At 70.9% G+C, this 56,858-nt stretch carries 47 protein-coding genes, 2 tRNA genes and 1 pseudogene (1 of these 50 running past the window's edge); 14 read left to right on the forward strand and 36 right to left on the reverse strand.

From position 1 onward, the window contains the following. The 14 genes and pseudogenes from ABZX75_RS01995 to ABZX75_RS02060 form a co-directional block, all read right to left on the reverse strand. Positions 1–446 (reverse strand): annotated as a pseudogene (locus ABZX75_RS01995) (ribonuclease E/G); the annotation flags it as partial. A 235-nt stretch (positions 447–681) separates the two neighbouring features. Continuing rightward, complete coding sequence (locus ABZX75_RS02000) at positions 682–1,461, reverse strand: TIGR03936 family radical SAM-associated protein (RefSeq protein WP_355406761.1); 780 nt, start codon at positions 1,459–1,461, stop codon at positions 682–684. Between the two features lie 110 nt (positions 1,462–1,571). Next, entirely contained in the window at positions 1,572–2,555 is a 984-nt protein-coding gene (locus ABZX75_RS02005; RefSeq protein ID WP_355406763.1) for a hypothetical protein, read from the reverse strand. Between the two features lie 171 nt (positions 2,556–2,726). Further along, positions 2,727–4,652 carry a TIGR03960 family B12-binding radical SAM protein gene (locus ABZX75_RS02010; protein WP_355406765.1) on the reverse strand — a complete coding sequence of 642 codons (1,926 nt, stop codon included), beginning with the start codon at positions 4,650–4,652 and terminating at the stop codon, positions 2,727–2,729. A gap of 73 nt (positions 4,653–4,725) precedes the next feature. Beyond that, positions 4,726–6,336 (reverse strand): CYTH and CHAD domain-containing protein, encoded by a 1,611-nt coding sequence (locus ABZX75_RS02015; protein WP_355406767.1) that lies wholly within the window; start codon positions 6,334–6,336, stop codon positions 4,726–4,728. Positions 6,337–6,385: 49 nt separating this feature from the next. Beyond that, positions 6,386–7,585, reverse strand: coding sequence for a rod shape-determining protein RodA (gene rodA / locus ABZX75_RS02020; protein WP_355406769.1), 1,200 nt, complete (start codon positions 7,583–7,585; stop codon positions 6,386–6,388). A gap of 15 nt (positions 7,586–7,600) precedes the next feature. Continuing rightward, entirely contained in the window at positions 7,601–9,772 is a 2,172-nt protein-coding gene (gene mrdA, locus ABZX75_RS02025; protein WP_355406771.1) for a penicillin-binding protein 2, read from the reverse strand. A 13-nt stretch (positions 9,773–9,785) separates the two neighbouring features. Then, entirely contained in the window at positions 9,786–10,481 is a 696-nt protein-coding gene (mreD, locus tag ABZX75_RS02030) for a rod shape-determining protein MreD (protein ID WP_355406773.1), read from the reverse strand. 13 nt (positions 10,482–10,494) lie between these two features. Continuing rightward, positions 10,495–11,436 (reverse strand): rod shape-determining protein MreC, encoded by a 942-nt coding sequence (mreC, locus tag ABZX75_RS02035; protein WP_355406775.1) that lies wholly within the window; start codon positions 11,434–11,436, stop codon positions 10,495–10,497. A gap of 184 nt (positions 11,437–11,620) precedes the next feature. Then, entirely contained in the window at positions 11,621–12,640 is a 1,020-nt protein-coding gene (locus ABZX75_RS02040) for a rod shape-determining protein (RefSeq protein WP_069923827.1), read from the reverse strand. A 297-nt stretch (positions 12,641–12,937) separates the two neighbouring features. Continuing rightward, positions 12,938–13,348 (reverse strand): nucleoside-diphosphate kinase, encoded by a 411-nt coding sequence (gene ndk, locus ABZX75_RS02045; RefSeq protein ID WP_355406777.1) that lies wholly within the window; start codon positions 13,346–13,348, stop codon positions 12,938–12,940. A gap of 225 nt (positions 13,349–13,573) precedes the next feature. Then, on the reverse strand, positions 13,574–13,921 hold the full coding sequence (locus ABZX75_RS02050) for a DUF4233 domain-containing protein (protein WP_355406779.1): 348 nt from the start codon (positions 13,919–13,921) through the stop codon (positions 13,574–13,576). 3 nt (positions 13,922–13,924) lie between these two features. After that, on the reverse strand, positions 13,925–15,436 hold the full coding sequence (locus tag ABZX75_RS02055) for a folylpolyglutamate synthase/dihydrofolate synthase family protein (protein WP_355406781.1): 1,512 nt from the start codon (positions 15,434–15,436) through the stop codon (positions 13,925–13,927). A 556-nt stretch (positions 15,437–15,992) separates the two neighbouring features. Continuing rightward, positions 15,993–18,614 carry a valine--tRNA ligase gene (locus ABZX75_RS02060; protein ID WP_355406783.1) on the reverse strand — a complete coding sequence of 874 codons (2,622 nt, stop codon included), beginning with the start codon at positions 18,612–18,614 and terminating at the stop codon, positions 15,993–15,995. 127 nt (positions 18,615–18,741) lie between these two features. On the opposite strand from ABZX75_RS02060, the gene ABZX75_RS02065 reads away from it, so the two are divergent. Then, positions 18,742–19,671, forward strand: coding sequence for a hypothetical protein (locus ABZX75_RS02065; protein ID WP_355406785.1), 930 nt, complete (start codon positions 18,742–18,744; stop codon positions 19,669–19,671). A 90-nt stretch (positions 19,672–19,761) separates the two neighbouring features. On the opposite strand, the gene clpX is transcribed toward ABZX75_RS02065, so the two are convergent. The 5 genes from clpX to ABZX75_RS02090 all read right to left on the reverse strand — a co-directional run bounded on the left by clpX (position 19,762) and on the right by ABZX75_RS02090 (position 24,516). Further along, positions 19,762–21,048, reverse strand: coding sequence for an ATP-dependent Clp protease ATP-binding subunit ClpX (gene clpX / locus ABZX75_RS02070; protein ID WP_355406787.1), 1,287 nt, complete (start codon positions 21,046–21,048; stop codon positions 19,762–19,764). 153 nt (positions 21,049–21,201) lie between these two features. Next, complete coding sequence (locus ABZX75_RS02075; RefSeq protein ID WP_328925722.1) at positions 21,202–21,873, reverse strand: ATP-dependent Clp protease proteolytic subunit; 672 nt, start codon at positions 21,871–21,873, stop codon at positions 21,202–21,204. 68 nt (positions 21,874–21,941) lie between these two features. Then, on the reverse strand, positions 21,942–22,559 hold the full coding sequence (locus tag ABZX75_RS02080; RefSeq protein ID WP_355406789.1) for an ATP-dependent Clp protease proteolytic subunit: 618 nt from the start codon (positions 22,557–22,559) through the stop codon (positions 21,942–21,944). 287 nt (positions 22,560–22,846) lie between these two features. Beyond that, positions 22,847–24,241, reverse strand: a complete 1,395-nt coding sequence (gene tig / locus ABZX75_RS02085; RefSeq protein WP_355406791.1) for a trigger factor — start codon at positions 24,239–24,241, stop codon at positions 22,847–22,849. A gap of 198 nt (positions 24,242–24,439) precedes the next feature. Then, positions 24,440–24,516 (reverse strand) — tRNA-Pro (locus ABZX75_RS02090). Positions 24,517–24,681: 165 nt separating this feature from the next. Between ABZX75_RS02090 and ABZX75_RS02095 the strand changes: the two genes are divergently transcribed. Beyond that, positions 24,682–24,752 (forward strand) — tRNA-Gly (locus ABZX75_RS02095). Between the two features lie 115 nt (positions 24,753–24,867). Here ABZX75_RS02095 and ABZX75_RS02100 read toward each other — a convergent pair. The 3 genes from ABZX75_RS02100 to ABZX75_RS02110 form a co-directional block, all read right to left on the reverse strand. Further along, the gene (locus tag ABZX75_RS02100) at positions 24,868–25,062 is read right to left on the reverse strand and encodes a hypothetical protein (RefSeq protein WP_355406793.1); all 195 of its coding nucleotides are present in this window, start codon (positions 25,060–25,062) and stop codon (positions 24,868–24,870) included. A 177-nt stretch (positions 25,063–25,239) separates the two neighbouring features. Continuing rightward, entirely contained in the window at positions 25,240–25,695 is a 456-nt protein-coding gene (locus tag ABZX75_RS02105; RefSeq protein WP_355406795.1) for an HD domain-containing protein, read from the reverse strand. Then, positions 25,692–27,080 (reverse strand): pyridoxal-dependent decarboxylase, encoded by a 1,389-nt coding sequence (locus ABZX75_RS02110; protein ID WP_355406797.1) that lies wholly within the window; start codon positions 27,078–27,080, stop codon positions 25,692–25,694. Before ABZX75_RS02110 ends, ABZX75_RS02105 begins: the two co-directional genes overlap by 4 nt. A gap of 96 nt (positions 27,081–27,176) precedes the next feature. On the opposite strand from ABZX75_RS02110, the gene ABZX75_RS02115 reads away from it, so the two are divergent. Further along, the gene (locus ABZX75_RS02115; RefSeq protein WP_355406799.1) at positions 27,177–27,839 is read left to right on the forward strand and encodes a DUF4232 domain-containing protein; all 663 of its coding nucleotides are present in this window, start codon (positions 27,177–27,179) and stop codon (positions 27,837–27,839) included. A 380-nt stretch (positions 27,840–28,219) separates the two neighbouring features. On the opposite strand, the gene ABZX75_RS02120 is transcribed toward ABZX75_RS02115, so the two are convergent. After that, positions 28,220–29,218, reverse strand: coding sequence for an NAD-dependent epimerase/dehydratase family protein (locus ABZX75_RS02120; RefSeq protein ID WP_355407024.1), 999 nt, complete (start codon positions 29,216–29,218; stop codon positions 28,220–28,222). Next, complete coding sequence (locus ABZX75_RS02125) at positions 29,215–30,357, reverse strand: PP2C family protein-serine/threonine phosphatase (RefSeq protein WP_355406801.1); 1,143 nt, start codon at positions 30,355–30,357, stop codon at positions 29,215–29,217. The genes ABZX75_RS02120 and ABZX75_RS02125 overlap by 4 nt, the downstream gene beginning before the upstream one ends. A 118-nt stretch (positions 30,358–30,475) precedes the next feature. Between ABZX75_RS02125 and ABZX75_RS02130 the strand changes: the two genes are divergently transcribed. Further along, positions 30,476–31,711 (forward strand): GNAT family N-acetyltransferase, encoded by a 1,236-nt coding sequence (locus ABZX75_RS02130; RefSeq protein ID WP_355406803.1) that lies wholly within the window; start codon positions 30,476–30,478, stop codon positions 31,709–31,711. Between the two features lie 207 nt (positions 31,712–31,918). On the opposite strand, the gene ABZX75_RS02135 is transcribed toward ABZX75_RS02130, so the two are convergent. Both ABZX75_RS02135 and ABZX75_RS02140 read right to left on the reverse strand, forming a co-directional pair. Beyond that, positions 31,919–32,725, reverse strand: a complete 807-nt coding sequence (locus ABZX75_RS02135) for a DNA-formamidopyrimidine glycosylase family protein (protein WP_355406805.1) — start codon at positions 32,723–32,725, stop codon at positions 31,919–31,921. Positions 32,726–32,799: 74 nt separating this feature from the next. Continuing rightward, entirely contained in the window at positions 32,800–33,285 is a 486-nt protein-coding gene (locus tag ABZX75_RS02140; RefSeq protein ID WP_355406807.1) for a ribose-5-phosphate isomerase, read from the reverse strand. 219 nt (positions 33,286–33,504) lie between these two features. Between ABZX75_RS02140 and ABZX75_RS02145 the strand changes: the two genes are divergently transcribed. Continuing rightward, positions 33,505–34,938: an amino acid permease gene (locus tag ABZX75_RS02145; RefSeq protein WP_355406809.1), complete on the forward strand. Its 1,434-nt coding sequence runs from the start codon at positions 33,505–33,507 to the stop codon at positions 34,936–34,938. Between the two features lie 70 nt (positions 34,939–35,008). Here ABZX75_RS02145 and ABZX75_RS02150 read toward each other — a convergent pair whose 3' ends face one another. Next, positions 35,009–35,593 (reverse strand): biotin transporter BioY, encoded by a 585-nt coding sequence (locus ABZX75_RS02150; RefSeq protein ID WP_355406811.1) that lies wholly within the window; start codon positions 35,591–35,593, stop codon positions 35,009–35,011. Between the two features lie 340 nt (positions 35,594–35,933). Between ABZX75_RS02150 and ABZX75_RS02155 the strand changes: the two genes are divergently transcribed. Together ABZX75_RS02155 and ABZX75_RS02160 are read left to right on the forward strand one after the other, a co-directional pair. Continuing rightward, positions 35,934–37,301: an amino acid permease gene (locus tag ABZX75_RS02155; RefSeq protein WP_355406813.1), complete on the forward strand. Its 1,368-nt coding sequence runs from the start codon at positions 35,934–35,936 to the stop codon at positions 37,299–37,301. 173 nt (positions 37,302–37,474) lie between these two features. Next, entirely contained in the window at positions 37,475–38,134 is a 660-nt protein-coding gene (locus tag ABZX75_RS02160) for a superoxide dismutase (RefSeq protein ID WP_355406815.1), read from the forward strand. 121 nt (positions 38,135–38,255) lie between these two features. Here the strand turns inward: ABZX75_RS02160 and ABZX75_RS02165 are convergent, their stop codons facing one another. Continuing rightward, positions 38,256–38,903: a DsbA family protein gene (locus ABZX75_RS02165; protein WP_355406817.1), complete on the reverse strand. Its 648-nt coding sequence runs from the start codon at positions 38,901–38,903 to the stop codon at positions 38,256–38,258. Between the two features lie 128 nt (positions 38,904–39,031). Here ABZX75_RS02165 and pepN (ABZX75_RS02170) point away from each other — a divergent pair, with 128 nt between their 5' ends. Both pepN (ABZX75_RS02170) and ABZX75_RS02175 read left to right on the forward strand, forming a co-directional pair. Next, positions 39,032–41,590, forward strand: a complete 2,559-nt coding sequence (gene pepN, locus ABZX75_RS02170; RefSeq protein WP_355406819.1) for an aminopeptidase N — start codon at positions 39,032–39,034, stop codon at positions 41,588–41,590. A 283-nt stretch (positions 41,591–41,873) separates the two neighbouring features. Beyond that, entirely contained in the window at positions 41,874–42,833 is a 960-nt protein-coding gene (locus tag ABZX75_RS02175) for a hypothetical protein (RefSeq protein ID WP_355406821.1), read from the forward strand. Here the strand turns inward: ABZX75_RS02175 and ABZX75_RS02180 are convergent. Both ABZX75_RS02180 and ABZX75_RS02185 read right to left on the reverse strand, forming a co-directional pair. Then, positions 42,809–43,723 carry a pyridoxamine 5'-phosphate oxidase family protein gene (locus tag ABZX75_RS02180; RefSeq protein WP_355406823.1) on the reverse strand — a complete coding sequence of 305 codons (915 nt, stop codon included), beginning with the start codon at positions 43,721–43,723 and terminating at the stop codon, positions 42,809–42,811. The genes ABZX75_RS02175 and ABZX75_RS02180 overlap by 25 nt on opposite strands. Beyond that, positions 43,723–44,181, reverse strand: coding sequence for a VOC family protein (locus ABZX75_RS02185; RefSeq protein ID WP_355406825.1), 459 nt, complete (start codon positions 44,179–44,181; stop codon positions 43,723–43,725). The genes ABZX75_RS02180 and ABZX75_RS02185 overlap by 1 nt, the downstream gene beginning before the upstream one ends. A gap of 135 nt (positions 44,182–44,316) precedes the next feature. On the opposite strand from ABZX75_RS02185, the gene ABZX75_RS02190 reads away from it, so the two are divergent. The 3 genes from ABZX75_RS02190 to ABZX75_RS02200 all read left to right on the forward strand — a co-directional run bounded on the left by ABZX75_RS02190 (position 44,317) and on the right by ABZX75_RS02200 (position 49,665). Next, the gene (locus ABZX75_RS02190; protein WP_355406827.1) at positions 44,317–44,880 is read left to right on the forward strand and encodes a CGNR zinc finger domain-containing protein; all 564 of its coding nucleotides are present in this window, start codon (positions 44,317–44,319) and stop codon (positions 44,878–44,880) included. Positions 44,881–45,153: 273 nt separating this feature from the next. Beyond that, the gene (locus ABZX75_RS02195; RefSeq protein WP_355406829.1) at positions 45,154–48,477 is read left to right on the forward strand and encodes a S8 family serine peptidase; all 3,324 of its coding nucleotides are present in this window, start codon (positions 45,154–45,156) and stop codon (positions 48,475–48,477) included. A 159-nt stretch (positions 48,478–48,636) separates the two neighbouring features. Next, on the forward strand, positions 48,637–49,665 hold the full coding sequence (locus ABZX75_RS02200; protein WP_355406831.1) for an aspartate-semialdehyde dehydrogenase: 1,029 nt from the start codon (positions 48,637–48,639) through the stop codon (positions 49,663–49,665). A 54-nt stretch (positions 49,666–49,719) separates the two neighbouring features. Here the strand turns inward: ABZX75_RS02200 and ABZX75_RS02205 are convergent, their stop codons facing one another. Beyond that, a complete protein-coding gene (locus ABZX75_RS02205; protein ID WP_355406833.1) occupies positions 49,720–50,067 on the reverse strand; it encodes a type II toxin-antitoxin system PemK/MazF family toxin in 348 nt (115 codons plus the stop codon). Further along, positions 50,054–50,284 (reverse strand): ribbon-helix-helix domain-containing protein, encoded by a 231-nt coding sequence (locus tag ABZX75_RS02210; protein ID WP_355406835.1) that lies wholly within the window; start codon positions 50,282–50,284, stop codon positions 50,054–50,056. The genes ABZX75_RS02205 and ABZX75_RS02210 overlap by 14 nt, the downstream gene beginning before the upstream one ends. Positions 50,285–50,437: 153 nt before the next feature. Here ABZX75_RS02210 and pepN (ABZX75_RS02215) point away from each other — a divergent pair, with 153 nt between their 5' ends. Next, a complete protein-coding gene (pepN, locus tag ABZX75_RS02215) occupies positions 50,438–53,038 on the forward strand; it encodes an aminopeptidase N (protein ID WP_355406837.1) in 2,601 nt (866 codons plus the stop codon). A 291-nt stretch (positions 53,039–53,329) separates the two neighbouring features. Here the strand turns inward: pepN (ABZX75_RS02215) and ABZX75_RS02220 are convergent, their stop codons facing one another. The 4 genes from ABZX75_RS02220 to ABZX75_RS02235 are packed head-to-tail and all read right to left on the reverse strand — an operon-like array spanning position 53,330 to position 56,334. Then, positions 53,330–54,229, reverse strand: coding sequence for a LysR family transcriptional regulator (locus tag ABZX75_RS02220; protein ID WP_355406839.1), 900 nt, complete (start codon positions 54,227–54,229; stop codon positions 53,330–53,332). A gap of 9 nt (positions 54,230–54,238) precedes the next feature. Further along, positions 54,239–55,159: an EamA family transporter gene (locus tag ABZX75_RS02225; protein WP_355406841.1), complete on the reverse strand. Its 921-nt coding sequence runs from the start codon at positions 55,157–55,159 to the stop codon at positions 54,239–54,241. 50 nt (positions 55,160–55,209) lie between these two features. Continuing rightward, a complete protein-coding gene (locus ABZX75_RS02230) occupies positions 55,210–56,142 on the reverse strand; it encodes an EamA family transporter (RefSeq protein WP_355406843.1) in 933 nt (310 codons plus the stop codon). 60 nt (positions 56,143–56,202) lie between these two features. Next, positions 56,203–56,334 carry a hypothetical protein gene (locus tag ABZX75_RS02235; RefSeq protein WP_355406845.1) on the reverse strand — a complete coding sequence of 44 codons (132 nt, stop codon included), beginning with the start codon at positions 56,332–56,334 and terminating at the stop codon, positions 56,203–56,205. Between the two features lie 327 nt (positions 56,335–56,661). On the opposite strand from ABZX75_RS02235, the gene ABZX75_RS02240 reads away from it, so the two are divergent. Beyond that, on the forward strand, positions 56,662–56,858 hold the start of the coding sequence (locus ABZX75_RS02240; RefSeq protein WP_355406847.1) for a MarR family transcriptional regulator. Its footprint extends 331 nt past the window's final position; 197 of the gene's 528 nt are visible here — the first part of the coding sequence; its start codon is at positions 56,662–56,664; the stop codon falls past the right edge of the window.

Genomic DNA, 56,858 nt, shown 5'->3' on the forward strand with positions numbered 1-56,858 from the left:
GCGACCGGAGCCACAGCGGCCTCGGCAGCCAGAGCCTCAGGAGCCGTCACAGCGCGGGTCGCACGACGACGGGCACGCGGAGCCGGAGCGGCGGGCGCCTCGGCGACGGCGGCCGGAGCGGCCTCCGGTGCGGGGGCGGCCGGGGTCTCGATCACCATGCCCTCGGCGGCGGTGTCGGCGACGGGAGCTGCCACGGCGCGGGTCGCACGGCGGCGGGCACGGGCGGGAGCGGCGGCCGGAGCGGCCTCCTCCGCGGGGGCGGCCGGGGCGGCCTGCGCCACCGGGGTGCTCTCGGCGCTCTCGGCGCCGGGGGCGCCGGGCGGCCCCGCGGGCCGGGAAGCGGCGCGGCGACGCCTGCGCGGGGGCAGGCTGTCGCTCGGGCTGCCGCTGTCGGCGTTACCGGCGGTGGTGTTGTTGTTGGTGTTCTCGTTTTCAGTACTGGGCATTGCGGGCGGTTCTCCCGTCACGCTCCCGGGCGCCGCGGCTGACTTCCGGTCCGGCTCGGGTCCGCGTAATGAGCGCGGAGCCGGCCTCCGGGGCGCGTTCGCCACACGGGAGCTGTAGTCCATGGCCGCCGGTTCCGTACGTGTTGTCCGTACGGCCTGGCGGAAGTCTTCAGGTAGATGCGCTGCCCGACCCAGGTGGCTCCCGAGTGCCAGGGCTGCGCGACGACGACGATCCCTACGCGGCGGGACCTTCCGGCGCCTTCGCGTCGGCGGCCACGGCGCCCGTGGGTGGGGCGGCCGTGTCAGCTTCGCGGTCGGGCGCGAGCGGGTCGGTCACCGTGCCGGACTCCTCGTCGAAGAGCCCCTGCGCCAGCCTGGTCACCGCTGTGGGGACCGGCGGCGCCAGGTCGGCCACAGCTCGGAGACCGGACAGGACGTCGTCGGGTCGCACGGCAGGTGTCAGATGCCGAACAACCAGCCGCAGTATCGCACAGGCATTGTCCAGCGGCCTATCAGCCGGGGCGGGAAGCGCCTGAAGACTGACGACGGCCCCGCGCGTGTCGAAGGTCCGCATGCCGTTCTTGGTGCGGCGCTGGACCTCCACGGCCTCGGCGGCGAGGAAGGCCGCCACGGCCCGCTCGGCCTCGGCGGGCTCCACGCCGTCGAGGCGCAGCTCCCACACGGAGGCGGTCAGGCGCTCGGCGAGGCCCGAGGTCCGGGCCTCGACGGCCTCGATGATGTCGAGTCCGGTCGGCATGGACTCGTCGAGCAGCTCACGGAGCTTCTCGGGGTCACGGGACTCGGCGAGCCCGATCTCCAGGTACTCGGCCTCGCTGCCGGTCCCGGTGGGGGCGGCGTTGGCGTACGAGACGCGGGGGTGGGGGGTGAAGCCGGCCGAGTACGCCATCGGCACCTCGGCGCGGCGCAGAGCCCGCTCGAAGGCGCGCTGGAAGTCACGGTGGCTGGTGAACCGGAGGCGGCCGCGCTTGGTGTAGCGCAGTCGGATGCGCTGCACCACCGGTGCGGGAGGCGGGCCTTCGGGCTGTCGCTTGCCCAGTGGTTCTTCTCCTTGTACGGGGCTCCGCGGCCGGCGCGTCGCCCTGAGGTCTGTCGACCCGCTCCGGCTCACCCCCGCCGTTCGGACAGGGAGATCTCGGCAGCGGGTGCCGCGTCGGCGGCTGTCGTACTACCCAGAGTACGCGCCCGTGACCTCGCCGGTTCCACGGGAGGAGTACCGAACAGCGCCCGCCGCACGTCGGCCCGGACCTCGCGCACCGTGCTGCGGACCGTCCGCCACACCTCCCGCGCGAGCCGCCCGGCGGGCGCCAGCACATGCCGGTACACCCGGGAGGCGGGCCACCCGACGAGGATCCAGCCGACCCACTTGAACCCCCGCCACAGGGCGCCGGTGATCCGCCCGGCCACCTGCCAGGCCCAGGCGATGACCTTGCCCACGGGGGTGAGCACGAACCGGTACAGGCCGCCGGCGAGCCAGGCGATGCCGAGCCCGACGGGCCGCAGCAGGTACCGGTAGACGGCCGCGGCCGCCCACGCGAAGCCCCGACCGACCGGCACGAGCACATGACGCCAGGTCACAGTGGCGAGCCAGGCGAGTCCCAGGCCGACCGGCCGCAGTACGTACCGCCACAGCCCCACCCACGGCCAGACGAAGAGGGCCATGGCCAGCGCCCACCCGAGGGGGCGCAGGACGAACATGGCGCCGCGCGCCAGCGGGTCGAGCAGGTACCGGTGCAGCGCCCGTCCGGCCGGGGCGAGGACGTGGGCGTACAGGCCCGAGGCCAGCCACCCGATGCCCCGACCGACCGGCACGAGCACATACCGCCAGAGCCCGGTCCACGGCCACACGAACACCAGCTTCAGCAGGGTGACGGCCACCCACCCGAGGCCGCGGAGCACCGGTCCGAGGACGTGTTCGTACAGCGGCCCGAGCACGTGCCGGTGCGCGGCCCGCGCGCCTGCGACGAGCAGGTCCCAGACCACCCGTACGGGCAGCACGACCAGCACCGCCACGATCTTCACGGGAATCCGTACGACCCCCACCAGACAGCCGTGTCCACCCTGCGTGGGCTGCGGCTTTTCGATATCCATGCTGCTTAGGACACCAAAAAGCGCCCCACCGTTGCGCGTGGTCCCCTCGGGCCGGCCGATACCCGGTCCTCCCCGCACGGCACCCGGGGAACGGGGTGGCCGGAGACGGATACGGACGTGCCCCCCACCGTTCCCGGTGGGGGCCACGTCCGGACGGGCGTCAGCCCGAGGTCACTTCACGACCGACAGCGGAAGCAGCTTCTTCCCCGTCGGACCGATCTGGATCTGCGTGTCCATCTGCGGGCACACGCCGCAGTCGAAGCACGGGGTCCAGCGGCAGTCCTCGACCTCGGTCTCGTCGAGGGCGTCCTGCCAGTCCTCCCAGAGCCAGTCCTTGTCGAGACCGGAGTCGAGGTGGTCCCAGGGCAGGACCTCCTCGTAGGTGCGCTCGCGGGTCGTGTACCAGGCCACGTCCACGCCGTACGCGGGCAGCGTCTTCTGCGCGGCCTCCATCCAGCGGTCGTAACTGAAGTGCTCGCGCCAGCCGTCGAACCGGCCGCCCGACTCGTACACCGCGCGGATGACGTCACCGATGCGGCGGTCACCGCGCGAGAGGAGGCCCTCGACGATGCCCGGCTTGCCGTCGTGGTAGCGGAAGCCGATGGAGCGGCCGTACTTCTTGTCGCCGCGGATCTTGTCCCGGAGCTTGCCCAAACGGGCGTCCGTCTCCTCGGCCGACAGCTGCGGCGCCCACTGGAACGGGGTGTGCGGCTTGGGCACGAATCCGCCGATCGACACCGTGCAGCGGATGTCGTTCTGGCCGGAGACCTCGCGACCCTTGGCGATGACGTTGACCGCCATGTCGCCGATCTGGAGGACGTCCTCGTCGGTCTCGGTCGGCAGGCCGCACATGAAGTACAGCTTCACCTGGCGCCAGCCGTTGCCGTAGGCGGTGGCGACGGTCCGGATCAGGTCCTCTTCCGAGACCATCTTGTTGATGACCTTGCGCATGCGCTCGGAGCCGCCCTCGGGGGCGAAGGTCAGACCGGACCGACGGCCGTTGCGCGTCAGCTCGTTGGCCAGGTCCACGTTGAAGGCGTCCACGCGGGTCGACGGCAGGGACAGGCCCACCTTGTCGTCGGTGTACCGGTCGGCGAGGCCCTTGGCGATGTCGGCGATCTCGGTGTGGTCCGCGGAGGAGAGGGACAGCAGGCCGACCTCCTCGAAGCCCGTGGCCTTGAGGCCGCGCTCCACCATCTCGCCGATGCCGGTGATGCTTCGCTCCCGCACGGGGCGCGTGATCATGCCGGCCTGGCAGAAACGGCAGCCGCGGGTGCAGCCGCGGAAGATCTCGACGGACATCCGCTCATGGACGGTCTCGGCGAGCGGGACCAGCGGCTGCTTGGGGTACGGCCACTCGTCGAGGTCCATGACGGTGTGCTTGGACACGCGCCACGGGACGCCGGAGCGGTTGGGCACGACGCGGCCGATGCGGCCGTCCGGCAGGTACTCGACGTCGTAGAAGCCCGGCACGTAGACGTTGCCGGTCTTGGCCAGACGCAGCAGGACTTCCTCGCGGCCGCCCGGACGGCCCTCGGCCTTCCACGTACGGATGATCTCGGTCATGTCGAGGACGGCCTGTTCGCCGTCGCCGATGACCGCGCAGTCGATGAACTCGGCGATCGGCTCGGGGTTGAAGGCCGCGTGGCCGCCGGCGAGGACGATGGGGTGGTCGACCGTACGGTTCCTGGACTCCAGCGGGATGCCCGCGAGGTCCAGGGCCGTGAGCATGTTGGTGTAGCCGAGCTCGGTGGAGAAGGAGAGCCCGAAGACGTCGAAGGCGCTGACGGGGCGGTGGCTGTCCACGGTGAACTGCGGGACCTTGTGCTCGCGCATCAGGGCTTCGAGGTCCGGCCACACGGAGTACGTGCGCTCCGCGAGCACGCCCTCGCGCTCGTTCAGCACCTCGTAGAGGATCATGACGCCCTGGTTGGGCAGCCCGACCTCGTACGCGTCCGGGTACATCAGCGCCCAGCGGACGTCTGCGGCATCCCAGTCCTTGACGGTGGAGTTCAGCTCCCCCCCGACGTACTGGATGGGCTTCTGCACATGCGGGAGCAGAGCTTCGAGCTGTGGGAAGACCGACTCGGACATCACGCGACTTTCGTGAAGCGGGCAGGGGGCGACTCTCAAGCGTACCCCGGGGCACGGTCGGCCCCCGTCCACGTGATCAGCCCAGGGCCGCGCGCAGCGCCGGGTCCGAGGCCTTGGCCCAGGTGTCCGGAAGCTCCCGTTCGCACCGCTCGGCCACGGCCTCCTCGCGGGCGTAGAGCACGCCCCAGGTGAAGGCGGACTCCCCCGCCTCCTCCGCCTCGGCGGCGAGGCCGCGCAGGGCCTCGCGCGCGACCACGGCGTCCTGGTGGTCGCCGAGCAGGGACTGGACCCGCTTCACGGCCTTGGTCAGGCGTTTCGCCGGCTTGCCGAGCGCTGGCACGGCCGCGTCCGCCGCGTACCGGGCGCGCTTCGCGGCCTTGCGGGCGCCGTGCAGGGCCCGGTCCCGCTCGTCGCCCTCGGGCAGGTCCAGGGCGCCGTCGATCCGGCCGGCGAGGCGCTCGTAGTCGCGGAGCACCGCCTTCGGCAGGACGCGCTCGGCGCGTCCCGAGGCGGCCTTGCGCAGCGGGGGGTCGGCCAGCAGGGCGTCGAGGGAGTCCAGGAGGGCGAGGTAGCGCCGGTTGTCGAGTACGGCCAGGGCCCGGCGCCGCGATGCTGAGCGGCGGGTGTCGTTCCAGGCGCGCAGGCGGCTGTCGACCGGTCCCACCCGCAGGTTGCCCGGCAGTTCGTCGAGCCGGGTCCGGATCCCTTCCAGCAGGACCTCCTGATCGCGGTCGACGCCGAGCTCGCCGGACAGCCAGCGCAGTTCCCGGCCGACCGGGTCGGTGGCGGTGCGGTCCAGCACCTTGCGGTACGTCTTGAAGGCGCTGCGGAGCCTGCGGCCGGCGACCCGCATCTGGTGGACGGCGTCCGGCAGGTCCCGCCGTACGGCCGGGTCGTGGGCCATCAGGGCGTCGCGCTGTTTCCAGAGGTACGCCAGGACGTACGCGCCCGCCGTGCCGTCGAGGTCGCCCGGCCCGGGCCGGGCCGGGAGGGCGGTACCGGTTTCGGCCAGGGCGCGGGCGAGCTTCGAGGGGGCGTCGGAGACACGGAGCCCGGCCTTGCGGAAGGTCTTCTCGACCGCGTCGAGCAGTGCGGGGTCCGTCCCGTCGGCGAGTTCCACCTCGACCTCGGTCCAGGCGGCGGTGGCCTCGTCGCGCTCGGCCACCACGGTGTCGGTGCTCAGTTCCGCGAGCAAGGCTCCGTCGGCGTCGAGGAGGTGGCTGACCCTGCGTGAGGAGAGGATCCTGACCTGCGGCTCCAGTGCGGTGTGCCGGACGCGGGAACGGACCAGGGCGGCGAGCGAGCCGGGGACGGTGGCGCCGTCGCGGTCACCGTCGTCGGCGCCGTCGCGGGCACCGCCGCCGTCGTCGCCGTCGCCGAGCGGCGCCGCGATCTCCTCGCGGATCCCCGGGGAGACGGGCAGTTTGAGGTGCCATCCCGCGTCCGCGCCGCCGGTTCTGCGCCTCAGGGTGAGGCCGTCGGCGGCGAGCCGCTGGTCGGGGGTGTCGTAGTAGACGGCGTCGAGGTCGACGGTGCCCTGGTCGGAGACGGCCGCGATCGCGGCCGTGCCCGTCAGGTCCGGCACCTCCTGCCGAGCCCGCTTCGACTGCTTCGACTGCTTCGAGCGCTTCCCGTCGGCCGGGGTGAACTCGAATTTCCGCTCGATCTCACGCGTCGTGTCCGCCATAGACCGAATTTAGTCCTGAACGGATCTCAGCGGCAGGGTGAACGGGGCATCAGGCCGACAGCGGCCGTTGCACCTTGATCGACTGCAACAGCCCGACGGCCACCCACACCGCGAACATCGACGAGCCTCCGTAGGACACGAACGGCAGCGGCAGCCCCGCCACCGGCATGATGCCGAGCGTCATCCCGATGTTCTCGAAGGACTGGAAGGCGAACCAGGCGATGATCCCGGCGCACACGATCGTCCCGTACAGCTCGGTGGTCTCCCGGGCGATCACGCAGGCCCGCCACAGCACGATGCCGAGCAGCACGAGGATCAGCCCGGCCCCGATGAAGCCCAGCTCCTCCCCCGCCACCGTGAAGACGAAGTCGGTCTGCTGCTCCGGCACGAACTGGCCGGTGGTCTGGGAGCCCTTGAAGAGCCCGGAGCCGGTCAGTCCGCCGGAGCCGATCGCGATGCGCGCCTGGTTGGTGTTGTAGCCGACGCCGGCCGGGTCGAGCTCCGGGTTGGCGAAGGCCGCGAAGCGGTTGAGCTGGTACTCGTCGAGTACGCCCAGCTGCCATATCAGGACGGCTCCGGCCGCGCCCGAGCCGAGCAGGCCCAGCACCCAGCGGTTGGAGGCCCCCGAGCCGAGCAGCACACCGAGCACGATCACCACCATGACCATGACGGAGCCGAGGTCGGGCATCAGCATGACGATGCCCATCGGGGCGGCCGCCAGGCAGAGCGCTTTGACGACCGTGCGGTGGTCGGGGTGGTCGAGGTCGCCCGCGTCGACCCGGGTCGCCAGCAGCATCGCCATGCCCAGGATGATCGTGATCTTCACGAACTCGGAGGGCTGGAGGGAGAAGCCGCCACCGATCACGATCCACGCGTGGGCGCCGTTGATGGTGGCGCCGAGCGGGGTGAGCACCGCGATGACGAGCACGAGCGAGAGCCCGTACAGGACCGGCACGGCGCCGCGCAGGGTGCGGTGGCCGAGCCAGATGGTGCCGATCATCAGCACCAGGCCGATGCCGGTGTTCAGGGCGTGCCGGTAGAGGAAGTAGTAGGGGTCCCCCTGGTTCAGCTGGGTCCGGTTGCGGGTCGCCGACCACACCAGCAGGGCGCCGATGAGGGACAGCGCCAGCGCGCTGAGGAGTATCGGCCAGTCGAGCCGGCGCACCACCGAGTCGCGGGCGGTGAGCCGGGCCATCACCCCGCGCTCGGGCGCGTACCGGGAGACGGAGAACTTGTTCGCGGTCTGCATGTCGGTTTTCGGTCCTCAGTCGTGCCATGCGGCGGGCGGCCCGGCGAGCACGGCCGGCGCCAGCTCCTCCGGGGACGGCGGCACGTACGGCCGGATCTCGGGGGCGTCGATGGAGCCGTCGGGGTGGATCCTGGGCAGTTTCGCCTCGGGCCTGGGCAGCAGGGCCTTCTTCGGGTCCTGCTTGCCGGCCATGTCGAGGCCGTAGATGGCATTGAAGATGTTGCGCACGGCGGGGCCGGAGGCCCCGGAGCCGGTGCCGCCCTGGGAGATCGTCATGACGATCGTGAAGTCGTCGGTGTAGGTCGCCAGCCACGAAGTGGTCTGCTTGCCGTAGACCTGGGCGGTGCCGGTCTTGGCCCGCATCGGAATCTTGTCCTGCGGCCAGCCGCCGAACCGCCAGGCGGCGGTGCCGCCGGGCTCGACGACGGAGCGCAGGCCCTTGTCGAGGTCGCTGACGGTCTGGGCGTCGACCGGCAGCCTGCCGTGGGGCCTGGGCTTGATCATCTGGATCCGCTTGCCGTCGGGGCTGATCACGGCCTTGCCGACGATGGGGTCGTGGAGGGTGCCGCCGTTGCTGATGGCGGCGTAAGCGGTGGCCATCTGGATGGGGGTGACGAGGACGTCGCCCTGACCGATGGCGAAGTTGATGCTGTCGAAGGCCTTCAGCTGGTTGCCTTCGAGGCAGCTCTCGTAGGCGATCTGCTCGACGTAGGTGCCGCCCTTCTTGCCCTGCTTGCACCAGGAGTTCTTGTTGGCCTTCCAGAAGCTCTTCTTCCACTGGCGGTCGGGGATGCGGCCGGTGACCTCGTTCGGCAGGTCGATCCCGGTCTCGGAGCCGAGTCCGAAGTCACGGGCGGTCCGGTAGAACCAGTCGTGGGCGTCCTTCTTGGGCTCGAGGCCGCCGTCGCGCTGCCACTCCTTGTGCCCGAGGGCGTAGAAGACGGTGTTGCAGGAGAACTTGAGGGCGTCGGCGAGGGAGATGGGGCCGTGCCCCTTGGACTCGAAGTTCGCGAAGCTCCGGCCGCCGAGGCTGTAGGAACTGCTGCAGTTGTAGCGGCTGTAGAAGGGGTAGCCGGCCCGCACGGCCGCGCTCGCCGACACCACCTTGAAGATGGAGCCCGCGGGGGCCTGGCCCTGGATGGCCCGGTTGAGCAGCGGGTAGTTGGACTTCTTGCTGGTGAGCTTGGCGTAGTCCTTGGCGGAAATGCCGCCGACCCAGGCGTTGGGGTCGTAGTCGGGCTGGGAGGCCATCGCGACGACGCGGCCGGTCTTGGACTCCATGACGACGACGGCGCCCGAGTCGGCCTCGTACTTGCGGCCGGTGATCTTGTCGGTCTCCTGACGGACGGTCTTCATCGCCTGCTGGAGCTCGTATTCGGCGACGGACTGGACCCGGGCGTCGATGCTGGTGACGAGGGTGGACCCGGCCACGCCCGGGTCGGACTCGGTCTGGCCCATGACCCGGCCGAGGTTGTCGACCTCGTACGAGGTGACCGCCGCCTTGCCGCGCAACTCCTTGTCGTACGTGCGCTCGAGTCCGGAGCGGCCGACCTGGTCGGAGCGCAGGTGCGGCGAGTCGGTGTCCTTGGCCTGCTGGATCTCCTCGTCGGTGACCGGCGAGAGGTAGCCGAGCACCTGCGCGGTGCGGGCCGCGCCGGGGGCCGGGTAGCGGCGGACGGCGGTGGGCTCCGCGGTGATGCCGGGGAAGTCCTCGGGGCGTTCGCGGATCTGCAGCGCCTGCTGCGTGGTGGCTTCGAGGGTGACCGGAATGGGCTGGTACGGGGAGCCGTTCCAGCAGGGCTTGGGGGTCTGGGAGTCGCAGAGCCGGACCTTGTCCATGACCTCCTTGGGGGTCATGTCCAGGACGTCGGCGAGGCGGGTCATGACGGCCTTGCCCCTGTCCTTCATCTTCATCAGCTTCGTGCGGCTGGCAGAGACGACCAGGCGGGTCTCGTTGTCGGCGAGCGGGACACCGCGGGCGTCGAGGATCGACCCGCGCACGGCGGGCTGGACCACCCGCTGGACGTGGTTGCTCTTGGCCTCGTGGTAGTACTCCTCGCCGTTGCGGATCTGGAGGTACCAGAGGCGTCCGCCGAGGGTGAAGAAGAGGGAGAGGACGAGTACCTGGATGATGACGAGCCGGATCTGCACCCGGGAGGTGCGGCCGGTCTCCGGAATGTTGGTCACGTCTGCTCCTCCCTCACAGTTTCTTGACGCTCTTCACACCCTTGACGCCCTTTATGCGGACGGCCCGGTTGGCGCGGCCCCGCGCGGTCCTCAGCCGCAGGCCGCCGCGCTGGCTGCCGATGCGCAGGCCCGTACCGCCGGCCAGCCAGCCGGAGGAGACGTCGGTGCCCCGGGGCGAGCCGCCGTTGGCCTCGACGGCCATCGGGTCGTTCTCGGCGCGCCGGGCCAGCGCCATGATGAACGGCACGGTGAAGGGCGCGAGCAGCAGGTCGTAGAGGGTCGCGGTGAACAGCAGCCCGGTCAGGCCCACGTGGCGGGCGGCGGTGTCGCCGACGAGGGCGCCCACGCCCGCGTAGAGCAGGGTGGAGCCGATCGCGGCGGCGACGACGGTGAGCATCGGGCCCCAGGCGGAGCGGAACCGTCCGGCGTCGGGGCGGACCAGGCCGGCCAGGTAGCCGATGACGCACAGGACGAGCGCGTACCGCCCGGCGGCGTGGTCGGCGGGCGGGGCGAGGTCGGCGAGGAGCCCGGCGGCGAAGCCGATGAGGGCGCCGCTGAGGTGCCCGTACACGAGGGCGAGGGCGACGACGGTGAGCAGCAGCAGGTCGGGGACGGCGCCGGGCAGTTGGAGTCGGCCCAGGACGCTGACCTGGACGACGAGGGCGACCACGACGAGCGTGGCCGAGAGCAGGATGCGGTTGAAGGGCATGGGCGGTCAGCTCCTACTCGTCGGCCGGCTTGCCGGGTGCACTGGCGGACGGGGTGACCGTGACGGTGACCGTCGGGATGGGCTTGGGCGCCTCGGGCTTGGGTGGCAGCACGGCGTCGCGCGGATCCTCGCGCGGCGGCATGACGACCACTCCGACGATGTCCAGGCGCGAGAAACCCACGTACGGACGCACCCAGACCGTGCGGGTCAGGTCGCCGCGCGAGGGGTCGACCTTGACGACCTCGCCGATCGGCACGCCGGGCACGAAGGGCTTGTTGCCGCGCGAGCCGAAGGTCACGAGCCGGTCGCCGGGATTGACCTTGGCCTTGCCGTTGAGCATCTGGACGGACAGGGCACGGTCGCCCTGGCCGGTGGCGAAGCCGAGCTCGCCGGTCTTCTCCAGACGGGTGCCGACGGTGAAGTCGGGGTCGTTGGCGAGGACGACGGTGGCGGTGTCGGGGCCGACGGTGCTGACCCTGCCGACGAGTCCGTCGCCGTTGAGGACGGTCATGTCGCGCTCGATGCCGTCCTTGCTGCCGGCGTCGATGGTGACGGTCCAGGAGAAGCCCTGAGCCGCTCCTATCGCGATGACCTCGGCACCCTTGATGCCGTACTGTCCGGCGCCGGCCCGCTTGAGCATCTCGTCGAGCTCGCGGATCCGGCTGCGGGTCTGGTCCTCGCTGCCCAGCTTGGCCTTCAGCGCCGCGTTCTCGCGCTCCAGCGTGGCGATGCGGTTGTGGCGCTCGCCGGAGTCCCGTACCGCCCCTATGGCGTGGGCGACCGGGTCCACCGCGGTTGCCACGCCCTTCTCGACCGGGCCGAAGACCGCTGCGGCGGCCTGTCGGGCACCGTCGACCGGCGACTCCTCGCCCGCTCTGATGTCCACCGTGATCAACGCGAACGCGGTGGCGATCAGAAGCACCAGGAGCAGCCGGCTTTCTCGTGTGTCCCTCACGTGCGGCGGCCGTGCCTTCCTCGTAGATACTCGTGCGGCGAAGCCGCTCCGGTGGAGCCGGGGCTCGCACCGGACTCTGCCTGTATATCAACGATCCGCCGCACGGGCCCGGTAGCACCCGTACGGCGGATCCTTGTGTTCCGCATGGCCCCTTGGGCAGCGAGGGGTGGGTCAGCGCCCCGGTTCAGCGGCGGGGCTGCGCGTCCAGCACCTGCTGGAGCGCCTCGAACTCCTCGACGCACTTGCCCGACCCGAGCGCGACGGAGTCGAGCGGGTCCTCGGCGATGTGGATCGGCATGCCCGTCTCACGGCGCAGCCGCTCGTCGAGGCCGCGCAGCAGAGCGCCGCCGCCGGTCAGGACGATGCCGCGGTCCATGATGTCGCCGGAGAGCTCCGGCGGGCACTTGTCGAGCGTGGTCTTGACCGCGTCGACGATGGCGTTGACCGGCTCCTCGATGGCCTTGCGGACCTCGGCGGCCGAGATGACCACGGTCTTGGGCAGGCCCGAGACCAGGTCGCGGCCGCGGATCTCGGTGTGCTCGTCCTTGTCGAGGTCGTACGCCGACCCGATGGTGATCTTGATCTGCTCGGCGGTGCGCTCGCCGAGGAGGAGCGAGTACTCCTTCTTGATGTGCTGGATGATCGCGTTGTCGAGCTCGTCGCCGGCCACCCGGATGGACTGTGCCGTGACGATTCCGCCGAGGGAGATGACGGCGACCTCGGTGGTGCCGCCGCCGATGTCCACGACCATGTTTCCGGTGGCCTCGTGGACGGGCAGGCCCGCGCCGATGGCGGCGGCCATGGGCTCCTCGATGATGTGCACCTGACGGGCGCCGGCCTGCGTGGACGCCTCGATGACGGCACGGCGCTCGACTCCGGTGATACCGGAGGGCACGCAGACCACGACACGCGGACGGGCCAGGTAGCGGCGCTTGTGGATCTTGAGGATGAAGTACCGGAGCATACGCTCGGTGATCTCGAAGTCGGCGATCACGCCGTCTTTGAGGGGCCGTACGGCGACGATGTTGCCGGGCGTGCGCCCGATCATCTTCTTCGCCTCCGAGCCGACCGCCAGGATGCCGCCGGTGTTCGTGTTGATGGCGACCACGGACGGCTCGTTCAGGACGATCCCCCGGCCCCTCACGTACACCAGCGTGTTGGCGGTCCCGAGGTCGATCGCCATGTCACGGCCGATGAACGACATGTTGTTCCCCTTGTTCCCCATGAGGAGCGTCTGGCCTTCCACTTGATAGCGGCTGCTGTCAGGTCGGCGAGGTGGGTGTGTGGGTGGAGGCCCCATCGTAGTGCCGCACGTACGGACATCGCGCGACGGGACTCCGGCAATCCCGCCGGATCGGATACCCGCCCCCAATAGTGGTGACGTCGTGTCCTGTCCATGCGTTCCCGGCGCGGCCCGGTAATACCTGAGGGCGACCGAAATTACTTCGGTCGCCCCAGGTGGTGAGCGCTATTTGGCTTATGCGGCGTCAGAAAGAGCTGCTCAGAGAGCCGGGAAGAACAGCTTCAGCTCACGCTCGGCGGACTCCTCGGAATCCGAGGCGTGGATCAGGTTCTCCCGGGTGATGGTGCCGAAGTCCCCCCGGATGGAGCCGGGCGCCGCGGCGATCGGGTCGGTGGGCCCGGCCAGCTGGCGGACACCCTCGATGACGCGCTCCCCTTCGACGACCAGGGCGACGACCGGACCGCTGGACATGAAGCCCATGAGGGGCTCGTAGAACGGGCGGCCGACGTGCTCGGCGTAGTGCTGCTCCAGGATGCTCCGGTCGAGCGTGCGCAGCTCCAGCGCGGGAATGCTCCAGCCGGCCTTGCGCTCGAAGCGGCCGATGATCTCGCCCACCAGGCCACGCCTGACCGCGTCCGGCTTGAGCAGGACGAGCGTGCGCTGGGTCATGTTGTAACTCCTTGCGGCATACGGGTGCGGTTACCCGAGGCTACAGGGGCAGGGAAAAGCCGGCGCGCAGACCCCGCACCCCGCGGCCGCGGGAGAGCGGGCGGCGCCGTAGGGCTGCCGCCGGGGCGGACCCGGGTGACTCCCGCCCGGGCGCGGAGGCGGCCGGCCCTCGCGGGGGCCGGCCAGGTGCGCGGTTCGGGCACCCGGCCGGCACGCCGCGCGAGTTCAGGCCTGGGCTTCGCTCTGCGCGGCTGCCCAGCGGGCCTTGATGGTGTCGACCTTGCGGCCGTAGTGCACCGAGCACCACCACAGGCCGGCGAAGACAGCGCCGAGGAAGAACATCGTCGGAACGACGAAGCCGCTCAGGACCAGCCCGATCTGCAGCGCCCAGCCCAGCTGGACCGCGCCGGGACGCGACAGCATCCCGCACAGCAGCACCGACAGCAGCATCGCGACACCGCACACCGTCCAGACCTCGCCCTGGGTCAGGTCCGGGTTCTTCATGGCCACCAGCCCGGCGAAGCCGATCACGAAGAACTCGCCGATCAGCGTCGAAGCACACAGCGTGCGCATCCCTCAGCCCCTCTTCAGCAGCAGGCGGGCCTCGCCCACCGTGATCACGGAACCGGTCACCAGGACCCCGGCCCCTCCGTATTCCGCTTCTTCCTCCGCCAGGGTGATCGCCGCCTCCAGGGCGTCGTCCAGCCGCGGCTCCACCTGCACCCGGTCCGTGCCGAAGACCTCGACCGCGATGGCCGCCAGGTCGTCCGCGCTCATGGCCCGGTGGCTGGAGTTCTCCGTCACCACCACCTCGGCGAAGATCGGCTCGAACGCCTCGAACACGCCGCGGACGTCCTTGCCCTCGCTCGCGCCCACCACCCCGATCAGCCGGCTGAAGCCGAACGACTCGGTGACCGCCTCCGCGGCGGCAGCCGCACCCGCCGGATTGTGCGCCGCGTCCAGGACCACCGTCGGACTGCGCCGCACGACCTCCATGCGGCCGGGCGAGGTCACCGCGGCGAAGGCCTTGCGTACGGTGTCCAGGTCCAGGACCCGCGCGTGCTCCTGGCCGATGCCGAAGAAGGCCTCGACCGCGGCCAGCGCCACCGCCGCGTTGTTCGCCATGTGCGCGCCGTACAGCGGCAGGAAGATGCCGTCGTACTCCCCGCCCACGCCGCGCAGCGTGAGCTGCTGCCCGCCGACCGCGACCTCGCGCGAGACGACGCCGAACTCCATGCCCTCGCGGGCGACCGTCGCGTCGACCTCGACGGCCCTCTTCAGCAGGACCTGCGCCGCGTCCACCGGCTGCTGCGCCAGGATCACGGTGGCGCCCTGCTTGATGATGCCGCCCTTCTCCTGGGCGATCTCGCCGGGCGTGGAGCCCAGCCGGTCGGTGTGGTCCAGGCTGATGGGGGTGACCACCGCGACCGAACCGTCGATGACGTTGGTCGCGTCCCAGCTGCCGCCCATGCCGACCTCGACGACGGCCGCGTCGACCGGGGCGTCCGCGAAGGCCGCGTACGCCATCCCGGTGAGGACCTCGAAGAAGGACAGCCGGTACTCCTCGGCGGTGTCGACCATCTCCACGTACGGCTTGATGTCGTGGTACGTCTCCACGAAGCGCTCGGCGGTGATCGGCGCCCCGTCGAGACTGATCCGCTCGGTGATCGACTGCACGTGCGGGCTGGTGTAGCGGCCGGTGCGCAGTTCGAAGGCGTTCAGCAGGGCCTCGATCATGCGGGCCGTGCTGGTCTTGCCGTTGGTGCCGGTGACATGGATCGAGGGGTACGCGCGCTGCGGCTCGCCCAGCACGTCCATCAGGGCCGCGATGCGCGACACGGACGGCTCCAGCTTGGTCTCGCCCCAGCGGCCGGCGAGCTCCTGCTCCACCTCCAGCAGCGCCTTCGCGACCTCCGGGTCGGTGGGCGGCGCGGGTACCGGCTCGCCCTGGGGCGGTCCGGCCTGGGCGCGCAGGGTACGGCTACCGGCCTCGATCACCGCCAGGTCGGGGTCGCGGTCGGACTCTTCCGCGACGATCTGGTCGAACTCGTCGAAGCGGTCGTGGCTCTCGGGCTGCTGCTCACTCACGCACCCAGTCTACGGACGAGGACCCACAGGACTTTCGACCCGGGCGTCCGGGACCGCCGGCGAGGAGGGCCGGCCAGACCGTTGCACACGCCTCGCGGGCAGGAGAGGGGGGAGCAAATGCCGCAGGCCAGCACCAACAAGACAGCTTTCGGCGGTGACACGGGGAGGGACCGGGGGGCCGGCGACACCCTCGTCTGTGCGCGAGGACACGGAATCGTCCTCGATGAGCCGTCCGTGGCCACTGCCAAGGCGGGCACGGACGGCTCATCGAGACCGTCGGGACCGCCCGCTCTCCTCCGCGAGCGCCGGCAGCCCGTCGACGCCCGGGTCGAGGCCCGCTCCCCCCGCTGCGCGATGATCTCGTTCAGCACCAGATGCGCCCGGCGCGCGGTGTCGGCCAGCTCCTCGAAGTCTGCCGACGGCCGAGGCGAGCACCCCGGGGTGGAGCCAGCGCCCTCCGGCCCGTCCAGTACGGGCTGGCGGCCGCGCCGACCCGAACGGGACAGGGCCCGCACCGGTGCCGGTGCGGGCCCTGTCCATGTGAGGCTTGCTCGCCTCACGCCTCGGGGAGGGCTGCCAATTGGGCCTCGATCCGGGCGATGTCGGTGTCCGACTTGGCCAGCCGCCCCCGGATCTTGTCGATCACGTTGTCCGGCGCCTTGGCCAGGAAGGCCTCGTTGCCGAGCTTCGCCTGCGCTTGCTGGCGCTCCTTTTGCGCGGCGCCCAGGTCCTTGCTCAGGCGCTTGCGCTCGGCGGCCACGTCGATGGTGCCCGACAGGTCGAGCGCGACCGTGGCGCCGCCGACCGGAAGGGTCGCGGTGGCGCTGAAGGAGTCGCCCTCCGGCTGCAGACGCAGCAGTTGCCGGATGGCCGCCTCGTGCGCGGCCAGCGTGGTGCCCGCGAGGTCGAGGCGGGCCGGGACCTTCTGGCCCGGCTGGAGCCCCTGGTCGGCGCGGAAGCGGCGGACCTCGGTGACGACGGCCTGGAGGTTCTCGATCTCGGCCTCGGCGGCCCCGTCGCGGAAGCCACTGTCCTTGGGCCACTCGGCGATGACGAGGGATTCCCCGCCGGTGAGCGTGGTCCACAGGGTCTCGGTGACGAAGGGAACCACCGGGTGGAGCAGGCGCAGCGTGGTGTCCAGCACCTCGCCGAGGACCCGGCCGGAGACCTTGGCGCCCTCGCCGCCCGCGAAGAAGGTCGTCTTCGACAGCTCGACGTACCAGTCGAAGACCTCGTCCCACGCGAAGTGGTAGAGGGCCTCGCTGAGCTTGGAGAACTGGAAGTCCTCGTAGTACGCGTCCACCTGCGCGACCGTCTTGTTCAGACGGGACAGGATCCAGCGGTCGGTCGCCGACATCTTCTCGACCGGCGGCAGCTCGCCCTCGATCGTCGCGCCGTTCATCAGCGCGAAGCGCGTGGCGTTCCAGATCTTGTTGGCGAAGTTGCGGGACGCCTGGACCCAGTCCTCGCCGATCGGCACGTCGGTACCGGGGTTGGCGCCCTTGGCCAGGGTGAAGCGGACGGCGTCGGAGCCGTACTTGTCCATCCAGTCCAGCGGGTCGACGACGTTGCCGAAGGACTTCGACATCTTCTTGCCGCGCTCGTCGCGGACCAGGCCGGTCAGCGCGATCGTCTTGAAGGGCGGCTCGCCGTCCATGGCGTACAGGCCGAACATCATCATCCGGGCGACCCAGAAGAAGATGATGTCGTGGCCGGTGACCAGGACGTCGGTGGAGTAGAACTTCTCCAGGTCCGGGGTCTTCTCCGGCCAGCCCAGCGTCGAGAAGGGCCACAGTCCGGACGAGAACCAGGTGTCGAGGACGTCGGTGTCCTGGGTCCAGCCCTCACCGGTGGGCGCCTCGTCGTCGGGTCCGACGCAGACGACCTCGCCCGCCGGGCCGTACCAGACCGGGATCCGGTGACCCCACCACAGCTGGCGCGAGATGCACCAGTCGTTGAGGTTGTCGACCCAGTCGAAGTAGCGCTTCGACATCTCCTCGGGGTGGATCGAGACCCGGCCGTCGCGCACCGCGTCACCGGCGGCCTTGGCCAGCGTCTCCACCTTGACCCACCACTGGAGGGACAGACGGGGCTCGACCGTGGTGCGGCAGCGCGAGCAGTGCCCGACGGAGTGCAGGTACGGGCGCTTCTCGGCGACGATGCGGCCCTGCTCGCGCAGGGCGCCGACGACCGCGGACCGCGCCTCGTAGCGGTCCAGGCCGAGGAAGGGGCCGTGGACGGTGATGACGCCGTGCTCGTCCATGATCGTCATGTTGGGCAGGCCGTGGCGCTGCCCGATGGCGAAGTCGTTCGGGTCGTGCGCCGGGGTCACCTTGACGGCGCCGGTCCCGAACTCGGGGTCGACGTGCGTGTCGGCGACGACCGGGATGGTCCGGTCGGTCAGCGGCAGCTTGATCCGCTTGCCGACGAGGTGGGCGTACCGCTCGTCGTCCGGGTGGACGGCGACGGCCGTGTCACCGAGCATCGTCTCGGCACGCGTGGTGGCGACGACCAGCGTGTCGTCACCCTCGCCGTACTTGATGGAGACGAGCTCGCCCGCGTCCTCCTGGTACTCCACCTCGATGTCGGAGATGGCCGTCAGACAGCGGGGGCACCAGTTGATGATGCGCTCGGCGCGGTAGATCAGCCCGTCGTCGAAGAGCTTCTTGAAGATCGTCTGGACGGCCTTGGACAGGCCCTCGTCCATGGTGAAGCGCTCACGCGACCAGTCGACGCCGTCACCCAGCCGCCTCATCTGGCCGAGGATCTTGCCGCCGTACTCTTCCTTCCACTGCCAGACCCGCTCGACGAACTCCTCGCGGCCCAGGTCGTGGCGGGACTTGCCCTCCTCGGCGAGCTGCTGCTCGACCTTGTTCTGGGTGGCGATACCGGCGTGGTCCATGCCGGGCAGCCACAGCGACTCGTAGCCCTGCATCCGCTTGCGGCGGGTCAGCGCGTCCATGAGCGTGTGCTGGAAGGCATGGCCCAGGTGCAGGGAGCCGGTGACGTTCGGCGGCGGAATGACGATGGTGTACGCGGGCTTCTCGCTCGCGGGATCTGCCGTGAAGTACCCACGCTCTACCCAGCGCTCGTAAAGCTTCCCCTCTACCTCGGCCGGCGCGTACTGGGTCGGCAGTTCGGAGTGGGGGCTGCTGGGTGTCTGCGTGTTCTCGGTCACGGGCCACAGTTTAGGGCCGTAACAGTCCAGTCATGAAACCGGTAATCGGGGGGCCCGCCGCCCCCGGCGCCTCCGGCTTCCGTCAGGATGTGTGGAACGTATAAGCAACCTCATTGGGGGACGCGGGATGAGCTACAACCAGCCGGGGCCGTACGGACAGCAGCCGCAGCAGCCCGGACCGTACGGGCAGCAGCCCCCGCCGGGGCCTTACGGCCAGCACGCCCCGCAGCCCGGCTACGGCTACCCGCAACAGGGCCCGCCCGGCGTCCCCCCGCAGGGCTATCCTCAGCAGCCCGGCTACCCGCAGCAGCCCCCGCACCCGCAGTACGGCTACCAGCAGCAGCCGCCCTACGGCGGGACGCCCCCCAAGAAGTCGAAGGCCGGAGTCGTCATCGCCGTGGTCGTGGCGGTCGCGGTGATCGCGGGCGGCGGCTGGTACTTCCTCAAGGACGGCGGCGCGGGCGGCGGCCCCGCCGACACGAAGGGCTACAAGCTGGCCTTCCCCGAGGCTGTCGACAAGTACCAGAAGCAGCCGCGTGCCGCCGGAGCGCCCGCCGAGGGCGCGCCGCCCACCGCCCAGGAGAAGACGCAGGCCGAGGCGCTCGGCGTGCAGAACCCGTACAACGCGGTGGCCCAGTACAAGAACGGCACTGACGACAAGGCCAAGCAGCTCACCGCCAACGGCTGGTGGGGCGAGATCGCCGACCCGGAGAAGACGGTGGACGCCTATTTCACCGCCGTCAGCAAGAACAACAAGCAGGCCCAGGCGCTCGGCCTCAAGTCCGAACTGGTCGGCGCGCCCAAGCCGATCACTCCGGCGGACTTCAAGGGCCGCGTGCTGAAATGCGCGTACATCAAGATGACCCCGCTCAAGCCCTCGGCCACGGCGCCCAAGGCCATGGAGATCCCGACCTGCGTCTGGGGAGACCACTCGACCGTGACCGCGGTCAATGTCGTCGACCCGGCGGCGGTCGTGCTCGGCGGGAACAGCGGCACCCTTGAGGAAGTGGCCGAACTGACGGCGAAGGTGTACAACACCGCGCGCACCAAGGCCTGATCCGGTCCGGCAACGGCCCGCATCACGTACGAAGGGGGCGCCCCGGCCGGTCGGCCGGGGCGCCCCCTTCGTGTGCCGTGCGCGCGTCCGCTACGCGGACTTCTCGTGCGGGCCCTGGTCCTTCGGGACGATCCGCGGGACCAGCGTCGGGTTGACGTTGGAGCGGACCACGTCCGAGGTGATGACCACGCGGGCCACGTCCTTGCGGGAGGGGACCTCGTACATCACCGACATCAGGACCTCCTCCATGATGGCGCGCAGGCCGCGCGCGCCGGTCTGGCGGAGGATCGCCTGGTCCGCGATGGCTTCCAGCGCCTCGCGCTCGAAGTCCAGCTCGACACCGTCGAGTTCGAACAGTCGCTGGTACTGCTTGACCAGCGCGTTCCGCGGCTCGATGAGGATCTGGAGCAGGGCCTCGCGGTCCAGGTTGTGCACGGAGGTGATGACGGGCAGACGGCCGATGAACTCGGGGATCATCCCGAACTTCACCAGGTCCTCCGGCATGACCTCCTGGAACTGGTTGCTCGCCTCGATCTCGCGCTTCGAGCGGATGGTCGCCGCGAAGCCGATGCCCTTGGCGCCCGCACGCGATTCGATGATCTTTTCGAGGCCGGCGAAGGCGCCGCCCACGATGAAGAGCACGTTCGTCGTGTCGATCTGGATGAACTCCTGGTGCGGGTGCTTGCGGCCGCCCTGCGGCGGGACCGACGCGGTCGTGCCTTCCAGGATCTTCAGGAGGGCCTGCTGGACACCCTCACCGCTCACGTCGCGCGTGATCGACGGGTTCTCGCTCTTGCGGGCCACCTTGTCGATCTCGTCGATGTAGATGATCCCGGTCTCGGCCTTCTTGACGTCGTAGTCGGCGGCCTGGATCAGCTTGAGCAGGATGTTCTCGACGTCCTCGCCGACATAGCCGGCCTCCGTCAGCGCCGTCGCGTCGGCGATGGCGAAGGGGACGTTGAGCATGCGCGCGAGGGTCTGGGCCAGCAGGGTCTTGCCCGAACCGGTCGGACCCAGGAGCAGGATGTTCGACTTCGCGAGTTCGATCGCGTCGTCGCGGCCCTGCGCGCCGCCGTTCTCACCGGCCTGGACCCGCTTGTAGTGGTTGTACACCGCGACGGAGAGCGCCTTCTTCGCCGGCTCCTGGCCGACGACGTAGCTCTCCAGGAACTCGTAGATCTCACGGGGCTTGGGGAGTTCCTCCCACCGGACCTCCGAGGTCTCCGCGAGCTCCTCTTCGATGATCTCGTTGCAGAGGTCGATGCACTCGTCGCAGATGTACACACCGGGTCCTGCGATGAGCTTCTTCACCTGCTTCTGGCTCTTTCCGCAGAACGAGCACTTGAGCAGATCGCCGCCGTCACCGATGCGTGCCACGAGGTGCTTCCCCTTCGCCTGGGAGACGCCTGGTTCAGCGCTCCTGGTGCCTCATATCCGACGGTACCTTGCCGGGGGCCCCATCCGGGGCCCCCTTGACGTGGTTCACATCGCCGAATGCGGCAGCGTGGCCACGCCAACTGGCGGCAAGGATCAGTGCGAGCTCTTGCGGGTGGAGACGACCTGGTCGATCAGGCCGTACGCGAGCGCGTCCTCGGCAGTGAGGATCTTGTCGCGCTCGATGTCGTCGCGGATCTTCTCGATCGGCGTCGTGGAGTGCTTGGCCAGCATCGTCTCCAGCTGGTCACGCATCCGGAGGATCTCGTTGGCCGCGATCTCCAGGTCGGAGAGCTGCTCACGGCCGGTGCCGCCGGAGGGCTGGTGGATCAGCACACGGGCGTTCGGCAGGGCCATGCGCTTGCCGGGGGTGCCGGCGGCGAGCAGGACCGCGGCGGCGGAGGCCGCCTGGCCCATGCAGACCGTCGAGATGTCCGGCTTCACGAACTGCATCGTGTCGTAGATCGCCGTCAGCGCGGTGAAGGAACCGCCGGGGCTGTTGATGTAGATGGAGATGTCGCGGTCCGGGTCCATCGACTCCAGGCACAGCAGCTGCGCCATGACGTCGTTGGCGGAGGCGTCGTCGATCTGCACACCGAGGAAGATGATGCGCTCCTCGAAGAGCTTCGCGTACGGGTCGTACTCGCGCACGCCCTGCGAAGTGCGCTCGACGAAGCGCGGGATGACGTAGCGGTTGTCCACCTGCGCGCCGGTGTAGAGGCCGCTCGCGGGAGAGAGATTGTTCATGTGCATCTGGGTGTTCACCATCCTGGTGGCGTTCTGCGGGCTGAGGCTTGCCTGGTACGGGCGGGCGTACGAGAGGTCGCGCGCCGGGATCAGGCCCCGGTGCCGCCGCCGCCCGGGACCAGGGACGCGGCGGAGATGATCTCGTCGATGAGGCCGTACGCCTTGGCCTCTTCCGCCGTGAACCAGCGGTCGCGGTCGCCGTCGCGGATGATCGCCTCCACGGTCTGGCCCGAGTGGTGAGCGGTGATCTCAGCCATGCGCTGCTTGGTGCGCAGCAGGTACTGGGCCTGGATCTTGATGTCCGAGGCGGTACCGCCGATGCCGGCGGAGCCCTGGTGCATCAGGATGTCGGTGTTCGGCAGCGCGAAGCGCTTGCCCGCCGTACCGCCGGTGAGCAGGAACTGGCCCATGGAGGCCGCCATGCCCATGCCGATGGTGACCACGTCGTTCTTGATGTACTGCATGGTGTCGTAGACGGCCATGCCCGCCGTCACGGAGCCACCGGGGCTGTTGATGTACAGGTAGATGTCCTTCTCCGGCTCGGCGGCCAGGAGGAGGAGCTGCGCCGTGATCTTGTTCGCGATGTCGTCGTCGACCTGCTGCCCGAGGAAGATGATGCGCTCGCCGAGCAGCCGGTTGTAGACATGGTCGCCGAGGCCGCCACCGATGGACGGCTCACCCGCGGCGTAAGGCATCAGATTCGTCACGTATCCACCTGCTCGTCTCCGACGGCCATGTGCCGTCTCAGCGTCTCGTTCTGGGGCGCGGCCCGTCCGGTGCGGACATGTCCGCCGGTGTCCGGGTACTCACGTGCCCTCGTATTCATGGACCCTAACGCGCAGGTGGGACAACGCCATCCCGCTTCCGGAACTGTTCGCTCGGAGCGCAAGGTCGCGGGGTGCCCCGCCGGCCCGCCGGACGCCATGACGAAGGGCCCGGACGCGGCTGCGTCCGGGCCCTTCGGGGCACTGCTCAGTGGGCTTCGCCCGGGGTGTTACTTGGCCTCTTCGGCCTTGTCCTCGGCGTCACCCTCTGCGGCGGCCTCGACGACCTCGGCGGCGGCCTCGGCCTCGTCCTCGTCGTCGGTGAGGTCGACGACCTCACCGTTGGTGTCGACGACCTTGGAGGCCTCGACGACGACCGCGAGGGCCTTGCCGCGGGCGACCTCGCCGACCAGCATCGGGACCTGGCCACCCTCGACGACCGCCTGGGCGAACTGGTCGGGGGACATGCCGGAGGACTGCGCGCGGCGCATGAGGTGCTCGGTGAGCTCCTCCTGGTTGACGCCCAGCTTCTCCTTGTTGACCAGCGCGTCGAGGACGAACTGGGTCTTGATGCCCTTGATCGCCTGCTCGGCGGTCTCGGCGTCGAACTCCTCGACGGTCTTGCCCTGGAACTCCAGGTACTTCTCGATGGTCAGACCCATCTGGCCGAGCTGGTGGTGCTCCAGGTTGTGCTTGCGGGTCTGGACCTCGTCCGCGAGGAGCTTCTCGGGGATCGGGACCTCGACGAGCTCCAGCAGCTTCTCCAGGACGCGCTCCTGGGCCTGCGTGGCCTGGTCGTACTGCTTCATGCTCTCGAGGCGCTTGCGGCTGTCCGCCTTGAGCTCCTCAAGGGTGTCGAACTCGCTCGCCATCTGCGCGAACTCGTCGTCCAGCTCCGGCAGCTCGCGGGCGGAGACCTTGGTGACCTTGACGGTGACCTCGGCGTCCTTGCCCTCGGCGGATCCGCCCTTCAGCTGAGAGGTGAAGGTGGCCTCGCCACCGGCCTCCAGGCCCTTGACGGCCTCGTCGATGCCCTCGAGGAGCTCGCCCGAGCCGATGGTGTAGGACACGTCGGACGCGACGCCGTCCTCCAGCACCTCGCCCTCGACCTTGGCCTCGAGGTCGATGGTGACGACGTCGCCGTCCTCGGCCGCGCGCTCGACGTCCTTGGTGGACGCGAAGCGGCCGCGCAGCTGCTCGACCGACTTCTCGACGTCCTCGTCGGAGACCTCGATGGCGTCGACCTCGACCTCGATGCCGGAGTAGTCCGGGATCTCGATCTCGGGACGGACGTCGACCTCGGCGGTGAAGGCCAGCAGCTCGCCGTCCTTCAGCTCCGTGATGTCGACCTCGGGCTGACCCAGCGGGTTCAGGTCCGCCTCGTTGACGGCCTCGGTGTAGAACTTCGGGAGGGCGTCGTTGACGGCCTCCTCCAGCACCGCACCGCGGCCGAAGCGCTGGTCGATGACGCGGGCCGGGATCTTGCCCTTGCGGAAGCCCTTCACCGTGACCTGCTGGTTGATCTTCTTGTAGGCCGCGTCGAGGCTGTCCTTGAGCTCCTCGAAGGGCACCTCAACAGTGAGCCGAACCCGAGTCGGGTTCAGGGTCTCCACGGCGCTCTTCACGGTTCGGTCTCCTTGTGGCTGACTGCTGGGGGTTCTGCCGTCACGCTGTGATTCAGCGGTTCAGCGGACTTCGGCCCGGTACATCAGACACACGGGCACGCAGCTTGCATAGTAACCGCAAGCGGCATTCAGCCCACAACGCGATCTTGTGGCGAACCCTCGAAGGAGCTCGGAGGAGCTCGAAGGAGACAGTGCTGGTGGTCGGGGTGGCCGGATTCGAACCGACGACCTTCCGCTCCCAAAGCGGACGCGCTACCAAGCTGCGCCACACCCCGTCGGTGCGACACGTAGGGTACATGCCCGGAGACCCTCTGATGTGCCGGGTTTCCCCACGTCTTTCCGACGGGTCCCACCGCGGGCGCGAATGTGTGTGCACCCGCCCGGCACGACCCGCTAGGATGCTGTCCGTGCCAGGGTCCGAGGACCTGCGGCGCGCGCTTGCGGGCGTAGCTCAATGGTAGAGCCCTAGTCTTCCAAACTAGCTACGCGGGTTCGATTCCCGTCGCCCGCTCTTCATGGCTCAGGGCCAGGTCAGAGGATATTTCCTCCGCCTGGCCCTGAGTCGTTCCCGGGGGCTCCGATCAGCTCGACGCGTTCCACCGCGGGCGCCCCGGCGCGGACACGAGCTAGAGCTTGATGTTCGAGATCATCGTCGCGAGGGAGTTCAGGAAACGGTTCACGTCGTCCGCGATCGAGCTGGACGCCAGGAAGAAGCCGAAGAGGGCCGCGACGATGGCGGGTCCTGCCTTGAGGTGGTTGCCGCGGATCAGCACCACCAGGATGATCGCCAACAGAACCACCACTGACAGCGAAATGGCCACTACTGATCACACCTTCGGTCGTCCCCTGGTCGGCCCGGGGCGCACGGCCACGCACACCCCCACAAGGACCATCCTCCCACCAACGGGCCCCGGCTATCCGCGTCGTGGCGAATCACCGTCGTTCCGTTTCCGCCAACCGCCACGTGCGCTGGGCATATTCGGGAGCGGGAGCGAGCGTCACGGAGCGGTGAGGCCGAGGAGGGAGCGGACATAGGCGTACTTCACGGACAGCCGTTCGCGGGTGGGGCCGTCCAGTACGGAGAGCCGTGCGGGATCGGCGTTGTGCGCCAGGTCGGCCTCCTTGATGAGCAGGGCGCCCGGGGTGGCGAGGATGCGGGCCGCGTATTCCTCGACCGGCTCGCCCGGGCGCTTCGTGACCGCGAGGACCATGTCCTTCACCGACTGCGGAAGGGGCGCTGAATCCAGCCAGGCGAGGCTGAGGGCGTCGTCCTCCACCGCGTCGTGGAGCCAGGCCGCCGCCTGCTGTTCGGGGCTGCCGCCGCGGAGGCGGACGCCCTCGGCCACGGCCGCGAGGTGCTCCGCGTACGGCCGGCCGGCCTTGTCGGTCTGGCCCTCGTGCGCGGTGCGGGCGAGGGCCTCCACCTCCAGCAGAGTCAGCGGTTGCCGGGTCATGCGATCCCCTTCGCTGCCGTACGGAGGGCCTCGGCGGCCCGGCGTACATCCGCCTGCGTGGTACGCCAGTTGGAGAACGCGGCGCGCAGGGCCGGGGTTCCCGCGTAGACGGTCGGTGTGACGAAGACCTCGGCGGACGCGGCCTCGCGCAGGGCCGTCAGGCGGGCCGGGGTGGGGTCGGAGGCGAGGGTGAAGCAGACGACGTTGAGCCGGACCGGGGCGAGGAGACGGAACTCGGGGCCCTGGGACAGCTGTTCGCCGAGGGCACGGGCGCAGGCGATGTCGCGCTCGACGATCTCCCGGTGACCCTGACGGCCGTACGCGCGGAGCGTGAACCAGGCGGCGAGGGCGCGCAGGCGGTGGGAGTTCTCCGGGGTGAGGTGGACGAGGTCGGGGTGGGCGCCGAGGGGGCCGAGGTAGGCGGCGGAGTTCTGGAACACCCGGGCCTGGAGGTCGCGGCGGCGGGTGAACTGGACGGCGCTGTCGTAGGGGACGTTGAGCCATTTGTGCAGGTCGACGCAGAGGGAGTCGGAGGCGTCGAGGCCGGCGGCGAGGTGGGCGTGGTCCGGGGAGAGTGCGGCGAAGGCGCCGAAGGCGGCGTCGGTGTGCAGCCAGAAGTCGTGACGTCGTTTGAGGGCGTCGATGGCCCGGAGGTCGTCGAAGTCCACCGTGTTGACGGTACCGGCGTTGGCGACGACGACCGCAGGTCCGGGCGTGTCGGCGAGCGCGCGGTCGAGGGCGGCGGGGTCGACGGCCTCCCGGCCGGGGAGGGTCGGGACCTGGACGAGGGAGGCCCGGCCGAGGCCGAGGACGGACAGGGCCTTGCCGATGGAGGAGTGCGGGGCGCCGGAGAGGACGCGGACGGGGCCGAGAGCCGCCGCGCCGTCGTCGGCCGGTGAGACGCCGAGGCGTTCGCCGAGCCATTCGCGGGCGATGGCGAGGCCGGTGGTGTTGGACATGGTGGCGCCGCTGACGAAGGTGCCGGTGTGCGCCGAGGAGAGGCCGAAGAGCTCGCGGAGCCAGCCGACGGTTTCGCGTTCGAGGTCCTGTCCGGCGCCGTCGAGGGCGGAGTTGGAGTTCTGGTCGTGGACGGCGGTGAGCCAGTCGCCGGCGAGGGCGGCGGGGGTGGCTCCGCCGGTGACGAATCCGAGGTAGCGGGGTCCGGGGGAAGCGGACAGGCGCGGCGCCCAGCGGTCGTGGAAGGCGGCGAGGGCGTGTTCCGTGCCGGCGCCCGCCTCGGGGAGGGGCTCGGGGTCGTACGGCTTTCCGGCGGGCGGTACGACGGGACGCGCCTCCAGGGACCCGAGCGCGTCGGCGGCGGCGCGGCGGGTGGCGTCGAGGAGGTCGGGGAGCCGGGCGAGGTCGGCGGCGAGGGTGCGGTCCATGGGTGCACGGTAGGCGGCGCGGAGACGGGCACGGGCGGGCCAATCCGGGGAGAGTGGCCGGTCCCGGACGCGGCGGAGCCGTCGTAGGGTCGGGGAATGATCGTGAAGCGCATCGTGAAGCGGTGGGTTCGGGGCGGCTCGGCCGGGAACGTGACCGTGACGGGGGCGCTGGCCGCGGTGCTGGCGGGGGTACTGGCCGGGGCGCTGGCGGGGTGCGCCACGCCGCCGGCGCCGCGGGCCGCGCCGGGGCCGACGCGGGTGCCGGTGGCGCCGGCGGCGGAGCAGAGCTCCACCGCGCCCGCCCGGCAGCAGCCGACTCAGGCGGCATGTCCCGAGGGTGGGGTGCGGCTCACCGAGGGCGGCGGGGACGCGGCGATGGGACTGCGGGTCGAGAGCATCCGGGTGGTGAACTGCGGTGCGGAGCCGTACGTCCTGGACGGTTACCCGGAGATGCGGCTGCTGGACGAGGAGCAGGCGCCGATGGACGTGACCGTCGCACACGGCTCGGCGGGGATCACCTCGTCGCTCCCGAGCGCGGACGAGCCCCCGGAGCGGGTGACGCTGGCGCCGGGCGAGGCCGCCTCGATGACGCTGGTGTGGCGCAATCGGGTCACCGACGGGACCGCCGCTGAGGGATGGGTACTGGATGTCTCGCCCCGGCCCGGTGCGCCTCGACTGACGCTGCGCCTGACGCGGCCCGTCGACCTCGGGGACACCGGGAAGCTGGGCATCGGCCCGTGGAGGGCGGCGGCACACTGACCGCGTGGCGCGCCCGCACCTCCGGCGGCGGCCCGGCCCGGCCGGCCGGCCGGCCGGGGGCGGTCGGCCGGGGGCGGTCGGCCGGGGGCGGTCGGCCGGGGGCGGTCGGCGTACGCCCCCCACCGGATGCTGCCGCGCGCGTTGGTTCCGGCCGGCTCGACGGGCGCCCGGCGGTGCTCCGCGACCGGGGGTTCGCGGAGCACCCGGCCACCGGCCAGGTGACCCGGGCCCGAGTCGTCGAGCGGGTCGCACCGCGGCCGGGACCGGGCCGTGAGAGGAACCCGCCGGGAAGGGCACGGGTCGCCGGTGGCGGCGGTGCCTGGGGCGGGGCGGAGCGCGGCCCTGCCCGCGACGGTGCGGGTGAGGGCGGGGCCAGCTGCTCAGAGCGCGGTGGTCGCAGCCGTTCCGGTCAGGAACTCCCGGTACCACGAGGCGTAGCGGGGGAACCGGCCGGCGAAGCCGGGGCCGGGGTCACAGCCCAGGTCGCTCCACAGCGGGTCGCTGTCGAACCAGTGGTCGGTGGTCACCATGTCCAGGTCGTGCGGGGAGCGGCCGCGGGCCTCCAGGAAGGCGCTCGCTTCCCGATAGGTCAGGTCGGTCCGCGGCCAGGGGACGGACGCGGTGGCGACGACGGCCCGCAGCAGCGCGCTCCAGGCCTCGGGCCGCGGGTGGTTGGCGTGGTAGACGGACGCGGTGAACCGCTCGGCGGGCGCGAGGGCGGCGGCGACGATGCCGCGTGCGAGGTCCTCCGCAGCGACGGCCGACGTGCGTGCGCTCCAGCCCTCCACGGTGCCGGGCAGGGCCGCGGCCATGCGGAGCATCCCGGGTACCACCCTGGTGTCGTCCACTCCGTATACGAGGTGGGGGCGAAGGACGATGCCCCCGGCGGCCAGGACGGTGTCCTCGGCGGCGGCCCGGGTCCGCGAGGTGTCGGAGAGCGGGGCGCGGGTGAGGTCCTCGGTCCGGGCCTGCCGAAAGACACCACGGCCGTACACGGCGGCGGTGCTGAGGTAGACGATGCGGGACACACCGCTGCGGCGGGCGTCTTCGACCAGCGCCTCGGTGCCGCGGGCATTGACGGCCTCGCACAGTTCGCGCGATCCGCCGATCTGCGAGGCGCAGTGCAGCAGGACGTCCGCGCCGTCGCACACCCCGCGCAGGCCGTGGGGGTCGCGGAGGTCCGCGGAGACGATCTCCGTGCCGCGCGTGGTGGCGGGGAGCTCGGTGCGGTGCGAGATCAGCCGCAGTGGCAGGCGCCGGCTCTCCGCGTGGCGAACGACGTGGCGGCCGATGAAGCCGGTGGCGCCGGTGATGACGACTCTGGGGATGGGAACTCCCTTCGCGATCCGCGGATCAGGCGCGGGGGAAGCTCCGCTCAGGCGGAGCGGCGGATGAGCAGCAGGGCGCGGTCGTCGTTGACGTCCTTGGCGACTTTTTCGATCAGGTGCCAGGCCGCGCCGTCCCAGCCGGAGGCGACGTAGCGGTCGGCTTCGCCCGTGAGGCGGTCGATGCCTTCGCCGATGTCGCGGTCGGCCGTCTCGACGAGGCCGTCCGTGAAGAGCATCAGGACGTCGCCGCGGCGCAGGTTCCCGCGGGCGGCCAGGAACTCGGCGCCGTCGTAGACGCCGAGCAGCGGGCCCTCGCCGGACTTCTCCCGCCAGCGGCCGGTGCCCGCGCAGAGCTGGAGGGCGGGGAGGTGGCCGGCGGAGAGGAGTTCGTAGTCGCCGGTCTCCAGGTCCAGGACGAGGTGGATGGAGGTGGCGAAGCCCTCGTCCCAGTCCTGGCGCAGCAGGTACCCGTTGGCGGCGGGCAGGAAGCCGTGCGGCGGCAGGGCGCCGAGCAGTCCGCCGAAGGCGCCGGACAGCAGCAGGGCCCGGGAGCCCGCCTCCATGCCCTTGCCGGAGACGTCGGTCAGGACGATCTCCAGGGTGCGGCCGCCGTTGGTGCGGGCCGCGACCACGAAGTCGCCGGAGAAGGACTGTCCGCCGGCGGGGCGCAGGGCCATCTCGCGGTGCCAGCCGCGCGGCAGGGCGGGCAGTTTGCTCTGTACCCGGATCCGTTCGCGCAGGTCGAAGAGCATCGTGCCGCCGCGCCGCCAGGGGACGCCGACGCGGCTGCGGAACTGCGCGATGACCAGTCCGAAGAATCCGCAGGCCGCGACCACGAGGATGTTGCCGGGGGTGACCCGCGCCGGGCCCAGGGTGTACGGGCCCAGGACGAGCGCCTCGACGATCAGCGCGGTCGCGGCGGCGGCGTACAGGGCGAGCAGGCTGGCGGGGCGCAGCAGCAGGCCTCCGGCCACGATCGGCAGGACGAGCGCCGAGGGCGAGAACCAGACGGGCAGCATGAGGGTGCCGCAGGCGATGGCCGGCACGGTCAGCAGCAGCCCGAGGAATGCGAGCAAGTCGGAGCCGTCGCCGCGGAAGTAGTCGACGGCGGATTTGCGCAGGGAGGTGCGCGCCCGGTGCGACGTCATGCGCATCCGGGCCATGACGGTCTCCACGCGTGCTCCGGCCATTGCTTGGGGACCTTATCCATCCTGGCTGTGCGCGCGCAGGGGTACCCCCGGACCTGGCGGGCCCCCCGGTCACGAAAAGGCTTCGACTGCGGCGGAATGCCTTGATAGGGATGGCCGTATGGCCCTTGAGATGCGCGTATTGCAGGCTGATGAGTGGGATGTCTGGTACGACCAGCTGGAACTGGCGTTCGGCGGTGTGCCCGAGTCCTCGCAGGAGCGGCGGCTGTACAAGTCGCTGACGGAGATGAAACGTTCACTTGGGGTCTGGGACGGCGTGACCTGCGTCGGTTCGGCCGGAGCCTTCAGCTTCCGCCTCTCGGTACCGGGCGGCGCGATCGTACCGTCGGCCGGCGTCACGATGGTGGGCGTCTCCCCCACCCACCGCCGCCGCGGGGTGCTCACCTCCCTGATGCGCCGCCAACTGGACGACGTCCGGGCGGGTGGCGAGCCGCTCGCCGTGCTGACGGCCTCGGAACCGGCGATCTACGGGCGCTTCGGCTACGGCACGGCGACGTACTCCCTGGCCGTGGACATCGACACGACCCGCGTACGTCTCCGCGTGCCGCCGGGAACGGACGCCGTACGGCTCCGCCTCGTCGACCCGGAGCAGGCGCTGGCCGCATGCGAGCGGGTCTACGCCGCGCTGGTCCCCGGGCGCCCGGGCATGCCGGCCCGGCAGCCGGGCTGGGAACGCCAGGCGCTGCTGGATCCGCCCTCGATGCGCGATGGCGGGTCCCCGCTGAAGTGCGTGGTCGCCGAGCGGGAGGACGGCGAGGTGGTGGGCTACGCCCGCTACCGGGTCAAGGCCGACTGGGACCAGGCCGGTTCGGACGGCAAGGTCGAGGTCGTCGATCTCGACGCGCTCGACCCGGCGGCGTGCGCGGCGCTGTGGCGCTATCTCTTCGGGATCGACCTGACCTGGACCGTACGGGCGCACAGGAGGCCGGTGGACGACCCGCTGCTGCACCTGGTCAGCGATGTCCGGCGCTCCCAGCCGCGCACCCGGGACTCGCTGCACGTACGGCTGGTGGATCTGCCCGCCGCGCTGGAGGCGCGGACGTACGGGGCTCCGGCGGACCTGGTCCTGGAGGTCGAGGACGCCTTCTGCCCCTGGAACGAGGGGCGGTGGCGGCTCGTCACCGATGCGAAGGGCGCGGCGGCCTGTAGCCGGACCGCGGAGCCGGCCGACCTGGAGCTGTCGGTCCGGGAGCTCGGCTCGGCGTACCTCGGCGGGGTCACGCTCACCTCGCTGGCGGCGGCCGGCCGGGTGCGCGAGCTGCGCCCGGGCGCGCTGGCGGAGGCCTCGCGCGCCTTCGCGGGCGATGTGGCGCCCTGGCTGCCGCACGGCTTCTAGCCGACGGCCCGTGGGGCCGGTTGCGAGCCCGCCCGGCTCCGCGCTAGGTCCTGTCGTCAAAGTAGCGCCGGTAAGGCCCGCGTCGTCTGGCGCCGTGCATCGCAAGGCGGAGGAGCGCCCGAGTACTGGACGTACTTGGGCGCTCCGACAACACGGCGAGGTGCGGTGCCAGGCGGCGCGGGCCAGGCGGGACTTTGACGACAGGGCCTAGCGGGCCTGGCAGCTCGGGCACCAGAAGAGGTTGCGGGCGGCGAGTCCGGCGGTGCGGATCTCGCCCCCGCAGATGTGGCAGGGCATGTTCGCCCTGCGGTAGACGTACACCTCGCCGCCGTGGTCGTCCACCCGTGGCGGGCGGCCCATCGCCTCGGGCAGGTGCTCGTCGCGGACGGTGTCGATCCGGTTGTTCCGTACGCCCTCGCGCATCAGGGCGGCCAGGTCCAGCCACATGGCGTCCCACTCCTCGCGGCGGAGGTCCTTGCCCAGGCGGTACGGGTCGATGCCGTGCCGGAAGAGGACCTCGGCGCGGTACACGTTGCCGACGCCCGCGACGATCTTCTGGTCCATGAGCAGTGCGGCGATGGTGGTGCGGGAGCGGGAGATCCGGGCCCAGGCACGCTCCGGGTCGTCGGCCGGGCGCAGCGGGTCCGGGCCGAGCCGGTCGTGTATCGCCTTCTTCTCGCCCTCGCCGATCAGCGCACAGGCGGTGGGACCGCGCAGGTCGGCGTAGTGCTCCGGGTTGCGCAGGCGCAGCCTGACCGTGTCGGTGGCGGGCGGTGCGGGGGCGGGCCCGAAGCCGAGCTTGCCGAAGAGCCCGAGGTGGATGTGGATCCAGGCGTCGCCCAACTCCAGGAAGAGGTGCTTGCCGTGGGCCTCGGCGCTCTCCAGCTCGCGCCCGTCGAGCAGCGCCGCACTCTCGGCGAACCGGCCCTGCGGGCTGCTCACCCGCACCTGCCGGCCCGCGAAGCGCACGGCGTGGTCCTGGGCGAGACGGTGGATCGTATGCCCCTCGGGCACGGCACAGCTCCTCGGAGTGAAACAAGGAAAACGGCCGTGCTCCCGGGAGCCCCGGAGGCACGGCCGAAGCGGAATCAGCCCTGCGGGTGGTGGGCCGGGATCGGGGGGAGCTCGCCGGTCTGCTCGTACGCCGACAGCATCTCGATGCGGCGCGTGTGGCGCTCCTCGCCGGAGTACGGGGTCGCCAGGAAGGCCTCGACGAAGCTGACGGCCTCGTCCTGGGTGTGCATCCGGCCGCCGACGGAGATCACGTTGGCGTTGTTGTGCTCACGGCCGAGCTTGGCGGTCTCGACGCTCCAGGCCAGGACGGCACGGATGCCCTTGACCTTGTTGGCGGCGATCTGCTCCCCGTTGCCGGAGCCGCCGATCACGATGCCGAGGCTGTCGGCGTCCGCGGCGGTCTTCTCCGCGGCCCGCAGGCAGAACGGCGGGTAGTCGTCCACCGCGTCGTAGATGTGGGGCCCACAGTCGACGGGCTCGTGGCCGTTGTTCTTGAGCCAGTCCACGAGGTGGTTCTTGAGCTCAAAGCCGGCATGGTCGGATCCGAGGTACACGCGCATGGGACGAGTGTGGCACGAGCGGACCCGTCGCCCCGCAGCGGGTGTCGCGTACATCACTTCTCAAGCTCAAGTAAACCCAAAGGACGCAGATGGGACACGGTGGAGCCGCGCTCCCGGCCGTTCGCGCCCCGGCAACGATCCGGATCGAGGACTTCCGTCCTGCGTTCATCTCAGGTTTGAATGCCCGGGCTCGCAACCCGAGAACCTAAGGATCCGTCCATGAGCTCCACGACGACCCTTCAGAAGCCAGGCGACTCCTCCGGTGATCCCGGTGGCGTTCAGCCCTCCGACGGTCTGAAGGCCGGTCTCAAGAACCGCCATCTGTCCATGATCGCCATCGGCGGTGTCATCGGCGCCGGACTCTTCGTCGGCTCCAGCGGCGGTATCGCCAAGGCCGGCCCCGCCATCCTGGTCTCCTACGCGCTGGTCGGCGCGATGGTGGTCTTCGTCATGCGGATGCTGGGCGAGATGGCCGCCGCCAGCCCGAACTCCGGCTCCTTCTCCGCATACGCCGACCGGGCGCTGGGCCGCTGGGCCGGCTTCTCCATCGGCTGGCTGTACTGGTTCTTCTGGGTCGTCGTACTGGCCGTCGAGGCCACCGCCGGCGCCGTCATCCTCGAAGGCTGGGTCCCGGCCGTCCCGCAGTGGGCCTGGGCCCTGATCGTCATGGTCGTGCTGACCGTCACGAACCTCGCCTCCGTCTCCTCCTACGGCGAGTTCGAGTTCTGGTTCGCGGGCATCAAGGTCGTCGCGATCGGCTCCTTCGTGGTCATCGGCCTGCTGGCCGTCTTCGGAGTGCTGCCGGGCTCCGACAACCCGGGCGCCGGTTTCGCCCACCTCACCGACACGGGCGGCTTCATGCCGAACGGCGCGGGCGCCATCCTCACCGGTGTGCTGATGGTCGTCTTCTCCTTCATGGGCAGCGAGATCGTCACCCTGGCCGCCGGCGAGTCCGAGGACCCGCGCCGCGCCGTCACCAAGGCCACCAACTCGGTGATCTGGCGCATCGGCGTCTTCTACCTGGGCTCCATCTTCATCGTCCTCACGCTGCTGCCGTGGAACGACGAGTCGATCGTCGAGAAGGGCTCGTACGTCGCCGCCCTGGACTCGATCGGCATCGCGCACGCGGGCCAGATCATGAACGTGATCGTCCTGACGGCCGTGCTGTCCTGCCTGAACTCGGGCCTGTACACCGCATCGCGCATGGCGTTCTCGCTGGGTGAGCGCGGTGACGCCCCGAAGTCCTTCGCCAAGGTCAACAAGAAGGGTGTGCCGACCGCCGCCATCCTGGGCTCCGTGGTCTTCGGCTTCGCCGCCGTCTACTTCAACTACGCCTTCAAGGACACGGTCTTCAACTTCCTGCTGAACTCCTCGGGCGCGGTCGCGCTCTTCGTGTGGCTGGTCATCTGCCTGACCCAGCTGCGGATGCGCGGAATCCTGCTGCGCGAGGCGCCGGAGAAGCTGACCGTGAAGATGTGGCTCTTCCCGTACCTGACCTGGGCCACCGCCGCGATGATCGTCTTCGTCCTGGGCTACATGCTCTACGACGACGCCAACCGCCAGGTCGTGCTGCTGTCGCTGCTGGTGGCGGCCGTGGTGCTGGCCATCGGCGTGGCGCGCGACTTCCGTCGCAAGGCCGCGGCCCGCGCGTAGCCGCCTCCGTAAGAACGCAGCAGCCCCGGACCGCCGCTCGCGGTCCGGGGCTGCTGTACAGGGCTGAGCGTCAGCCGCGGCGGCCCGCCAGCTTCCAGGCGGCCGGCAGCGCCCCCATGGCCAGGGCGGCCTTGAGCGCGTCGCCGATCAGGAACGGGGTCAGGCCCGCCGCGACGGCGGCGCTCAGGGACATCCCGGTGGCGGCCATGAGGTAGGGGACGCCGACGGCGTAGATGACGGCGGAGCCGAGCACCATCGTGCCCGCCGTACGCAGGACCGAGCGGTCGGCGCCCCGCCGTGCGAGGGCGCCGACGAGGGTGGCGGCGAGCAGCATGCCGAGCACGTAGCCGAAGGAGGCGCCGCCCGCTCCGGAGGTGCCGTTCGCGAACCACGGCACGCCGGCCATGCCGACGAGGGCGTACAGGGCCAGCGCGAGGAAGCCCCGGCGGGCGCCGAAGGCGGTGCCCACCAGCAGCGCCGCGAAGGTCTGGCCGGTGACCGGGACCGGGGAGCCGGGGACGGGCACGGCGATCTGCGCGGCCAGGCCGGTGAGGGCGGCTCCGCCGGCGACGAGCGCGATGTCGCGGACGCGGCTCGCGGGCAGCAGGTCGGCGAGGACGGTACCGGGCCGGAAGGAGACGGAAGCAGTGCTCATCGGGGCTCCGCGAGGTGGTGGGGACAGGGCGGTCCGCGCCGGGGAACCGGCCGGGGACACCGTGACGTTAGTCCGCGGCCCGTCACCGCCCCACCGCCACCCGGAACAAAGCCGTACTCCCCGGTTTGGTGGAGACCGTACAAAGAGTGCGGTCCACACCTGAGTTGACGTGATCCGTGTCACGTGGAAGATCCGATAGCGCGTCCTTTTTGCACGCGAGGCCGCCGCTCGGTGAGACTGTAGGGTCCCGCCAATCCGACCTGCGGAGCCCTCACCGCCGCCCGGCCGAACGAGAGTACGAGCACCCCTCATGCGCGACCGCCTGCCCGAAGCACCTCCCATGACGGCCGATCTCCCCGCGGAACCCCTGAGCCACGGGCTCAAGCAGCGCCACCTGACCATGCTGGGCCTCGGCGGTGTGATCGGCGCCGGGCTCTTCGTCGGCTCCGGAGCCGGCATCACCCTCGCCGGTCCCGCGATCGTCTACTCGTACCTGCTCGCCGGCGTCCTCGCGATGCTCGTGATGCGGATGCTCGGCGAGATGTCGGCCGCGATGCCCGCCTCCGGCTCGTTCTCCGTGCACGCGGAGCGGGCGCTCGGGCGCTGGGCCGGCTTCTCCGTCGGATGGCTGTACTGGTTCCTGCTGGTCGTGGTGCTCGCCGTGGAGGCGACCGGCGCGGCAAAGATCGCGAACGGCTGGGTCCCCGCGGTCGACCAGTGGCTGTGGGTGCTGATCTTCATGGTGGTCTTCACCGTGAGCAACCTGGCGGCCGTGCGGAACTTCGGCGAGTTCGAGTTCTGGTTCGCGGCCCTCAAGGTCGGCGCGATCGTGCTCTTCCTGATCCTCGCCACCCTCGCGATCTTCGGCCTCCTCCCCGACACCGAGCCCGTCGGCATGGCCAACCTGACCGGCCAGGGCGGTTTCGCCCCCAACGGCGTGGGCGGGGTGATCGCCGGCATGCTGGCCGTGGTCTTCGCCTTCGGCGGCCTGGAGGTCGTCACGATCGCGGCCGCCGAGTCGGACGACCCGGCCCGGTCGGTGGCCCGCGCGGTGCGCAGCGCCGTGTGGCGCATCCTCTTCTTCTACGTCGGCTCGATGCTGGTCATCGTGACCCTGCTGCCGTGGGACTCGATGGAGCCGGGCGAGAGCCCCTACGTCGCGGTCCTGGACTCGATCGGCATCCCGGCGGCCGGCCAGATCATGAACATCGTGGTCTTCGTGGCCCTGCTGTCGGCGCTCAACGCCAACCTGTACGGGTCCTCCCGCATGGTGTTCTCGCTGGCCGAGCGGGGCGAGGCGCCGAAGGCGCTGCTCGCGGTGTCGCCGGGCGGAGTGCCGCGCCGGGCGGTGTTCGCGTCGGTGGCCTTCGGCTTCGTGTCGGTGGTGCTGAACCTGCTGTGGCCGGACACGGTCTTCCTCTACATGCTCAACGCGGTCGGCGCGGTACTGCTGTTCGTGTGGGCGCTGATCGCGGTCTCGCAGCTGAAGCTGCGCGGCCGGATCGAGCGGGAGACGCCGGAGAGGCTGACGCTGCGGATGTGGTGCTTCCCGTACCTGACGTGGGTGGCGCTGCTGGGCATGGCGGTGGTGCTGGTGCTGATGCTGTTCGACGACGCGGCCCGGTCGCAGCTGCTGTGGTCGACGGGCGCGGCGGCCGCGGTCCTGGCGGTGGCCGGGGTGCGGGAGCTCCGGGCCCGGCGCCCCTGACCCCTCCCCTGACCCCTCCCCGGGCCCGCTACGGCGGGCCCGGGCTTCGTTTTCTCCGTACGTCCTCCGGACAGAGGTGACCCTTACGTGTGACCCGGAATAGATGCTGCTAGCGTGCAGTTGCGCATTAATTGCAATAAGCAGTTGGCACGCCGAGGGGACCGGATACACGCATGGCCATCTACACGCTTCCCGAACTTCCGTACGACTACGCGGCGCTGGAGCCGGTGATCAACCCGCAGATCATCGAGCTCCACCACGACAAGCACCACGCGGCCTACGTCGCGGGCGCCAACACCACGCTGGAGCAGCTGGAGGAGGCGCGCGACAAGGAGAACTGGGGCGCCCTCAACGGCCTGGAGAAGAACCTCGCGTTCCACCTCTCCGGCCACATCCTGCACAGCATCTACTGGCACAACATGGCCAGCCCGAAGACCGGCGACGGCGGCGGCATCCCGGACGAGAAGGACGGCCTCGGCGACCTCCCGGCCGCGCTCACCGAATCCTTCGGCTCCTTCGCCGCCTTCAAGAAGCAGCTCACCTTCGCCGCCTCCGCGACGCAGGGCTCCGGTTGGGGCGTCCTGGCCTACGAGCCCATCAGCGGCCGCCTGATCGTCGAGCAGGTCTACGACCACCAGGGCAACGTGGGCCAGGCGTCCGTGCCGATCCTGGTCTTCGACGCCTGGGAGCACGCCTTCTACTTGCAGTACAAGAACCAGAAGGTGGACTTCATCGAGGCGATGTGGAACGTCGTCAACTGGCAGGACGTGGCCAAGCGCTACGCCGACGCCAAGGCGAACACCCCCCTGCTGATCCCGGCCGCCAAGGCCTGATCGGCACCACCGGCCCGTCCGCCCCGTGATCGTCTTCTCAGCCTTCGCGTGCGGGCGTGTTCACCGGAAGACCCCCGTGAGGACGTGACTCACGGGGGTCTTCCGTCTGCGCGGTGCCGGACTACTCGAAGGACGGGCCCTTGTCGCGGGTCCGCTTGATCTCGTAGAACCCCGGGGTCGAAGCGACCAGCAGGGTGCCGTCCCACAGGCGGGCGGCGGCTTCGCCGCGCGGGGTGGGGGTGACGACCGGCCCGAAGAAGGCCACCTCGTCGCCGTCGGCGCCGGGCACGGAGATCACGGGGGTGCCGACCTCCTGGCCGACCCGGTCGATGCCGTTGTTGTGGGACTCGCGCAGCACCTCGTCGTACTCGTCGGAGTCGGCGTACGCGAGCAGCTCGGCCGGCAGGCCGACCTCCTCCAGCGCGGCGGCGATGACCTCGCGGGTCGGGCCGTGGCCGTCGTTGTGGATGCGGGTGCCGAGCGCGGTGTACAGCTTGCCGGTGATCTCCTCACCGTGCTTCTGCTGGGCCGCCGTCACCACGCGCACCGGGGCCCACCCCTTGGGGCCGAGCAGGTCGCGGTAGACCTCGGGCAGCTCGTCGAGCTTGTTCTCGTTGAGCACGGCCAGGCTCATCACGTGCCAGCGGACCTCGACGTCACGGACCTTCTCGACCTCCAGCATCCAGCGGGACGTCATCCAGGCCCAGGGGCAGAGCGGGTCGAACCAGAAGTCGACCGGGGTCTTCTCGCGCACCTGGGTGTCGGTCATGTCTCTCCTCAAGTCAGAAAAAAGCATCACTGGGCCACGTTCTCCGACGCCAACCAGGCCGGACCCGCGCGCATTCCCCCCGTGGGAGGATTCGTCAGAAGACCGCGATCACGCACGAAGGAGTGCACGTGCCCGGAGAGAATCTGTCCCGCGAAGAGGCCCGAGGGCGGGCCGAGCTGCTGTCCGTCGACGGGTACGAGGTGGTCCTCGACGTCAGGTCGGCAGTGGAGGAGGCCGAGCCGGCCGAGGGTCCCCGGACCTTCCGCTCGGTGACGACGATCCGCTTCCGGGCCGCGATTCCCGGGGCGGCCACGTTCGCGGATCTGATCGCCCCTTCGGTGAACGCCGTCACCCTGAACGGGCGCTCCCTGGACCCGGCCGCCGTCTTCGACGGGGCGCGGATCGCCCTGGACGGGCTGGCCGCCGAGAACGTCCTGGTGGTGGACGCGAACTGCGCGTACAGCCGCACCGGCGAGGGCCTGCACCGCTTCGTGGATCCGGAGGACGGCGAGGTCTACCTCTACACCCAGTACGAGCCGGCGGACGCCCGGCGGGTGTACGCGAACTTCGAGCAGCCGGACCTGAAGGCGCCGTACCGCTTCGAGGTGAGCGCGCCCGAGGGCTGGCAGGTGTGGAGCAACGGCGCGGAGGAATCGCGGGAGGCCGGAGTCTGGCGGTTCGCCGAGACCGCGCCGATCTCGACGTACATCACGTGCGTGGTGGCGGGTCCCTACCACTACGTGACGGACTCCTACACGCGCGGGGACCTGACGATCCCGCTGGGCGCCATGTGCCGCAAGGGGCTCGCGAAGTACTTCGACGCGGACGACGTCTTCCTCGTCACCAAGCAGGGCTTCGACCTCTTCCACGAACTCTTCGACTACCCGTACCCCTTCGGCAAGTACGACCAGGCCTTCGTGCCGGAGTACAACCTGGGCGCGATGGAGAATCCGGGGATGGTGACCTTCCGCGAGGAGTACATCTTCCGCGGGAAGGTCACGCAGGCCTCGTACGAGCGGCGCTCGAACGTGATCCTGCACGAGATGGCGCACATGTGGTTCGGCGACCTGGTCACCATGAAGTGGTGGGACGACCTGTGGCTGAAGGAGTCCTTCGCGGACTTCATGGGCTCCTTCGGGCTGGTGGAGGCCACCCGCTTCGACCAGGCCTGGGTCACCTTCGCCAACAGCCGCAAGGCGTGGGCCTACCGGGCCGACCAGCTGCCCTCCACCCACCCGATCACGGCCGACATCCGTGACCTGGAGGACGCGAAGCTGAACTTCGACGGCATCACTTACGCCAAGGGCGCGGCCGTCCTCAAGCAGCTGGTCGCCTATGTGGGGCGGGACGCGTTCCTGGAGGGCGCACGCCACTACTTCAAGGCCAACGCGTACGGGAACACCACGCTCGACGACCTGCTGTCGGTGCTCGCGGAGGTCTCCGGGCGGGACATGGCCGAATGGTCGCGGGCCTGGCTCCAGACCGCGGGCGTGAACGTGCTGACCCCTGTGGTGACCTGCGACGCGGGCGGACGCGTGACCGAGCTGGCGGTGGTGCAGGAGGGTGAGGAGCTCCGCCCGCACCGGGTCGCGGTCGGCCTCTACCGGCTGGAGCCCGACGGCTCCCTGCTCCGCTACGCGCGGGCCGGGGCGGACGTGGCGGGCGTACGGACCGTGGTCGCGGAGCTCGCCGGCCTGGAACGGCCCGACCTGGTCCTGGTCAACGACGAGGACCTCACCTACTGCAAGATCCGCTTCGACGAGGGCTCACTGGCCACCCTGCGGGCGCACCTGGGCGACCTGACCGACCCGCTGGCCCGGGCACTGAGCTGGTCGGCGCTGTGGAACCTCACGCGGGACGGCCTGATGCCGGCGCGCGACTTCATCTCGCTGGTACTGGCCCACGCGGGCCGGGAGACGGACGTCGGCGTCCTGCAGATGCTGCACGCGCAGGCGCTCGGCGCGGTCACCCACTACGCGGCGCCGGACTGGCGCGAGCAGGGCGGCCGGGAGCTGGCGGCGGGCTCGCTGCACGAGCTGCGGCTGGCCGACCCGGGGTCGGAGCACCAGCTGACGTGGGCCCGCTTCTTCGCGGCGAGCGCGGCGACGGAGGGGGACTTCCAGCTGCTGCTGGGGCTGCTGGAGGGTTCGGCGCGGATCGACGGGCTGGAGGTGGACCAGGAGCTGCGCTGGGACTTCCTGCTGCCGCTGGCCGCGCACGGGGCGGTGGACGAGGGCGTACTGGCCGCCGAACTGGCGCGCGACGACACGGCGTCGGGCAAGCGGCACCACGTGCGGTGCATGGCGGCGCGGCCGTCGCAGGCGGTGAAGGACCAGGCGTGGGCGGCTGTGGTCGAGTCGGACGCGCTGTCCAACGCGCTGGTGGAGGCGACGATCGCGGGCATGCAGCAGCCTTCGCAGCGGGGACTGCTGGCGGCTTACGCGGGGCGCTACTTCGAGGTGATCGAGCGGGTCTGGGCGGACCGCTCGATCCAGATCGGGATGGACGTGGTGAAGGGGCTGTACCCCTCGCTCCAGGACGGTCCCGCCACGCTGGCGGCCACGGACGCATGGCTCGCGGCCCACGCCTCGGCCGCGCCGGCCCTGCGCCGCCTCGTCCTCGAGGCCCGCGACGACCTGGCCCGCGCCGTTCGCGCGCAGCGCTGCGACGCGGCGGCGGGCAGCTAGCCTGCGGCTTCGCTGCCCGGGGGGGCTCCGGCCCCCTCGGGCCCCCGTGCCTCACACGCCGGCGAGGCTGGATCTGGCGGATGCCGTCCGCCCGACGGGGTGGATCGCCCGCAGGGTGATCCACCCCGTCGGTGTGTGCGGTGGGAGAGCCCCGGTTCTCGAACGTCAGCGCCGCACCGTATCGGTCATCGAACGCCCGTACTTTAGCCCCGGCTTGTCCCGGTTTGCCGACAGGCGTGTAACAGTGGTTAGCAAGGCCATGGCCTGAGGGAATCTCCGCGTCATGAACCACAACACACCCCTCCCCCTCGCCCACCTCACCGGCAGCCGCCCCCGCGTGCTGACCCTCGCCCAGCTGCGCGAGCACGGCATCACCGCCTCCGATGCCGCCGAGCGGCCCTGGCAGCAGATCCTGCCGGGGGTGTTCCTGCTCCACTCCGGTCCCGCGACCAGCGAGGAGCGCCTGCACGCCGCACTGCTGTACGCGAGTCGCGGCGGGGGCGAGGCGATGATCACCGGGCTGGCGGCGCTCGCGCTGTACCGGTTCGGGTCCGCGCCCGCGCTGCTCGCCCTCTCGCACATCGACGTGCTGGTGCCCGGCACCCGGCGGCTGCGGTCCACCGGGGACGTGCGGATCGTCCGGTCGCAGGCACTGCCCCGGCCGCAGGAGGTGACCGGGCTGCCGGTCGCGCCGGTCGCCCGGGCCGTCGCCGACGCCGTCGCCCAGCTCTCCGACGCCGGTACCGTACGCCGTCTGCTCAGCGAGGCCGTGCGCGGCGGGCACTGTGAACCGACTGCCGTGGTGCGGGAGTTGACGGTGGCACGGCTGCTGAACCGGCCGCATGTCGTCGATGCCGTCGAGTCGCTCCTCGCGGAGGGCCGGGCCATCGCCGAGGACCGGCTCTATCACCTCGTACGGGGCTACGAGCTGACCGAGCCCGTCTGGAACGTGGATCTGCGGCTGCCCGGCGGCCCGCACCTCGGCGGGGTCGACGCCTACTGGCCCGAGCACGCCGTCGCCGTCGAGATCGACACCCGCGCCCCGCGCCAGGGCGAGGACGAGCAGTGGTCGGAGGCCGCCCGCAAGCGGGAGACGCTGGAGCGGCTCGGGGTGACGGTCATCCACATCACCCCGCGCAAGCTGCGCGACTGGCCCGAGCAGCAGGCCGCGGTCGTCCGGACCGCCCTCACGGCGTCCGGCGACCGCGAGCCCGCCGCCTACCTCGTCGTACTCCCCCGGTGAGGTGGCGGCGACGGCGGTGCCGGATGGGCCGGCGAGTACTCCGGGGCGCTCCAGCGCAGCCGCCCCGGGTGCAGGCTCTCCACGACCGACTCCACACGGAACCGGATGGTGCGGCTCGCGTCGGCCCCGAATTCGGTCCGGGCGCGGCCGCTGAGCTGGAGCACCGCGCCGCTCTCCCAGTCCGGGAACAGCAGTGCGGCCCGGGGGTCGGCGGCCAGGTTCCCCAGCGTCAGGAACATGGCGTTGCCCGCGTAGTCCGGCCAGGCCAGCTCCACGGGCGAGAGCACCTCCACGAACCCCGGCAGCCCGCCCCGATGGCTGACATCGGCCCCGTCCGCCGCGGTGGTGGCGACGAAGAAGGTGTCGGCGGCGCGGACGGCCCGCCGCATGCCGGGGGTGAGCGTATCCCCGCGGCCCACCACGCCGGCCCCTTCGGCGGCCACCTCCAGCGGCTGCCGCTTCTGCATGTACTTCGGGCAGTTGGAGAAGACCTGCTCGGCCCGGACCGCGAACCCGCGCCCGGTCACCTCGGTCGTCCCGTTCAGCCGCATCCGGCGCCGGGTGCGCGGGTCGAGGGCGATGGTCCCGACCCTGGTCCCCGCGGTGGCCAGGGCCTGCGCGAGCGGGTCCCCGGCCGGCAGCCCGCCCGCGACCGTGATCCGGTCCGGCCCGGTGGCCCGTACGAAACCGGGGGCGCCGGTGAGCAGGGAGGCCCACATCCGGCCCGTACCGTCGGCCGCGCCGACGACCAGGTGGGGCTGGAGTTCCAGGAAGGCAGCGGCGACGTCCCGGATGCCCGTGCCGATCGAGCGGCCGACGTGCGCGGCGAGCTCACGTACGCCGACCCGGTCCTGCACGGCGAGCGAGCCCTCGTGGTAAGCGTCGCTCATTAGAAGAACCCGCAGGTGGGAGCCCCCGTGGTGGGGGCATCTGCACCCTCGGCGCCGGTGGGGACGGAGATCTCCAGGCGGGTCCCGTCGGGGTCGTGGAAGAAGATGCCGCCGGAGGCCGCGCCCTCGCCGTGGGCGACCACGCCCTCGTACGCGAACTCGACGCCCAGGGCGCTCAGCCGCGCCTCGTACTCCCGTACCTCCTCGATCGCGCCGGCGGACAGCGCGAGGTGGTGCAGTCCGGCCGCGGCCGGTGCGTACGCGCCGTCGGCCTGCTGCCAGAGGGTGAGGACGAGCTCGCCGTCCTGGCCGAGGAAGGCGAAGCGGCGGTCCTCTTCCTTGCCCTCGCCGAGCACCTGGAAGCCGAGGGCGTCCCGGTAGAAGGCGAGCGAGCGGGAGAGGTCCGTGACATTGAGCCCCACGTGGCCGGTGCGCAGCTTGCTGATGACAGCCGTCATGGCTGCCCCCCTTTCGAAGAGCCCCTCGGGCGAGGTGGTCTAACCTTCTAAAATTAAGTTAAGGGTTAGAGATCCATGCGTCAACCGGTCACGTACGCTTCATGGGTTAGCGAGCGCGCAAGGAGGAGCGGGGACATGGCGGCACAGGCGGATCCACGGCCCCTGATCGGCGAACCGGTCGCCCTCGACCTGCTGAACACCCGCTGGATCATGGACGGCGAGCCGGTGGACCTGTTCGCGGGAGCCGCCGGGCTGACCCGGGTCGAGGGACTCGCGGTCTGGCTGGAGAGCACCGGCCTCGCCGACCGCTTCCGCGCAGACGCCCCCACGCTCGTCCACCTGCTGACCGCGCGCGAGGCGCTGGCCCGCGCGGTGGCGGACCCGGCCGACGAGAGCGCGCGCGCCCTGGTCGACGCCGTCCTGGAACACGGCCGCATCCGCGCCACGCTGACCGCCGAAGGCCCCGGCGAGCGGGCCGAGTTCGCCGACCCGGCCTGGGGACCCGCCTGGATCGCTGCCCGCGACTACCTCGAACTGCTGGCCGCCGGGCCCGACCGGATCCGCGGCTGCGCTTCCGAGAGCTGTGTCCTGCACTTCTACGACGTCTCGCGCAACGGCGCCCGGCGCTGGTGCTCGATGGCCGCCTGCGGAAACCGGGCGAAGGCTTCCCGCCACTACGCGCGCACGCGCGAGCGCTGAACGCGCGAAACCTGTCACACCCGCCCGAGGGCGGATCCACGGCCCGCCCGTGACATGGGGCCGTGAAGTCTACGAATCAGCTCTCCAGACCCAGGAATTCGCCCCGGCCTGCCCCGGTATCAGCGTGCTGGCGTATATGCCGCGCTGGCGGGTGTCCGCCATGTCAGGTCTCGGTCAATGACAACCCTCCCCAAACAGCTGTCACTTACGACAGGCTGACCGGTCATCCGGCACCGAAATCCGGACCGTTTCTTTCACTTACCAGGGATGCTGATGACCCTCGAATCCCCCAGCTCCATACCCGGGGCCAGACGCGTCGCTCGCGTCGCGGCAGCGGCAGGTCTGGTCGCCGCCCTCGCGGCCACCGGCGCCGTGCCCGTCTTCGCGGCGACCGCCGCAGACAGCCCGGGCACCAACCCGGCGGTCAAGTCCGCCGAGCGGAAGCTCGGTTCGGCCGACGCCGAACTGCTCCAGGAGGCCAAGGCCAAGGGTGACGCGACCGTCACCGTCATGGTCGCGACCGCCCCCGGCCAGACCGGGCAGGTGGCCCAGCAGCTCGACGCCGTCCACGGCGCCTCGGTGGGCCAGACGTACGACAAGCTCGGATATGTACGCGCCACCCTGCCCACCGACAAGGCGGAGGCCGCGCTGAAGGCGGCCGCCAAGCTGTCCTCCGTGCACGGCATCGACCTGCGGCACGAGATCCAGCGGCCGGACCCGCGCCCCGACGCCGACCGCTCGTCGGGCAAGGTCGAGAAGACCGCGACCGAGACCTACCCGGCGCCGGACAAGAACACCCCGGCGAAGAACCCGTACAACCCGTCCTTCGAGACCGGCGCGGTGGACTTCGTCGAGAGCAACCCGCAGGCCGACGGCCGCGGTGTGACCATCGGCATCATGGACTCGGGCGTCGACCTCGGCCACCCGGCCCTCCAGAAGACCACCACCGGCGAGCGCAAGATCGTCGACTGGGTCACGGCGACCGACCCGATCACCGACGGCGACGGCACCTGGCGCGCCCAGATCACCCCGGTCACCGCGGCCGGCGGCACGTTCACCGCGGGCGGCCAGAGCTGGAAGGCCCCCGAGGGCAGCTTCCAGTGGAGCCGCTTCAGCGAGTCGATCACCGCCAACGGCGACATGAAGGGCGACGTCAACCGCGACGGGGACACCACCGACCGGTTCGGCATGCTCTACGACGCCGCGGCCGGCACCGTCCGCGTCGACACCGACCAAGACGGTGACTTCACGAACAACGAGCCGATGAGGCCGTACAAGGACGGCTACCAGATCGGCTACTTCGGCACGGACAACCCGGGGACCGAGGTCGCCGAGCGCATCCCGTTCGTGATCGAGATCCGCAAGGACGTCCCGATGGACCCGCTGGGCGGTGACTGGATCGGCAAGAAGGCCGACTTCGTCAACGTCGGCATCATCGAGTCCGAGCACGGCACGCACGTCGCCGGCATCACCGCCGCCCACAGCCTCTTCGGCGGCAAGATGAACGGCGAGGCGCCCGGCGCGAAGATCGTCTCCTCGCGCGCCTGCTCCTGGTCCGGCGGCTGCACCAACATCGCGCTGACCGAGGGCATTATCGACCTCGTCGTCAACCGGGGCGTGGACATCGTCAACATGTCCATCGGCGGTCTGCCGGCCCTGAACGACGGCAACAACGCGCGCGCCGAGCTCTACAAGAACCTCATCGACACCTACGGCGTCCAGCTGGTCATCTCGGCCGGCAACTCGGGCCCGGGCATCAACACCATCGGCGACCCGTCCCTCGCGGACAAGGTCATCTCCGTGGGCGCGGCGGTCTCCAAGGAGACCTGGGCCGCCAACTACGGCTCCGGCGTGGCCACGAAGTACAACATGTTCCCGTTCTCCTCGCGCGGTCCGCGTGAGGACGGCGGCTTCACGCCGACCATCACCGCTCCCGGCGCCGCCATCAACACCATCCAGACCTGGCTGCCCGGTCAGCCCGTGAAGGAGGCCGGCTACAACCTGCCGGCCGGTTACGGCATGCTCCAGGGCACCTCGATGTCCTCCCCGCAGGCGGCGGGCGCCAGCGCCCTGCTGATCTCGGCCGCGAAGCAGCAGAACATCAAGCTGACCCCGGCCGCCCTGCGGATCGCGCTCACCAGCACCGCGAAGAAGAACGCAGACGTCCCGGCGCACGCCCAGGGCTCGGGTCTGATCGACGTCGTCGGCGCGTGGGAGTCCATCCAGCGCGACGCGAAGGCCAACGAGTTCACCGTCAAGGCCCCGGTCGACACGGCGATCGACCAGTTCCTGAAGACCCCGGGCTTCGGCACCGGCCTGTACGACCGAGAGGGCGGCCTCAAGGTCGGCCAGAAGAAGGTCTACAACGTCGTCGTCACCCGCACGACGGGCGTCAAGTACGGCACCCGGCACGACCTGAGCTGGCGCAACAACGACGGCACCTTCAAGGTCGTCGGCGGCTACGACTACGTCACCCTGCCGCTGAACAAGCCCGTCACCATCAAGGTCGAGGCCAACGCCAAGACGGCCGGCGTCCACAGCGGCATCCTGCAGCTGGACGACGAGACCACCGAGGGCATCGACAAGCAGATCCTGACGACGGTCGTCGCGGCGGCCCCGCTGGCGTCGCCGTCCTTCACGCTGTCGCAGACCTCCTCCGTGCAGCGCAACACCCACACGTCCTACTTCGTGACGGTCCCGCAGGGCGCCAAGACCCTTGAGGTCGCCCTCGGCGGTCTCGCGGCGGGCAGCCAGACGCGCTTCGTCGCGATCCACCCGTACGGCGTCCCCGTCGACCCCACGTCGACGGTGAACTGCTACCCGAACTACGACAACCCGGCCAACACCTGCCGCCCCGACGTCCGGTCGTACCCCGACCCGCAGCCGGGCGTCTGGGAGATCGAGGTCGAGTCGCGCCGCACGTCGCCGCTGCTCGACAACCCGTACAAGCTGGACGTCTCCGTGCTCGGCGCGGCCTTCGACCCCGCGGTCAAGGTCCTGCCCGAGGTGAAGCAGGGCACCCCGGCGCCCGTCCAGTGGAGCGTCAAGAACGACGCCGCGGCCATCACCGGTGGCAAGCTCCAGGGCGGGCCGCTCGGCTCCGCCAAGGTCGCCAAGCCGACCATCGCGAACGGTGAGACCCACACCAGCGAGGTCACGATCGCCGAGGGCACGTCCCGGCTCGACATCGCGATCGGCAACGTCTCCGACACCGCCGCCGACCTCGACCTGGAGGTCTACAAGGACGGCGTCAAGGTCGGCTCCGCCGCCGACGGCGACTCCGAGGAGGCCGTGAGCCTGGTCAAGCCGGCCGCCGGCACCTACACCGTCAAGGTGATCGGCTACGCGGTCCCGGCCGGCTCCACCACCTACGACTACCGCGACGTGTTCTTCTCGGCCGCCTTGGGCTCCGTCCAGGTCGACGAGGCCGCCGCGGTGAACCTCGCCACCGGCGCCACCGCGCAGGTCTCGGCGAACGTCCTGGTCAGCGGCGCGGCCCCCGAGGGCCGGCAGTTCTTCGGCCAGGTCCAGCTGCTCAACGCCCGCGGCACCGCCGCCGGCACCGGCAGCGTGCAGATCGACAAGGTCCTCCCGTAGGACGTGCACACCGGAGGGGCGGCGCTCTGACGAGCGCCGCCCCTTCGGGCTTCCCGGGCTGCCGTCCCGCACTGCGGACAATGGATTGGACAAGCGGCCCGGGGTCGCACGCATGATGGAGCAGGCTTGACCGAGCTGTACGTACCAGAGGGAGTCACCGTGAGGGTCGGAATCGTCGGAGCCACCGGACAGGTCGGCGGAGTCATGCGCAGCATCCTCGCCGAGCGGAAGTTCCCGGTGGACGAGCTGCGACTGTTCGCCTCGGCCCGTTCCGCGGGCTCGACCCTCGAATGGGGGGGCCGCGAGATCACCGTCGAGGACGCGTCCACCGCCGACTACACGGGCCTGGACATCGTGATCTTCTCCGCGGGCGGCGCCACCTCCAAGGCGCTGGCCGAGAAGGTCGCCTCGCAGGGCGCCGTCGTGATCGACAACTCCTCGGCCTGGCGCCGCGACCCCGAGGTCCCCCTCGTCGTCTCCGAGGTCAACCCGCACGCGATCAAGAACCGCCCCAAGGGCATCATCGCGAACCCGAACTGCACCACCATGGCCGCGATGCCGGTGCTGCGCCCGCTGCACGACGAGGCCGGCCTCATCGCGCTGATCGCCACCACCTACCAGGCCGTGTCCGGCTCCGGCGTCGCCGGTGTCGCCGAGCTCGACGGCCAGGTCCAGGCCGTCGCCGCGCGCGCCACGGAGCTGGCCCACGACGGCGAGGCCGTCGCGTTCCCGGAGCCGGCCGTCTACCGGCGTCCGATCGCCTTCAACGTCCTCCCGCTCGCCGGCTCCCTCGTGGACGACGGCTCCCACGAGACCGACGAGGAGCAGAAGCTCCGCAACGAGTCCCGCAAGATCCTGGAGATCCCGGAACTCAAGGTGTCCGGCACCTGCGTGCGCGTGCCGGTCTTCTCCGGCCACTCCCTCCAGGTCAACGCCAGCTTCGACCGCCCGATCAGCGTCGAGCGCGCGTACGAGCTGCTGAAGGACGCCCCGGGCGTCGAGATCTCGGAGATCCCGACCCCGCTCCAGGCGGCCGGCAAGGACGCCTCGTACGTCGGCCGCATCCGCGCCGACGAGACGGTGGAGAACGGCCTCGCGCTGTTCGTCTCGAGCGACAACCTGCGCAAGGGCGCGGCCCTGAACGCGGTCCAGATCGCGGAGCTGGTGGCCGAGGAGCTGCGCGGCTGATCCCGTTGCACGGCTGAGGGGCGGCACCGCGACGGTGCCGCCCCTCTGGTGTGCCTACAGCGCCAGGTGGCGCCGGAGCGCCGCGTCGATCTCCGCCATCCGCTGGCGGGGGACCACGCCGACCCGTTGCAGGATGCGTTCGGGTGCGACCGACCGGACCTGCTCGCACTGGACCTTCGAGTCCTTGGGCAGGCGCGTTTCGTCCCCACGGAGGAACACCTGGAATGTGAGGACCCGCGTGATGTTCGACGTGAGCGGTACGACCGTGACGACACCTCGGCCGTTGCGGGACACCGATTCGTTGGCCGGGTTACTGGAGACGATCACAGCCGGTCTGACCTTGCTCGCCTCGCTACCGCGGGCCGGCTCCAGATCGACCATGTAGATGTCACCACGCCTCATTGGTGATCCCATCGCCCGAGGTGCGGTCCCAGAGCTTGGCGTCCTCGCTCCCGTCCCATTCGGCGAAGGCTTCGGTGTACTCGGCCTCCAGCTCTGCGGCCCGCAGAAGGTCGATTGCCGCGTGTATCACCGCGGACCGGGACTCGGCCTCCGTTCTCGCGGCGTACTCGTCCACGAAGGTGACATCCTCCTGCGGCAGGCTCACACTGATCTTCATACCCTGATGCTACCGAGGTAGGACAAGTAGCGCCACCAAAGCGGGGAGTGGGGGCGGGCCCCGGTCCCGTTCGCCCGTGGATTACTCCGCCGCGGTGACCCGACCCGCATGGAAGGATGGCCGGGCAACGTCACCATCGAAGGAGATGACCGCGTGCCAGGCACGAATCTCACCCGTGAAGAGGCCCGCCGGCGGGCAAAGCTGCTCACCGTCGACTCCTACGAGATCGAACTCGATCTCAGCGGCGCCCAGGCCGGTGGCACCTACCCCTCCGTCACCACCGTGCGCTTCCAGTCGGCCGAGGCGGGGGCCGAGACCTTCATCGACCTGGTCGCCCCCGCCGTGCACGAGGTGGTCCTGAACGGCAAGGCGCTGGACGTCGCCGCCGTGTTCCGGGACTCGCGGATCGCGCTGAAGCACCTGAGGGCCGGGGCCAATGAGCTCCGTGTCGTCGCGGACTGCGCCTACACGAACACCGGTGAGGGCCTGCACCGCTTCGTGGACCCGGTCGACCAGCAGGCCTACCTGTACACCCAGTTCGAGGTGCCGGACGCGCGGCGGGTCTTCGCCAGCTTCGAGCAGCCCGATCTGAAGGCGACGTTCCAGTTCACCGTGACGGCCCCGGAGGGCTGGACGGTCATCTCGAACTCGCCCCGTGAGGTTCCCGAGGGGGCGCAGAGCGCGGACGTCAAGGACAACGTGTGGGTCTTCGAGCCCACCCCGCCGATCTCGACGTACATCACCGCGCTGATCGTGGGCCCCTACCACGCGGTGCACAGCTCGTACGAGGGACCGGACGGGCAGTCCGTGCCGCTCGGCATCTACTGCCGGCCCTCGCTCGCCGAGTTCCTCGACGCCGAGGCGATCTTCGACGTGACGCGGCAGGGCTTCGACTGGTTCCAGGAGAAGTTCGCGTACGCCTACCCCTTCGCCAAGTACGACCAGCTCTTCGTCCCGGAGTTCAACGCGGGCGCGATGGAGAACGCGGGCGCGGTCACCATCCGCGACCAGTACGTCTTCCGCTCGAAGGTCACGGACGCGGCGTACGAGGTGCGCGCCGAGACGATCCTGCACGAGCTCGCGCACATGTGGTTCGGTGACCTGGTCACCATGGAGTGGTGGGACGACCTGTGGCTGAACGAGTCGTTCGCGACGTACACGTCGATCGCCTGCCAGGCGTACGCGGAGGGCTCGAAGTGGCCGCACGCGTGGACGACCTTCGCCAACTCCATGAAGACCTGGGCGTACCGGCAGGACCAGCTGCCGTCCACGCACCCGATCATGGCGGACATCCGTGACCTGGACGACGTCCTGGTCAACTTCGACGGCATCACGTACGCCAAGGGCGCCTCGGTGCTCAAGCAGCTCGTCGCCTACGTCGGCATGGACCCCTTCTTCAAGGGCGTGCAGGCGTACTTCAAGGCGCACGCGTACGGGAACACGCGCCTGTCCGACCTGCTGGGCGCCCTGGAGGAGACCTCGGGCCGCGACCTGACCGCCTGGTCGAAGGCGTGGCTGGAGACGGCCGGCATCAACATCCTGCGCCCGGAGATCACCACCGGCGCGGACGGTGTGATCACCGCCTTCGCGGTCCGCCAGGAGGCGCCCGCGCTGCCGTCCGGTGCCAAGGGCGAGTCAATCCTGCGCCCGCACCGGATCGCGATCGGCCTGTACGAGCTGGAGGACGGCCGGCTGGTCCGCACGGACCGGATCGAGCTGGACATCGAGGGCGAGCTGACGGCGGTGCCGGAGCTCGTGGGCCGCACCCGCCCGGCCGTCGTGCTGCTCAACGACGACGACCTGTCGTACGCGAAGGTCCGCCTGGACACGGAGTCCCTGGCCACGGTCACCGCGCACCTCGGCGACTTCACGCAGTCGCTGCCGCGGGCGCTGTGCTGGGCCTCGGCCTGGGACATGACGCGCGACGGCGAGCTCGCCACCCGCGACTACCTGGCGCTGGTCCTCTCGGGCATCGGCAAGGAGTCCGACATCGGCGTCGTCCAGTCGCTCCAGCGGCAGGTCAAGCTGGCCCTCGAGCTGTACGCCGACCCGGCGTGGCGCGCCCAGGGCCTGGCCACTTGGACCGAGGCCACGCTGGAGCACCTGCGCGCGGCCGAGCCGGGCAGCGACCACCAGCTGGCGTGGGCCCGTGCCTTCGCGGCCACGGCCCGCACGGAGGGGCAGCTGACCTATCTGTCGGCGCTGCTGGACGGCGCGGCGGAGATCGAGGGCCTGGCCGTCGACACGGAGCTGCGCTGGGCGTTCCTGGAGCGGCTGGCTGCGACGGGCGTCGCGGACGAGCCGGCCATCGCGGCGGAGGTCGAGCGCGACGCCACGGCGGCGGGCGAGCGCCACGCGGCGACCGCCCGGGCGGCGCGCCCGACGGCGGAGGCCAAGGCCGAGGCCTGGGCCTCGGTGGTGGAGGGCGAGCCGCTGCCGAACGCGGTGCAGGAGGCGGTGATCGCGGGCTTCGTCCAGAGCGACCAGCGCGAGCTGCTGGCCCCGTACAGCGAGAAGTACTTCGCGGTGGTCAAGGAGGTCTGGGACACGCGCAGCCACGAGCTCGCCCAGCAGATCGCGGTGGGGCTCTACCCGTCCCTCCAGGTCTCGGAGGAGACCCTGGCCGCGACGGACGCCTGGCTGGCGTCGGCGGAGCCGAACGCGGGTCTGCGGCGCCTGGTCTCGGAGTCCCGCGCGGGCGTCGAGCGGGCGCTGAAGGCGCAGGCGGCCGACGCCGCTGCCGCTCGGGCCTAAGCGGCTCGCGCGGGGTCCGGGGGCTCTGCCCCCGGACTTCCCGGCGCCTCAGTCTCCCCCAGCCACCGCTGGCAGGTTCCCCCCTGGCAGGGCTGACATCGCCCTGCGGGCAAGCCGGCCTCGCCGGCGAGTGAGGCGGGCGGCGCGGGTCCGGCGCCGCTGCGCCGGGCCCGGGACGGCTACGGCCCACGGGGCAGCCACGACGTGGTCGACAGCCCGCGAAGCCGCCGTGCAGTGGCGCCGGGCGCCGACGCCCACCGCCCGGCCGGCGGCGGCGCCAGGCCCGGGCGGCTACCGTCGGCCGGCGGTCGCTCGCAGGGCAGCCAGGACGTGGCCGACAGCCGGCGCCGCCTCCGCCCCCCGGCGTACCGCCGCGACCACGTGCCGGGCGGGGCGGTCGTGGGCGAGGACCCGGACCGCCACGCCCGAGGCACGGCTCGACACCATCCGGGGGACCAGGGCGACGCCCATCCCCGCCTCCACCATCGCCAGGATCGCGGTCCACCCGGACGCCGAGTGCGCCTGCTCCGGTACGAAGCCGGCCGCCTCGCAGGCGCTGCGGGTGATCTCCGACCAGGGGCCGCTGCCGCCGTAGATCCACCGGTCCCCGGACAGGTCCGCCAGCCGCACGTCCCGCGCGGCCGCCAGCGGATGGCCCGGCGGGAGCGCCACGTCCAGCGGGTCCTCCAGCAGCGTGATCCGGGTGAAGCGGGGATCCCGCGCGGTCGGGGCGTGCGCCGCCAGGGACAGCGCCAGGTCCACGATCCCGGCGGACAGGAGCTCGTACGACTCGGCGGCCTCCGTCTCCCGCACCCGGACCTCCACCCCGGGGCGGGTGCGCCGCAGCGCCGCCACGGCCGGGACCACGAGCGCCGGTACGGCGGTGGAGAAGGCTCCGATCCGTACCTCACCGGCGTCCCCGGCGAGGTACCCGGCCAGTTCCGCATCGGCCCGCTCCAGCTGCGCGAACACCGCTTCCGCGTGCCGCAGTACGAGGTGGGCCGCGTCGGTGAGGCGGACGCGGCGGCCCTGCGCCTCCAGCAGCACCACGCCCAGCTGCCGTGCGAGATTGGTCAGCTGCTGCGAAACGGCCGAGGGCGTCATGTGCAGCGCCTCGGCCGTCGCGGTGACGGTCCCCCGTTCGGCGAGGGTCCGCAGGATCCGCAGCTTCTTGATGTCCCACTCGCTCATGGGCCGAACCTACCGGCGGGCGGCGCCCAGTCCCACGCCGCCGAGGATGAGCGCCATGCAGAGCAGCTGCGCCGGCCCGGTCCGCTCGGCCAGCAGCAGGAAGCCGAGCCCCGCGACGCACACCGGCTGGAGGTAGTACACGATGCCCGCGCGGGCCGCCCCGATGACCGCGACGGCCTTGTTCCAGGCGAAGAAGGCGACGGCGGAGGAGAACACCCCGACGTACAGCAGCTGTCCGACCACCGCGGTGGTGACCTCGAATCCTCCCTGGACGGCGACGGAGAGGGCATAGGCGGGAGCCAGCATCAGCGCGCCGAGAACGAAGCTGGTGAGGAGGAAGGCCAGTCCGCCCAGTTCGGCGGGCTTGCGCTTGAGCAGTGCGCTGTAGCTGGCGAAGGAGAGTGCGGCGGCGAACATCCACAGGTCGCCGGGCCCGAAGTCGAAGCCGAGGGAGCCGTCCCCGACCAGGAGCAGCACCCCGAAGGCGGCGAGCAGCATTCCGAAGGTGCGCCGGGCTCCGAGCCGTTCGCCACCGAGGCGGGCGTAGAGCGCCATGATGACCGGCGAAGCGGCCATGATCATGCCCATGTTGGAGGCGGAGGTGGTCAGTCCGGCCTGGTGCACGAGGGTGTTGTAGAGGGCGACGCCGAACAGCGAGGCGAGGGAGATGTAGCCGAGGTGCCGCCGGATCAGGGCCCGCTGCTGCCAGGCCTGGCGGGCGGCGAAGGGAGAGACGGCGAGGAGGGCGATGATCCAGCGCCAGAAGACGGCCTGGACGGGCGGGACGGTGTCGGCCATCCCCCGGGTGGCGACGAAGCTGCCGGACCAGACGACCGTCGCGAGCAGGGCGAGGAGTACGCCGAGCCCGGCGGCCCCCTTCTTCCCCGTGGTGCCGGGCTTGCCTTGCGCAACGGTGCGGACGCGGTCCATGACGGCCACTGTGTGTCTCCCCCTCGGGGTCCGGAGTGTGTGTCGTGGGCCTACCGTCGCACCCCGCCATCAGTCAGGTCCATCGAAATGTTTCGATCGATTCGTTCACTTTTACTGAACGAACGCGAGAGGCGGGCGGCCGCCAGCTGCCCGGCGAGCGTGGCACCGAGGGCGATCGCCATGCCGGCCAGCTGCACGGCCGAGAGCGCCTGCCCGAGGGCTGCCCAGCCGATGACGGCCGCGGTGAGGGGGGAGAGCGGGCCCAGCAGGGTGACCGAGGTGGCGGTGAGCTGTCCGATGCCGCGGAACCACAGCCAGTACGCGATACCGGTGTTGATCAGCATCATGTAGCCGTAGCCGAGGAGGGCCTTGCCGTCGAGCGCGGGCGGCGCCCCCTCGACGAGCGCGGCGACCGGGATGAGGACCAGTCCGCCCGCGGTGAGCTGCCATCCGGTCATGGCCAGCGGACCGACGCCTTCCGGGCGCCCCCAGCGCTTGGTCATGACGGTGCCCGCGCCCATGGAGGCGGAGGAGACCACACCGGCGATGACGCCGACCGGGTCGAGCGTCGCCTCGGCGGTCAGGACCACCATGCTCACGCCGAACGCCCCGAAGACGGCGGCGAGTACGGTCCGCAGGCTCGCCCGCTCCCCCAGGAGGAGGGCGGCGAGGCCTACGACGAACAGCGGTCCGGCGGCGCCGAGCACGGCCGCGACGCCGCCGGGCAGCCGGTACGCGGAGAGGAACAGCAACGGGAAGAAGGCGCCGATGTTGAGCGTGCCGAGGACGGCGGACTTCCACCACCACGCGCCCTGGGGAAGGGTGCGGGAGAGGGCGATGAGCAGCAGCCCGGCGGGCAGGGCCCGCATCACTCCGGTGAACAAGGGCCGGTCGGGCGGAAGCAGCTCGGTGGCGACGGCGTACGTCGAGCCCCAGGAGACGGGAGCGAGGGCGGTCAGGGCGACGGTGGTGAAACGCTTCATTGCGGGTGATCTCCTCGGGGCAGGTGAGGAATCCGGGACCGGGCGGGCCGTCCGGTCGCCTCAGGCGGCCGCGGGGGCCGGTGTCCGCGGGCTCTCGGCGGCGAGGGCGACCGGCGGCTCGGCGTGCACGGCGTCCGCGGGAAGGTGCCGCTCCAGCCGGACCAGCGCCAGGGCGGCACCGAGGGCGGCCACGGTCAGGACGGCCCAGGGCAGTCGGCCGTCGACGGAGAGCAGGGCGGTGAAGAGGGAGGGGGCCAGCGCGGTGGCCAGCGAGTAGGACAGCTGGTGCCGGCCCGGCCCCTGACCCGGCGCCCGGACCCGTCCCCGCCGCCGGAGCTGATCCCGATGCCGAAGAGGAGCGAGCGCTCCCCCGTGACCCTCGCGTCTCGTGCGGACGCCTTCGTGAACCGTGTCATCACTTTCCCCCGAGTCGGTCGCTTGTAAGTAGCTTACTGCTAAGCTACTTACGGTCAAGCAACTTTCTTGCGAACGAACCGACCGAGACCGGATACTGCATCCATGAGCGAGGCCCCCCAGGCACCCCCGGCACCCCCGAACGACGCGAGCGCGGACGCCGTCGACGCGATCACCGCCCAGTGGCACGCGGTCCGTCCGGACCTGGACACGGCCCCCATGGCCGTCTTCGGGCGCATCTACCGGATCACCAAGTCAATGGGTGACGCGATGGAACAGGCCTACGCGCGCTTCGGCATCTC

Origin of the sequence: Streptomyces sp. NPDC003038 (genome assembly GCF_040611115.1) — a bacterium.
Classification (GTDB): Bacteria; Actinomycetota; Actinomycetes; order Streptomycetales; family Streptomycetaceae; genus Streptomyces.

What these genes read in the sequence shown, in the direction of transcription:
- ABZX75_RS02115 (WP_355406799.1), top strand. Translation starts at nt 27,177, where the DNA reads ATGATCGTGAAGCGCATCGTGAAGCGGTGGGTTCGGGGCGGCTCGGCC.
- ABZX75_RS02185 (WP_355406825.1), bottom strand. Translation starts at nt 44,181, where the DNA reads ATGACGGCTGTCATCAGCAAGCTGCGCACCGGCCACGTGGGGCTCAAT.
- ABZX75_RS02160 (WP_355406815.1), top strand. Translation starts at nt 37,475, where the DNA reads ATGGCCATCTACACGCTTCCCGAACTTCCGTACGACTACGCGGCGCTG.
- ABZX75_RS02195 (WP_355406829.1), top strand. Translation starts at nt 45,154, where the DNA reads ATGACCCTCGAATCCCCCAGCTCCATACCCGGGGCCAGACGCGTCGCT.
- ABZX75_RS02065 (WP_355406785.1), top strand. Translation starts at nt 18,742, where the DNA reads ATGAGCTACAACCAGCCGGGGCCGTACGGACAGCAGCCGCAGCAGCCC.
- ABZX75_RS02040 (WP_069923827.1), bottom strand. Translation starts at nt 12,640, where the DNA reads ATGTCGTTCATCGGCCGTGACATGGCGATCGACCTCGGGACCGCCAAC.
- ABZX75_RS02205 (WP_355406833.1), bottom strand. Translation starts at nt 50,067, where the DNA reads ATGAGGCGTGGTGACATCTACATGGTCGATCTGGAGCCGGCCCGCGGT.
- ABZX75_RS02220 (WP_355406839.1), bottom strand. Translation starts at nt 54,229, where the DNA reads ATGAGCGAGTGGGACATCAAGAAGCTGCGGATCCTGCGGACCCTCGCC.
- ABZX75_RS02145 (WP_355406809.1), top strand. Translation starts at nt 33,505, where the DNA reads ATGAGCTCCACGACGACCCTTCAGAAGCCAGGCGACTCCTCCGGTGAT.
- ABZX75_RS02140 (WP_355406807.1), bottom strand. Translation starts at nt 33,285, where the DNA reads ATGCGCGTGTACCTCGGATCCGACCATGCCGGCTTTGAGCTCAAGAAC.
- ABZX75_RS02210 (WP_355406835.1), bottom strand. Translation starts at nt 50,284, where the DNA reads ATGAAGATCAGTGTGAGCCTGCCGCAGGAGGATGTCACCTTCGTGGAC.
- ABZX75_RS02105 (WP_355406795.1), bottom strand. Translation starts at nt 25,695, where the DNA reads ATGACCCGGCAACCGCTGACTCTGCTGGAGGTGGAGGCCCTCGCCCGC.
- mreD (WP_355406773.1), bottom strand. Translation starts at nt 10,481, where the DNA reads ATGCCCTTCAACCGCATCCTGCTCTCGGCCACGCTCGTCGTGGTCGCC.
- ABZX75_RS02175 (WP_355406821.1), top strand. Translation starts at nt 41,874, where the DNA reads ATGAACCACAACACACCCCTCCCCCTCGCCCACCTCACCGGCAGCCGC.
- ABZX75_RS02150 (WP_355406811.1), bottom strand. Translation starts at nt 35,593, where the DNA reads ATGAGCACTGCTTCCGTCTCCTTCCGGCCCGGTACCGTCCTCGCCGAC.
- ABZX75_RS02230 (WP_355406843.1), bottom strand. Translation starts at nt 56,142, where the DNA reads ATGAAGCGTTTCACCACCGTCGCCCTGACCGCCCTCGCTCCCGTCTCC.
- rodA (WP_355406769.1), bottom strand. Translation starts at nt 7,585, where the DNA reads ATGCAGACCGCGAACAAGTTCTCCGTCTCCCGGTACGCGCCCGAGCGC.
- ABZX75_RS02180 (WP_355406823.1), bottom strand. Translation starts at nt 43,723, where the DNA reads ATGAGCGACGCTTACCACGAGGGCTCGCTCGCCGTGCAGGACCGGGTC.
- ABZX75_RS02225 (WP_355406841.1), bottom strand. Translation starts at nt 55,159, where the DNA reads ATGGACCGCGTCCGCACCGTTGCGCAAGGCAAGCCCGGCACCACGGGG.
- ABZX75_RS02125 (WP_355406801.1), bottom strand. Translation starts at nt 30,357, where the DNA reads ATGGCCGGAGCACGCGTGGAGACCGTCATGGCCCGGATGCGCATGACG.
- ABZX75_RS02005 (WP_355406763.1), bottom strand. Translation starts at nt 2,555, where the DNA reads ATGGATATCGAAAAGCCGCAGCCCACGCAGGGTGGACACGGCTGTCTG.
- ABZX75_RS02165 (WP_355406817.1), bottom strand. Translation starts at nt 38,903, where the DNA reads ATGACCGACACCCAGGTGCGCGAGAAGACCCCGGTCGACTTCTGGTTC.
- ABZX75_RS02110 (WP_355406797.1), bottom strand. Translation starts at nt 27,080, where the DNA reads ATGGACCGCACCCTCGCCGCCGACCTCGCCCGGCTCCCCGACCTCCTC.
- ABZX75_RS02050 (WP_355406779.1), bottom strand. Translation starts at nt 13,921, where the DNA reads ATGCGCACGCTGTGTGCTTCGACGCTGATCGGCGAGTTCTTCGTGATC.
- ABZX75_RS02130 (WP_355406803.1), top strand. Translation starts at nt 30,476, where the DNA reads ATGGCCCTTGAGATGCGCGTATTGCAGGCTGATGAGTGGGATGTCTGG.
- ABZX75_RS02075 (WP_328925722.1), bottom strand. Translation starts at nt 21,873, where the DNA reads ATGGTGAACACCCAGATGCACATGAACAATCTCTCTCCCGCGAGCGGC.
- ABZX75_RS02015 (WP_355406767.1), bottom strand. Translation starts at nt 6,336, where the DNA reads ATGGCGGACACGACGCGTGAGATCGAGCGGAAATTCGAGTTCACCCCG.
- ABZX75_RS02190 (WP_355406827.1), top strand. Translation starts at nt 44,317, where the DNA reads ATGGCGGCACAGGCGGATCCACGGCCCCTGATCGGCGAACCGGTCGCC.
- ABZX75_RS02155 (WP_355406813.1), top strand. Translation starts at nt 35,934, where the DNA reads ATGACGGCCGATCTCCCCGCGGAACCCCTGAGCCACGGGCTCAAGCAG.
- ndk (WP_355406777.1), bottom strand. Translation starts at nt 13,348, where the DNA reads ATGACCCAGCGCACGCTCGTCCTGCTCAAGCCGGACGCGGTCAGGCGT.